The sequence below is a fragment of the Clostridia bacterium genome (assembly GCA_017405765.1).
In the GTDB taxonomy this organism is placed as follows: domain Bacteria; phylum Bacillota; class Clostridia; order Oscillospirales; family RGIG577; genus RGIG577.
On sequence record JAFQZS010000003.1, the window covers coordinates 57,672 to 115,342 of the forward strand.

55 protein-coding genes and 2 tRNA genes (2 of these 57 cut by a window edge) are annotated in these 57,671 nt (G+C 50.2%); 37 read left to right on the plus strand and 20 right to left on the minus strand.

Features of this window, described 5'->3' with window-relative positions; genetic code table 11:
- A protein-coding gene (locus IJG50_00705) for an ADP-ribosylglycohydrolase family protein (GenBank protein ID MBQ3378367.1) crosses the window boundary here: on the minus strand, nt 1–538 show its beginning. It extends 1,220 nt beyond the left edge of the window; the window shows 538 of its 1,758 coding nt (coding positions 1–538); the start codon lies at nt 536–538; the stop codon falls past the left edge of the window.
- 121 nt (nt 539–659) lie between these two features.
- Nucleotides 660–1,154: a DNA-deoxyinosine glycosylase gene (locus IJG50_00710; protein ID MBQ3378368.1), complete on the minus strand. Its 495-nt coding sequence runs from the start codon at nt 1,152–1,154 to the stop codon at nt 660–662.
- A gap of 110 nt (nt 1,155–1,264) precedes the next feature.
- On the opposite strand from IJG50_00710, the gene IJG50_00715 reads away from it, so the two are divergent.
- The gene (locus IJG50_00715; GenBank protein ID MBQ3378369.1) at nt 1,265–1,642 is read left to right on the plus strand and encodes a GntR family transcriptional regulator; all 378 of its coding nucleotides are present in this window, start codon (nt 1,265–1,267) and stop codon (nt 1,640–1,642) included.
- 104 nt (nt 1,643–1,746) lie between these two features.
- A complete protein-coding gene (locus tag IJG50_00720; protein MBQ3378370.1) occupies nt 1,747–2,505 on the plus strand; it encodes an MBL fold metallo-hydrolase in 759 nt (252 codons plus the stop codon).
- 514 nt (nt 2,506–3,019) lie between these two features.
- Here IJG50_00720 and IJG50_00725 read toward each other — a convergent pair.
- The 4 genes from IJG50_00725 to spoIIID all read right to left on the minus strand — a co-directional run bounded on the left by IJG50_00725 (nt 3,020) and on the right by spoIIID (nt 6,800).
- A complete protein-coding gene (locus IJG50_00725; protein ID MBQ3378371.1) occupies nt 3,020–4,162 on the minus strand; it encodes an acyl-CoA dehydrogenase in 1,143 nt (380 codons plus the stop codon).
- Nucleotides 4,163–4,235: 73 nt separating this feature from the next.
- Entirely contained in the window at nt 4,236–5,018 is a 783-nt protein-coding gene (locus IJG50_00730) for a glucose 1-dehydrogenase (GenBank protein ID MBQ3378372.1), read from the minus strand.
- Nucleotides 5,019–5,194: 176 nt separating this feature from the next.
- Entirely contained in the window at nt 5,195–6,481 is a 1,287-nt protein-coding gene (locus IJG50_00735; protein ID MBQ3378373.1) for an amidohydrolase, read from the minus strand.
- Between the two features lie 67 nt (nt 6,482–6,548).
- Nucleotides 6,549–6,800, minus strand: coding sequence for a sporulation transcriptional regulator SpoIIID (gene spoIIID, locus IJG50_00740; protein ID MBQ3378374.1), 252 nt, complete (start codon nt 6,798–6,800; stop codon nt 6,549–6,551).
- A gap of 141 nt (nt 6,801–6,941) precedes the next feature.
- Between spoIIID and rmuC the strand changes: the two genes are divergently transcribed.
- From rmuC to IJG50_00755, 3 genes are all read left to right on the plus strand, one after another.
- Nucleotides 6,942–8,246, plus strand: a complete 1,305-nt coding sequence (rmuC, locus tag IJG50_00745; GenBank protein MBQ3378375.1) for a DNA recombination protein RmuC — start codon at nt 6,942–6,944, stop codon at nt 8,244–8,246.
- Nucleotides 8,247–8,268: 22 nt separating this feature from the next.
- Nucleotides 8,269–9,135, plus strand: a complete 867-nt coding sequence (locus IJG50_00750) for an amidohydrolase family protein (GenBank protein ID MBQ3378376.1) — start codon at nt 8,269–8,271, stop codon at nt 9,133–9,135.
- A gap of 176 nt (nt 9,136–9,311) precedes the next feature.
- A complete protein-coding gene (locus tag IJG50_00755) occupies nt 9,312–10,445 on the plus strand; it encodes a response regulator transcription factor (GenBank protein MBQ3378377.1) in 1,134 nt (377 codons plus the stop codon).
- Between the two features lie 202 nt (nt 10,446–10,647).
- Here the strand turns inward: IJG50_00755 and IJG50_00760 are convergent, their stop codons facing one another.
- From IJG50_00760 to IJG50_00780, 5 genes are all read right to left on the minus strand, one after another.
- The gene (locus tag IJG50_00760) at nt 10,648–11,637 is read right to left on the minus strand and encodes a hypothetical protein (GenBank protein MBQ3378378.1); all 990 of its coding nucleotides are present in this window, start codon (nt 11,635–11,637) and stop codon (nt 10,648–10,650) included.
- The gene (locus tag IJG50_00765) at nt 11,597–12,451 is read right to left on the minus strand and encodes a protein-ADP-ribose hydrolase (GenBank protein MBQ3378379.1); all 855 of its coding nucleotides are present in this window, start codon (nt 12,449–12,451) and stop codon (nt 11,597–11,599) included. Before IJG50_00765 ends, IJG50_00760 begins: the two co-directional genes overlap by 41 nt.
- A 162-nt stretch (nt 12,452–12,613) precedes the next feature.
- On the minus strand, nt 12,614–13,054 hold the full coding sequence (locus tag IJG50_00770) for an Rrf2 family transcriptional regulator (protein MBQ3378380.1): 441 nt from the start codon (nt 13,052–13,054) through the stop codon (nt 12,614–12,616).
- 57 nt (nt 13,055–13,111) lie between these two features.
- Complete coding sequence (locus IJG50_00775) at nt 13,112–13,885, minus strand: nuclear transport factor 2 family protein (GenBank protein MBQ3378381.1); 774 nt, start codon at nt 13,883–13,885, stop codon at nt 13,112–13,114.
- Nucleotides 13,886–14,186: 301 nt separating this feature from the next.
- The gene (locus IJG50_00780; protein MBQ3378382.1) at nt 14,187–15,644 is read right to left on the minus strand and encodes a citrate/2-methylcitrate synthase; all 1,458 of its coding nucleotides are present in this window, start codon (nt 15,642–15,644) and stop codon (nt 14,187–14,189) included.
- A 132-nt stretch (nt 15,645–15,776) separates the two neighbouring features.
- Here IJG50_00780 and IJG50_00785 point away from each other — a divergent pair, with 132 nt between their 5' ends.
- The 6 genes from IJG50_00785 (at nt 15,777) to IJG50_00810 (ending at nt 20,433) form a co-directional block, all read left to right on the plus strand.
- Nucleotides 15,777–16,232, plus strand: coding sequence for a MarR family transcriptional regulator (locus IJG50_00785; GenBank protein MBQ3378383.1), 456 nt, complete (start codon nt 15,777–15,779; stop codon nt 16,230–16,232).
- 197 nt (nt 16,233–16,429) lie between these two features.
- Nucleotides 16,430–17,644 carry a hypothetical protein gene (locus IJG50_00790; protein MBQ3378384.1) on the plus strand — a complete coding sequence of 405 codons (1,215 nt, stop codon included), beginning with the start codon at nt 16,430–16,432 and terminating at the stop codon, nt 17,642–17,644.
- 21 nt (nt 17,645–17,665) lie between these two features.
- Nucleotides 17,666–19,042 carry an MBOAT family protein gene (locus IJG50_00795; GenBank protein MBQ3378385.1) on the plus strand — a complete coding sequence of 459 codons (1,377 nt, stop codon included), beginning with the start codon at nt 17,666–17,668 and terminating at the stop codon, nt 19,040–19,042.
- Nucleotides 19,043–19,053: 11 nt separating this feature from the next.
- The gene (locus tag IJG50_00800) at nt 19,054–20,169 is read left to right on the plus strand and encodes a hypothetical protein (GenBank protein ID MBQ3378386.1); all 1,116 of its coding nucleotides are present in this window, start codon (nt 19,054–19,056) and stop codon (nt 20,167–20,169) included.
- An 81-nt stretch (nt 20,170–20,250) separates the two neighbouring features.
- Nucleotides 20,251–20,327: transfer RNA gene (locus IJG50_00805), tRNA-Arg, on the plus strand.
- 19 nt (nt 20,328–20,346) lie between these two features.
- A tRNA-Leu gene (locus IJG50_00810) sits at nt 20,347–20,433 on the plus strand.
- A gap of 664 nt (nt 20,434–21,097) precedes the next feature.
- Here the strand turns inward: IJG50_00810 and IJG50_00815 are convergent.
- The 7 genes from IJG50_00815 to IJG50_00845 form a co-directional block, all read right to left on the minus strand.
- The gene (locus IJG50_00815; GenBank protein MBQ3378387.1) at nt 21,098–21,937 is read right to left on the minus strand and encodes a sigma-70 family RNA polymerase sigma factor; all 840 of its coding nucleotides are present in this window, start codon (nt 21,935–21,937) and stop codon (nt 21,098–21,100) included.
- Nucleotides 21,938–21,986: 49 nt separating this feature from the next.
- A complete protein-coding gene (locus IJG50_00820) occupies nt 21,987–22,163 on the minus strand; it encodes a hypothetical protein (GenBank protein MBQ3378388.1) in 177 nt (58 codons plus the stop codon).
- 19 nt (nt 22,164–22,182) lie between these two features.
- Nucleotides 22,183–23,448 carry an AAA family ATPase gene (locus IJG50_00825; protein MBQ3378389.1) on the minus strand — a complete coding sequence of 422 codons (1,266 nt, stop codon included), beginning with the start codon at nt 23,446–23,448 and terminating at the stop codon, nt 22,183–22,185.
- A 337-nt stretch (nt 23,449–23,785) separates the two neighbouring features.
- Nucleotides 23,786–24,073: a hypothetical protein gene (locus IJG50_00830; protein ID MBQ3378390.1), complete on the minus strand. Its 288-nt coding sequence runs from the start codon at nt 24,071–24,073 to the stop codon at nt 23,786–23,788.
- Nucleotides 24,074–24,265: 192 nt separating this feature from the next.
- Complete coding sequence (locus tag IJG50_00835; GenBank protein ID MBQ3378391.1) at nt 24,266–24,457, minus strand: helix-turn-helix domain-containing protein; 192 nt, start codon at nt 24,455–24,457, stop codon at nt 24,266–24,268.
- Between the two features lie 12 nt (nt 24,458–24,469).
- Nucleotides 24,470–24,766 (minus strand): hypothetical protein, encoded by a 297-nt coding sequence (locus IJG50_00840; GenBank protein MBQ3378392.1) that lies wholly within the window; start codon nt 24,764–24,766, stop codon nt 24,470–24,472.
- A 13-nt stretch (nt 24,767–24,779) separates the two neighbouring features.
- Complete coding sequence (locus IJG50_00845) at nt 24,780–24,935, minus strand: phosphatase (GenBank protein ID MBQ3378393.1); 156 nt, start codon at nt 24,933–24,935, stop codon at nt 24,780–24,782.
- A 200-nt stretch (nt 24,936–25,135) separates the two neighbouring features.
- Here IJG50_00845 and IJG50_00850 point away from each other — a divergent pair, with 200 nt between their 5' ends.
- The 3 genes from IJG50_00850 (at nt 25,136) to IJG50_00860 (ending at nt 32,346) form a co-directional block, all read left to right on the plus strand.
- Nucleotides 25,136–25,927, plus strand: coding sequence for a hypothetical protein (locus IJG50_00850; protein ID MBQ3378394.1), 792 nt, complete (start codon nt 25,136–25,138; stop codon nt 25,925–25,927).
- Complete coding sequence (locus IJG50_00855; protein MBQ3378395.1) at nt 25,908–27,083, plus strand: site-specific integrase; 1,176 nt, start codon at nt 25,908–25,910, stop codon at nt 27,081–27,083. Before IJG50_00850 ends, IJG50_00855 begins: the two co-directional genes overlap by 20 nt.
- 919 nt (nt 27,084–28,002) lie before the next feature.
- Nucleotides 28,003–32,346, plus strand: a complete 4,344-nt coding sequence (locus tag IJG50_00860) for a Cna B-type domain-containing protein (protein ID MBQ3378396.1) — start codon at nt 28,003–28,005, stop codon at nt 32,344–32,346.
- Between the two features lie 95 nt (nt 32,347–32,441).
- Here IJG50_00860 and IJG50_00865 read toward each other — a convergent pair whose 3' ends face one another.
- A complete protein-coding gene (locus IJG50_00865) occupies nt 32,442–32,798 on the minus strand; it encodes a DUF4186 domain-containing protein (GenBank protein ID MBQ3378397.1) in 357 nt (118 codons plus the stop codon).
- 214 nt (nt 32,799–33,012) lie between these two features.
- Between IJG50_00865 and IJG50_00870 the strand changes: the two genes are divergently transcribed.
- From IJG50_00870 to IJG50_00890, 5 genes are all read left to right on the plus strand, one after another.
- Nucleotides 33,013–34,692: a hypothetical protein gene (locus tag IJG50_00870; GenBank protein MBQ3378398.1), complete on the plus strand. Its 1,680-nt coding sequence runs from the start codon at nt 33,013–33,015 to the stop codon at nt 34,690–34,692.
- Between the two features lie 31 nt (nt 34,693–34,723).
- Nucleotides 34,724–35,422, plus strand: coding sequence for a hypothetical protein (locus IJG50_00875; protein ID MBQ3378399.1), 699 nt, complete (start codon nt 34,724–34,726; stop codon nt 35,420–35,422).
- Nucleotides 35,422–36,069: a hypothetical protein gene (locus tag IJG50_00880; protein ID MBQ3378400.1), complete on the plus strand. Its 648-nt coding sequence runs from the start codon at nt 35,422–35,424 to the stop codon at nt 36,067–36,069. The genes IJG50_00875 and IJG50_00880 overlap by 1 nt, the downstream gene beginning before the upstream one ends.
- A gap of 460 nt (nt 36,070–36,529) precedes the next feature.
- Nucleotides 36,530–36,847: a hypothetical protein gene (locus IJG50_00885; GenBank protein ID MBQ3378401.1), complete on the plus strand. Its 318-nt coding sequence runs from the start codon at nt 36,530–36,532 to the stop codon at nt 36,845–36,847.
- Between the two features lie 270 nt (nt 36,848–37,117).
- Complete coding sequence (locus tag IJG50_00890; GenBank protein MBQ3378402.1) at nt 37,118–37,270, plus strand: hypothetical protein; 153 nt, start codon at nt 37,118–37,120, stop codon at nt 37,268–37,270.
- A 146-nt stretch (nt 37,271–37,416) separates the two neighbouring features.
- Here the strand turns inward: IJG50_00890 and IJG50_00895 are convergent, their stop codons facing one another.
- On the minus strand, nt 37,417–38,601 hold the full coding sequence (locus IJG50_00895; GenBank protein MBQ3378403.1) for an iron-containing alcohol dehydrogenase: 1,185 nt from the start codon (nt 38,599–38,601) through the stop codon (nt 37,417–37,419).
- Between the two features lie 378 nt (nt 38,602–38,979).
- Here IJG50_00895 and IJG50_00900 point away from each other — a divergent pair, with 378 nt between their 5' ends.
- The 18 genes from IJG50_00900 to IJG50_00985 form a co-directional block, all read left to right on the plus strand.
- Complete coding sequence (locus IJG50_00900) at nt 38,980–40,050, plus strand: alcohol dehydrogenase catalytic domain-containing protein (GenBank protein MBQ3378404.1); 1,071 nt, start codon at nt 38,980–38,982, stop codon at nt 40,048–40,050.
- Nucleotides 40,051–40,177: 127 nt separating this feature from the next.
- The gene (locus tag IJG50_00905; GenBank protein MBQ3378405.1) at nt 40,178–41,239 is read left to right on the plus strand and encodes an alcohol dehydrogenase catalytic domain-containing protein; all 1,062 of its coding nucleotides are present in this window, start codon (nt 40,178–40,180) and stop codon (nt 41,237–41,239) included.
- Nucleotides 41,240–41,302: 63 nt separating this feature from the next.
- Nucleotides 41,303–42,373: an alcohol dehydrogenase catalytic domain-containing protein gene (locus IJG50_00910; protein MBQ3378406.1), complete on the plus strand. Its 1,071-nt coding sequence runs from the start codon at nt 41,303–41,305 to the stop codon at nt 42,371–42,373.
- A gap of 70 nt (nt 42,374–42,443) precedes the next feature.
- Nucleotides 42,444–43,256 carry an SDR family oxidoreductase gene (locus IJG50_00915; GenBank protein MBQ3378407.1) on the plus strand — a complete coding sequence of 271 codons (813 nt, stop codon included), beginning with the start codon at nt 42,444–42,446 and terminating at the stop codon, nt 43,254–43,256.
- 29 nt (nt 43,257–43,285) lie between these two features.
- Nucleotides 43,286–43,654 carry a cupin domain-containing protein gene (locus tag IJG50_00920; protein ID MBQ3378408.1) on the plus strand — a complete coding sequence of 123 codons (369 nt, stop codon included), beginning with the start codon at nt 43,286–43,288 and terminating at the stop codon, nt 43,652–43,654.
- A 212-nt stretch (nt 43,655–43,866) separates the two neighbouring features.
- Nucleotides 43,867–44,667, plus strand: a complete 801-nt coding sequence (locus tag IJG50_00925; GenBank protein MBQ3378409.1) for an esterase family protein — start codon at nt 43,867–43,869, stop codon at nt 44,665–44,667.
- A 14-nt stretch (nt 44,668–44,681) separates the two neighbouring features.
- Nucleotides 44,682–45,470 (plus strand): prolyl oligopeptidase family serine peptidase, encoded by a 789-nt coding sequence (locus tag IJG50_00930; protein MBQ3378410.1) that lies wholly within the window; start codon nt 44,682–44,684, stop codon nt 45,468–45,470.
- Nucleotides 45,471–45,488: 18 nt separating this feature from the next.
- Nucleotides 45,489–46,304 carry a purine-nucleoside phosphorylase gene (locus IJG50_00935; GenBank protein MBQ3378411.1) on the plus strand — a complete coding sequence of 272 codons (816 nt, stop codon included), beginning with the start codon at nt 45,489–45,491 and terminating at the stop codon, nt 46,302–46,304.
- Entirely contained in the window at nt 46,305–47,540 is a 1,236-nt protein-coding gene (locus IJG50_00940) for an adenosylhomocysteinase (protein ID MBQ3378412.1), read from the plus strand.
- Between the two features lie 159 nt (nt 47,541–47,699).
- Nucleotides 47,700–48,491, plus strand: coding sequence for an enoyl-CoA hydratase/isomerase family protein (locus IJG50_00945; protein MBQ3378413.1), 792 nt, complete (start codon nt 47,700–47,702; stop codon nt 48,489–48,491).
- Between the two features lie 15 nt (nt 48,492–48,506).
- Nucleotides 48,507–49,118, plus strand: a complete 612-nt coding sequence (locus IJG50_00950) for a hypothetical protein (protein MBQ3378414.1) — start codon at nt 48,507–48,509, stop codon at nt 49,116–49,118.
- Between the two features lie 30 nt (nt 49,119–49,148).
- The gene (locus IJG50_00955) at nt 49,149–49,934 is read left to right on the plus strand and encodes an enoyl-CoA hydratase/isomerase family protein (GenBank protein ID MBQ3378415.1); all 786 of its coding nucleotides are present in this window, start codon (nt 49,149–49,151) and stop codon (nt 49,932–49,934) included.
- 181 nt (nt 49,935–50,115) lie between these two features.
- Nucleotides 50,116–51,576, plus strand: a complete 1,461-nt coding sequence (gene guaB, locus IJG50_00960) for an IMP dehydrogenase (protein ID MBQ3378416.1) — start codon at nt 50,116–50,118, stop codon at nt 51,574–51,576.
- Between the two features lie 125 nt (nt 51,577–51,701).
- Nucleotides 51,702–52,739, plus strand: coding sequence for an N-acetylmuramoyl-L-alanine amidase (locus IJG50_00965; protein MBQ3378417.1), 1,038 nt, complete (start codon nt 51,702–51,704; stop codon nt 52,737–52,739).
- 375 nt (nt 52,740–53,114) lie between these two features.
- Nucleotides 53,115–53,834, plus strand: coding sequence for a hypothetical protein (locus IJG50_00970; GenBank protein ID MBQ3378418.1), 720 nt, complete (start codon nt 53,115–53,117; stop codon nt 53,832–53,834).
- Between the two features lie 175 nt (nt 53,835–54,009).
- On the plus strand, nt 54,010–56,133 hold the full coding sequence (locus tag IJG50_00975) for a Clostripain family protein (protein ID MBQ3378419.1): 2,124 nt from the start codon (nt 54,010–54,012) through the stop codon (nt 56,131–56,133).
- Between the two features lie 36 nt (nt 56,134–56,169).
- On the plus strand, nt 56,170–56,541 hold the full coding sequence (locus IJG50_00980; protein MBQ3378420.1) for a hypothetical protein: 372 nt from the start codon (nt 56,170–56,172) through the stop codon (nt 56,539–56,541).
- Between the two features lie 218 nt (nt 56,542–56,759).
- Nucleotides 56,760–57,671: the 5' portion of an S-layer homology domain-containing protein gene (locus IJG50_00985; protein ID MBQ3378421.1), read on the plus strand. Its footprint extends 306 nt past the window's final position; 912 of the gene's 1,218 nt are visible here — the first part of the coding sequence; its start codon is at nt 56,760–56,762; its stop codon lies off the right edge, out of view.

A 57,671-nucleotide genomic window follows, 5' to 3' on the forward strand; every position in this document is an offset into this window, starting at 1 on the left:
GGATCTCATCGCAGGTAAGGGAAAGGTCGTAGCCGAATTCCCGTATTATGTGGTTTTTGATCTCTTCCTTGCTCATGCCGTTTCGCGCAAGGAAGATCGCGGCTGCCGTGGCCTGGGCGCCCTTTATGCCCTCCGGGTGATCGTGTGTGACGGCGGCGGTAAGGCGTGCGGCTTTCAGCGTTTCTTCAATGGTATCATACAGCCATCCTACAGAGGCCACTCTCATTGCAGCGCCGTTTCCGTAGCTGTTATAGGGCTTGCGGCTCTTTGTTTTAAGCCAGGTATTGAAGCGGCCGCCGTATCCGGCGTGGGGATATTTTTGCCCCCAACGGTGCATTGAATCGATGATCTCATCGCAGATCGTCTCATCCGGCGCATCGTGCGGCACTTTCATCAGCGCATCGGCTACGGCTATCGTCATGACCGTATCGTCCGTAAAATGACTGTTATCGGAAAACAGTGGGAAGACCTTTGTCTTTTTGCTCCTGTCGAACTCAAAGGGAGCGCCTATTATATCTCCAAGAATAGCTCCGTACATATATTCATTACCTCCTCGGTCATCTTGATGATATAAGTATAGTCGGATCAAATACGAAAGAGGTCGTTTGCCGGGCGACAAATGACAGCTTTCGCTCTGAATGCCGAAAAGCATTCGTTTTTCACAGATCTTCGCAGATGACATGCCATTCTCTAAAAAGCCTTTCCAAAGAGTACGCCGCGTTTGCGGGACTTGTTGAGGGCAGGCGTGTGCAGGGGATCTTTATGTCTTTATTGAACCTTTCAAACATGCGGAAAGCCTCGCCGCCGTTAAGATAAATATGGCGTATATCGGCGGCGCGCGTTATGCGCGATATATCGTTCGGGACTGCGTTTCTTATCCGCGAGTCGGCAGATCCCGCTATATCGCAGCTTTCTATGACGTCCCACAGCGCGATATGACGCCTTATAAGCATATCTCGCTTTTCTTCGATCGTCTGCGGCGTGCCCTCATCCAATACGGACGAGACTACACGCCAGAAGCGGTTCTGCTTATGTCCGTAGAAAAAGCCCTCCTCGCGCGACTTTACGGACGGGAATGAACCCAAAATAAGTATGCGGCTTTGCGCGTCATATACGGGCGGTATGTTGTGGACCTCGTGCGACTCGTGCTTCATATGCGCGCCTCCTCTCTTTTTTTAAGTATATCATAAAAATAAAAATGCGTATTGACAAAAACACATAAACTGTATATATTGTATATATACGGACTGTACGGGGTGATAACGTGAACATCTTTATTGACAACAAAAGCGCGCTTCCGATATACGATCAGATATATTCGCAGATAAAGGCGGCCATAATAAACGGAAGTCTTAAAGAGGACGAGGCGCTTCCCTCGATACGAAATCTTGCAAAGGATCTGCGCATCAGCGTTATTACGACGAAGCGCGCTTACGACGAGCTGGAAAAAGAGGGCTTTATTTATGCCGTGGCTGCAAAGGGCTTCTTTGTTGCTCCGAAAAACGTGGAGCTTTTGAGAGAGGAAAACCTTAAAACGATAGAAGGCTATATTGAAAAGATAGCGCGTCTTGCGCCGTCGTGCGGACTTGGCGCGGACGATGTTGCAAAAATGGTAAAGCTTATCATGGAGGATCTGAAATGAACGCGGTGGAAAACAAAACAAAAATAAAGGGATCATGAAAGCCGTGCGGCAGTTTACAGGACACGCGATTTTAATATAAAAACTGATTTTCGGGAGGAAAACTTATGGAGCTTATATGGCACGGTACTGCATCGGTGGAAATAAGGAACGCATCGGGACACATGCTTTTCGATCCGTTCGTGCCGCTTGAGGGCAGCGAAACGAAAACCGGTATAGAGGACTTTGACGGATGCACGGACATATTCGTAACGCACGGTCACTTCGACCACATAGTAAGCATTCCAGAAGTGTGCGAAAGAAATCCCGACGCGCTTGTATACTGCACGAAAACGCCGCATGAAACGCTTAGGAAGAAAGGCGTGCCGGAGGCGAGACTGAGACTTTTATCATACGGCGACACGATAGAGACAAAAGGCTTTACTGTGCGCGCATTTCACGGGCGTCATGCACAGCTTGCGAAGGGTGCGTTCGACAGACTGTTATATATAAAGAATTCGCCGTACAAGAAAAATATACCGTATATTTTGAAAGAGAACAGTCTTTGTCCCGAAAACGACGAGACGGTGTTTTACCTTGTTGAATGCGGCGGCAAAACTGTATCTCTGATGGGCAGCTTAAATATGCGGGAGGACGAAACTTATCCGACGGACTGCGACATTTTGGTGCTCCCGTATAACGGATGGAGAGACAATCTTACGCCGGCTGTGAAAACGGTGGAGCGGCTAAGGCCGAAAAGGATACTTCTCGATCATTATGACAATACGTTCCCTCCGCTCACGATGCCCATTGATCTTTCTCCGATACTTGAAAAGTACGCGGGACGCGCAGAGGCGCTTCGCGCGGGCGAAGCGGTGCGGCTGTGAGATGAGGCGCCTTGGCCGCGAGGCGCGGCGTGGGTATTTTGAACCAAGGTTCAAAGGCTCCTTTTTAAGTTTTCTTTGTCTTGCTTGAAAAGCAAGACAATTTTTTAAAACTCCGTTCTAAAGACTTTATTGGCCTGCGCGGCGGGCGTGCGACACCCAAAGCCTTCCCCCCTTGGGCCCCCAAAAAAAATGAGGTTATTTTTTGGGGGACCCGAATGGAAGGTGTCTGCGAAGCAGACGGATGAGGGGTATGCGCATACGCATCCCACGAGGCGCGGCGCTTCTTTAGAACTGTGTTCTACAACTTCCTTTTCAAGTTATCTTCTCTTGCTTCTAAGCAAGAGAAATGTTTCAAAAGCAGCGCTTTTGTGAAAAGTACGCATCCCCGGCAGGGGTATGAATTTCTTAAAACGGAGTTTTAAGGTTTTCCCTTGCTTTTAAGCAAGAAAAAATCCTTATATCCGCATACAAAAAAGGAGCGGAAAACCGCTCCTTTTATATTTTTGTTCTTTGCTTATTTTACGCCCATCCACGAGGAGATGACCATCATCTGAACTTCGCTCGTGCCTTCGTAGATCTCCGTGATCTTCGCGTCGCGCATCATGCGCTCGATGGGATACTCTCTCGTATAGCCGTAGCCGCCGAAAAGCTGCAGGCAGCGTCTTGTTACGTCGGATGCGTTTCTTGCGGCAACAAGCTTTGCCATAGCGGAATACTGCGAATAGGGCTCGCCGTTGTCCTTTGCGTTAGCCGCACGGTAAACGAGCAGTCTTGCCGCTTCGGTGTTTGCCTTCATCTGAGCAAGCTCGAACTGCGTGTTCTGGAACTGGCTTATGCGCTTGCCGAACTGAACTCTTTCGGTAACGTACTTAACGGTCTCGTCTATAGCGCCCTCTGCGATGCCGAGCGCCTGAGCGGCGATACCTATGCGGCCGCCGTCGAGCGTAGCCATTGCTACCTTAAAGCCCTTGCCAAGCTCGCCGAGCAGGTTTTCCTTCGGAAGCTTAACGTCTTCAAAAATAAGCTCGCAGGTAGCCGAGCCGCGGATACCCATCTTTTCCTCATGCTTGCCAATGGAGAATCCGGGAGTGTCCTTTTCAAGGATAAACGCGCTTATGCCTTTATTGCCCTTAGATTTATCGGTCATGGCGAATATAACGTAAACGTCTGCCTCGCCTGCATTCGTGATGAATATCTTGGAGCCGTTTACGAGCCAATGGTCGCCGCAGTCAACGGCAGTAGTGAGCTGGCCTGCCGCGTCGGTGCCTGCTCCGGGCTCGGTAAGACCGAATGCGCCGAGAAGCTTGCCCGAGCACAGACCGGGAAGATATTTTTTCTTCTGCTCTTCGGTGCCGAAGTTGTATATCGGCCAAACGCAAAGAGAAGTATGACCCGAAATGATAACCGCCGTTGTAGCGCATACCTTTGCTATCTCCTCGATGCACTGAGCATATGAGAGGTTGTCCATTCCTGCGCCGCCCCACTCTTCGGGGAAGGGGATACCGAGCATGCCCATTTCGGCCATCTTTTCAACGGTCTCTCTGGGGAAACGCTCCGTTCTGTCGATCTCTGCCGCAAGCGGCTTTACTTCCTGTTCGGCAAACTGACGGTATAATTCAACAAGTTCTTCGTGCTCGCTGTCAAGTCTGAAATCCATATAGACATCTCCTTTTAAAGTGTATATTTTTCAAAAACGGGCGAAAGATCCGTTTTTAAATAGCGATTCGGGCTCAGCCCGCAGTAGATCCGCCGTCTATAACGAAGTTCGAGCCGGTCATATAGCCCGACATGTCGGATGCAAGATATACTGCTGCCGCGCCGATCTCCTCAAGTTTTGCAAAACGCTTCAAAGCCGTGCGGCTGAGTAACGCGTCGCGTACCTTCGGATTGTCAAGCTGATCTGCGTTTATCTCGGTGCGAACGTATCCGGGGCAGATGCAGTTTACGGTAATATCATATTTGCCCCACTCAAGCGCAAGCGACTTCGATACGTTTACAACGCCTGCCTTTGCGGCGCTGTAAGGAGTTATGCGCTTCGTGCCCTTTAAGCCTGCTGCGGAAGCCACGTTTATGATGCGGCCGCCGGTGCCCTGCTTTATCATCTGCCTTGCGGCTGCGGTATCGCAGAAGAAAACGGCCTTAAGGTCGAGGTTCAATACCTTGTCCCACTGCTCGGGCGTGATATTAACGGCCTTCTCGGTAACGGCACTGCCTGCGTTTGCTACCATGATATCGAGCTTGCCCATTATCTCAACTGTCTTGTCGATAAGATTCTGAAGTCTTGCCATATCGGTAACGTCGGTGGGAATGCCCTCCGAGCGAACGCCGAGAGTCCTTATCTCTTCGCTTACGCGCTTGCAGTCGTCTGCGTTTCTTGCGGCAACTACTACATCAGCGCCGAATTTTGCCAAAGATACGGCGATCTGATATCCTATGCCCTTCGTGCCGCCCGTTACGATGGCTACCTTGCCCTTTAAGTCAAAGCTCGGAAAAGTTACTTCATTGATAGTCATTACTTTTACCCCCCAATAAATAATAAAAATATAGTGTTGTTTTAAAAATCCCTTGAATACCACATAAAATACAATTATATGATAACATTTAATACAAATGTTTTCAAGTATAAATACACCAAAAAACAGATAAACATGTCATGTTTTTTTAGGAAACAGCCACAAATAAGCTGCGCTTACAGCTCGGAAAGAATGCGTTTCTTGGAGCTTTCGACCTCAAAATATACTTTTTCTGTATCTATAGTCTTATACTCGCCGTCTTTATATACTGCCTGTCCGTCTATCATCGTCATGATTATTGATGACGCGTCGAGCGAATATATAATATTGGAAAGAAGATCGTGCTCGGGCTGCATGGACGGCGTGTCCAGATCTATAACGACGAGATCTGCGCGCGCGCCTTCCTTTAATACGCCGCAGTCTGCGCGCCCCTGAGCGCGCGCCCCAACTTCGGTCACGCTCTTTAAGGCTTCCTTTACGCCTATAAGCTTGGGGTCGCCCGAAACTCCCTTGTGAAGCAGAGAAAAAATCTTCAGATCGGCAAAGAGATCAAGCGCATTATTGCTTGAGGGGCCGTCGGTGCCCAGCCCTACGCTTATGCCCGTCTTGAGCGCGCGCGGTATGTCTGCAATGCCGCTTGCAAGCTTTAAGTTGCTTACGGGGCAGTGAGCTATCGTAACGCCGCAGCGCGACAGTATCTCAAAGTCGCCGTCCTCAAGAACGACGCAGTGCGCCGCCGTAACAGGCATTTTGAAAAGCCCCAGCTTTTCAAAATAGGCGGGAGGCGTAAGGCCGTGACGCGCCTTACACTCCTCGACTTCCTTTTTTGTCTCGGAAAGGTGGATGTGAACGCGCGCGTCCTTTCCCTTTAAATATGCGGCCAGATCGCCGACTATGCCGGGGTTTGAGGTGTATTCGCCGTGGATCGAGAAATCGGCTAAAATACGGCCGCCGCACGATTTGTGGATCGTTTCAAAATTGCGCTTTTCGCATAAAAAGTTAGCGTTTTCAAAAAGAGGCTTTCCGTCGAAGCTAGTTATGCCCGACGATATGTTTATCTTAAAGCCGCTTTCCTGTGCGGCGCGCACTATCGCATCGGTGTGAAAATACATCTCCGTTGAAGCGGCAGTACCGTATTTCATCATTTCGGCTATGCCGAGGAGCATTGAATGATATACGTCGTCCGGCGTCATCTTGGCCTCAAAGGGGAATATTTTAGTAAAAAGCCAGTCGGAAAGCGCCATGCCTTCGCCGTATCCGCGAAGCAGCGTCATCGGCGAGTGGGCGTGTATGTTAAAAAGTGCGCTCATAAGGAGCTTTCTTTCGCCGTCGTATGTGTCGCCCTCATAATCAAGCGGAGCCGTGCTTCCGATGTAGGCAATGCGTCCGTCCTTAATAAGAACGAACATGTTTTTTCTTACGTCAAGGTTTTCGTCTATTATCGTTATATTTTTAAAGAGCATAATGTCCTCCCGTGTGCTTTATTCTATATAATAATATAACACACATCGGTGAAAAAAGATATACCCTCTATTTTGACGCGCGGTATTTTGCCCGCGTGGCTTCTCCGCCGCGTATGTGACGCTCCAACTTGTTCTTTTCAAGCACCGCCTTTACTTCGCCGTAAAGCGTGCGGTTTATAATAAAAAGCCTTTCCGTTATATCCTTATGAACTGTCGATTTTGATACGCAAAACGCGCGGGCGGCGGCGCGCACCGTACAATCTGTCTCCGTAATATAGCGCGCAAGCTCGAGCACGCGCTCCTCTATGTAATCTTTCATAAGCCTGCCCCCTTTTATACTTATGTAATGTATATGTTTTTTTGACAGCTTATATGAAAGGGATTTCTTTGTTTTGGGGTGTAAATTGGATGTATATCTGCTATAATCAGATAAAAAGGGGAGGGATATTCTTTGACTGATATGCTTATTATCATAGCGCTTGCGCTTTTAGTCATACTTGTTGTTATGCTTATCTATATGCTGATGGGACAGAAGCGAAAGAACGACGAGCTTTCGGCGGAGCTTAAACGACTGATGGCGGACGAGCTTCGCGCGGGAAGGCTTGAAAGCGCAGAAACACAGTCGAAAATGATGCAGTCGTTCGGTTCGGCAATAACGGACGTGCAGTCGCGCACATCCGAGGTGCAGGACAAGCGCCTTATGGAGCTTTCGGACAATCTGCGCGAGGGACAGAATGCGCTTTTGAGGAATGTTTCGGCTTCGCTTTTGCAGATGGAGGAGCGCTTAAACGGCTTTGCGGCGCAAAACGAGCAGCAGCTGCAGGGAATACGCGCCTCGGTGGAGACAAGGCTTAACGCCATGCAGGAAGACAACAACAAAAAGCTCGACGCAATGCGCGAGGTGGTCGACGAAAAGCTTCAAAAAACATTGAACGAACGCTTAAATCAATCGTTCGGGCTTGTCAGCGCGCGGCTTGAAGAGGTATACAAGGGGCTCGGGGAGATGCAGACTCTCGCATCGGGCGTGGGGGACCTTAAAAAGGTGCTTTCCAATGTGAAAACACGCGGCATATTGGGAGAGCTGCAGCTTGGAGCAATACTTGAGCAGATACTTTCGCCTTCACAGTATGTAAGCAACGTAGTGACGAAAAAGGGCACCCAGAATTTTGTCGAATATGCAATAGTGCTGCCGGGCGACGGAGACGAGCCCGTATACCTGCCGATAGACGCAAAATTTCCCGCCGACCTTTATTCGCGCCTCGTTGACGCTTACGATGCGGGCGACCAGGCGGCCGTAACGGAAGCGGCGCGCGCCCTTGAGCTGCGAATAAAACAGTGCGCGAAGGATATACGCGACAAATACATAGACCCGCCGAACACGACGGATTTCGGTATACTTTTTCTGCCGTTCGAGGGGCTTTACGCCGAGGCTGTGCGCCGCGATATGGTGGAGAAGCTTTCGCGCGATTATAAGATAACCATTGCCGGCCCCACAACTATGGCGGCGCTTCTAAACAGCCTTCAGATGGGCTTTCGCACGCTTGCCATACAGAAGCATTCAAGCGAGGTGTGGGCTGTTTTGGGCGGCGTAAAGACAGAGTTTGAAAAATTCGGAGAAGCGCTTTCTGCGGCCCAGAAGAAGATATTGGCGGCAAACGATGAGATAGATAAGCTCGTGGGAGTGCGCACTCGCGCCATACAGCGCAAATTAAAGGGCGTGACGTCGCTTCCCGAAGGGGAGAGCGGCTCTTTGTTTGACGAATAAAAAAACACTACGGGAGACGCATATGAGAATAATAGACGCGCACATCCATTACACCCAAAACGAATACTTTGAAGCCATAGCAAAGGCGGCCGGAGGAGAGAACAGCTTTTCATATTTGGAACGCGAGTTCAAAAGGCTGGGCATAATCATGGGGATAGGTATGGGAAACGTTCCGGTTTCGGACGAGCCCGCCGCTCCCACTCTTTTTAATCTCGATAAGAATATGGAGCCGGAGCCTTACAATTATCCAGAATTCACATGCTTCTGCGTAGGCATAAATCCGCGCGGACTTACCAAAGAAAACGCGCATACGGTGCTTGATGAGTACGAGAAGATACTTAAAACGCCGCGCTGCGTAGGCCTCAAGGCATATGTGGGCTATCATCAGGCTTATATATACGATGATATGTACAAGCCGTTTTTTGAGCTTGCGGCTGCGTACAAAGTGCCGGTAGTCGTGCATACGGGAGATACGGCCATGCCGGGAGGGAAGATAAAATATGCGCACCCGCTTACAGTGGACGACGCGGCGGCCGAGTTTCCGGACACGACGTTCGTTATAGCGCATTATGGGAACCCATGGATAATCGACGCCACGCAGGCGGCGCGAAAGGAGAATGTATTCATAGATCTTTCGGGCATGCTTGCGGGCAATATAAACGCAAAGAGCTTTTTTGAAGAATACGGCGGTTACGCCGACCATGTGCGCACATGGATGCGCTACTTAGGCAATTTTGAAAAGTTCATGTACGGCACCGACTGGCCGTTAGTAAATATGGAAGGTTATATAGAGATAATGTCCGAGATCGTTCCTTTCGAGCATCACGAGAAGTTCTTTTATAAAAATGCCCTTAATGTTTTCGGAAAAATGAAGCAATTCGTTAAATGATCCATGCAAAAAAGCATTGCGTTTCGGCGCGGTGCTTTTTTAATGCTTTTGTTGAAAAAAATGGCGGCATTACATAAAAATATGATTGAAATGATATAAACAGAGTGATATCATAATAGATAGTATTATGATCATACATGGTATATTAGATGCAAAAAAGGGGAGGAGTAATACCATTGTCGCTTCTTACTGCCGATGACGTTATGAAAGTCAATCGCTTTTACAGATATATAAACCAGCATTACGAGGCGTTCATACGCAACGCCCTGGGCGCGCTCAATACGATTTTCGGCTATCGCCGCACTACTTACGTCGTATTTGCGCAAAAAAACGACCGCTCGCGGTACGTGCAGGAGATAGACAGCGATTCGATAAGTCCCGATCTGCTTTCGCTCTACAAGGAGGAGTTTTATAAGCAGGACGCGATCCTTTGGGAGTTCAGCAAAAAGGCGCATTCCGCAAAGAGCAACAGTCTTTTTAAGCTGACCGACTTCATGAGCCTTGAAGAGTATCAAAAGACGTCTTACGGGCAGCTTATGGCAAGCTATAATCTGGGCTACTTCGCAAGCATTACTACTGCCGTAGTATCGGAGTTCCCCGTGTATGCTATGAATATTTTCAAGACGCTGGACGAGCCTGATTTTACCCCAAAGGAGATAGAGCTTTTGGAGCTTACGGCAAGAGCGTTCACCGACAGCTTCATGCTTTATAAGAAGCATGTTGAGCTTCAGACCACGGTCGATATGATAAAAAGATATACGGATACGTTAAACTGCGGCTTCGCCATTGCCGACGATTCGTGCGATATCGTTTTCAGCAGCTCCGCATATATGTTCTGCGCCTCGCGCATAACAAACAAAAAAGACATATATTTTATAAACCGCGATATGCTGAATATAATAGAAGAAAAAATAGGAATGCCGATAAACGAGTTTACCGACAGCGCCTTAATAGATCTTGAGGATTATATTATCAATCTTTCGGCGGATACCGCCATATATGAGAAGAACGTTAAAAAGAGTATCTATATAAATATTTTGGACAAAAAGAAGCTGCCGCCGGATCATAGTATGCTCCACGGGCAGAGGCGGACGGCGGACGAATCGATCGACAACAGCCGCTTTACGAGCCGCGAAAAAGAGGTAATAGGGCTTATGCTCGAGGGTCTTAACAATCAGCAGATAGCGAACAGGCTCTATATAAGTATTTTTACGGTTAAGACGCATATAAAAAATATATTCAACAAGCTGGATGTTTCAACGCGCGTTGATGCGATCTCAAGGCTTAAAACCATGAAATGGGGATTGTAAAGATAAAAAAGCACGCAGAAGCGTGCTTTTTTTGACACGTCAAAGACTTTCAAAAAAGAGGTCCTAATACTTAAAAGACGGCGCGTCGGCGTATTTTTATACGGCAGAGGCGTTTTTTAGGCATAGATGAAAACCCGCCGAAAACGTAAATTTTTCGGCGGGCAAAACACTTAAATCGACTTTCGACGTTTTCTCAATTAACTTACATAAGCTGTCGGATCACATTTCCACTGTCTCCATCGATCACGATCGATCGTTTTTCTATCTGCTTCGGGCAGCAGGCTTCATTATAATTCAGGCATGCGTAGACTGCGTTCTCGTTGTCATTTGTCATCTGCCAAAATGGATATTTCACGATGACAGGGGTGTTGGCTCCGATCCCGATCTCAAGAAACAGCACATGCAGACCTTCATGCCTTTTCAGGAAATCAGAATATGCCGCAGAAGCTTTATGCCATCCTTCGTCCTCTACGAAAGAGTCGTCCGACCGAAGATTCATGGTCATGTCACTTCCGTCATCAGGGCATTTCGGGATCAGCTCTGTCGGGATCCGCATGGAGATATTTCTGTCAGCCGGAACGTCAAAGACGCCGTCTTTATTCCTAATAAACCCCTGCGCTTCCATCGCCCGCATGATCCAATCTTCATTATCGTAGGTTTTCCGGATCCGGGGATTAACGCTCTGGAACAAACCGTAATCGCCCTGGGTATAGAAGAGCCGCTTTTTATCAAAACCGGCTGTCTGGAACTGATGGTCCACGTTTGTTGTGACGACAAAGTAATCCTTGTCTTTTATAAGCTCGTACAGATCCCGATACACAGATTTTGGAGCTTCCCTGTAACGATTGAAATAAATATGCCTTGCCCACCAGGCCCATCGGGTCTCGTTATCGGGGAAGGGATAGAACCCGCCGGAGTACATATCCCGGATACCAAAGGTTACAGCAAAGTCGAAGAAATACTTTTCAAACCGTTCCCCGCTGTAGGTAAATCCCGCAGCAGTAGAGAGGCCGGCTCCCGCGCCGATCACGATGGCGTTGGCAGTATCGATTTCTTTTTTCAGTCGACCCAGGTTCTCCTGGCGTGTTCCGATCCCGCGTGAGACGCCGGAGCTGAAACGTCGAACGCCGGCGATCCCTTTCTGTATGGTCTCAAGATAGCCGTTTGGCATTTCGGAATAATTCTGTTTCATAGTATTGCTTGTCCTCATCCTTGAAAACATTGAAGATCACCCTTTCCATAGTCTCCGGGTGTGTGCTAAGCCAATCGGTCACAGTCTTCACAGCGATCTCTGCAGCACTCTTGTTCGGGAAGTGAAAAACACCGGTTGAGATGCAGCAGAAGGCCACGCTTTTTGGCCCGTTTTCCAGGCACATATCAAGCGTATTTCGGTAACAGTCCGCAAGGTCTTTCTCCAGATTTGGAGTAAGCTGATACTGAACGATCGGGCCGACGATATGGATCACTTTCTTTGCCGGAAGATTATAGCCGTCCGTCAGCATCGGAACGGCTGTCGGCTGCTCATAATCTTTGCCGTAACGGATCCTCAGCTGATTCATCTGACGATAGCACTCAGCCCTAAGCTGAATGCCTGCAAAGGTATGGATGCAGTTATCGATACAGGTATGCATCGGGACGAAACATCCAAGCATCTGCGAATTGGCCGCATTCACGATCGCATCGACCTCCAGCCTTGTGATATCGCCCTGCCAGACGGAGATACGATCCGCGAACGGATGAGTACTGCCCCTATCCGCGATCGTGGGGATCTCTGAAAGAGTTACGATACCGTTTTCCCTGATCCGGTCCTGCAGATATTCATCCTGGACCTCAAGAACGGCCGGAGCCATCTTTCGCGGCATACGAATGTTCATCAGAGACCGAAGGATACGGCGCTTGCCGTTCGTATCTGCCGGCGTCTGGAGATCTTTATATTCGCCGGAATCTTCCTTGAATGCCTCTACGAGGTAATCAAGACGTTCTGCTTGTGTTCTTTCTTCACTCATGGTTTACCTCTTTTCTGCCGCGCCGACCGGGCATGACGTCATGCGGTTTCCGCAGTGCAGGCAGTTCTTTTGTCGGATCACATGTGTGATCCCGTCGTCATTTTTTTGTACCTTTCCTTAAAAAGGCCCCCAAAAAAGGACTGTTGCGGAGCCCCATATACGTCAGGCTTCTTCTTTCAGGATGCACTGCATCCCTGAACGCAGATCCTCGATCGTATACTTCTTCATTTCTTCTTCCATCGCATTCTGGATGGCTTTCAGCTTTTCATCAAGAAGCATGTGAATGTTCCTGCCTACGGGACACTCAGGGCTCGGATGCTCGTGAAAACGGAAGAGGTCTCCGTTCTCCACGGCTTCGATCGCCTGGTATACGTCATAAAAGGATATCTCCGACAAAGCCCTTGTGGGTTCTATTCCTCCGGTGCCTCTGGCGACCGTGATCAGTCCCGCGTTCTGCAGCTGTGTAAGGATCTTTCGAATGATGACCGGATTGGTCCCTATGCTTCCCGCAAGGAAATCGCTCGTGACCTTGTATTCATTCTTAAAAGTTTCCACACAGGTGAAGATATGCAGGGCGACTGTAAATCTGCTTGATATCTGCATATAAAACACCTCCGGCTGCCATTTTACTACGTTTCTTATGTAATTTCAATGGTTACATTAGAACTTGCCGTTCTGATTCTGCCATGTATCCTTCGCAGCGATGGTCTCCATCACGTCCCAGTGCTCGGCGATCTTGCCGTTCTCCACTCTCCAAAGATCATAGTAGGAGGTGGGAGCGCCGCCTAAAGTGCCCTCGGAAACTGCGAGAACGTAATCGCCCTGCGCCAGCACCTGATGTACAGTAGTATAGATCATCTGGATACCTGCTTCGGCAAGAGCTGCGAGAGCAGTGCCAAGTCCGGACAGGCCGTCTGCGATGCCGGTGTTGTGCTGGATGTAGGTATCACCATCAAAGTAGTCAGGTGTTTTCTGTGGGTCGTTGCCCTGCATTACGTCATACAGGAAGTTCTTGACCAGCTCACGGTTCGCTTCAGTTTTTTCGACATCCTTGACAGGAGCGACGTTGTCGATCTGGGTGCGGCCTGAAGGATTCGGATCAGCCTTGGAAGTCAGGTTGTCCCAGTGCTCTGCGATCTTACCGTCAGCGTCAAAACGGAAGATGTCGAATGCGACTTGCTCGCCCATACCCGCGAAATTGTATACGGTATGTAAGAACACCTTGTCGCCGTCCTCAAAAGCACGGATATTGTTGACAGTGGTCTTTACGGAAGCGGAGCCAAGGTAGGCAACGCTGCCGACGAAGGCGTCGGCGCCGGTGCCGTAGGCGAGGTTGTGCTGGATGTAACCGGGAGCCAAAAGTCCCTTAGCAGTCTCGGTATCGCCGGTAGCAAAGCAGTTGATAAGGGCCAGAGCTTTTTCGATATTAGTCATTGTAGTTTCCTCCTGAACTTGTTTTTGATTTCTTGATGTAACCGCTGTAGTTTCATCTGACGATGTTAATATAACACGCCATTGTTGTAATGTCAATAGTTACATCAAAGCTTTTTTAAAAGTTTTTTTGCCCTGATTTTGGGGGAGAAAGCGATAAAAAAGAGACGCCGGCCATCGGAGATGATCCGACGACCGGCGTATACTGTTTTGCCAACATATTCAGACGGCGCCTCTTTTCGGTTTTTCGTTTGATACTTTCTTATGAGTGCCCGCCTAAGAGGGCGCCTTTTTTATATGCATATCAGCGATCTTTATTTAAGACGACGCCGTGAGCGGCGCGGGCGCCTCTTTTGTTAATAGGCGTATACTCGCGGTCATCGGTCACGCTCATGTAGTTGGGACGTATTATTTTCCCCGCGTTTATTATTTCCTCAAGCCTGTGCGCGCTCCAGCCGACTATGCGCGCCATGGCGAATATAGGCGTATAAAGCTCCAACGGTATGCCCATCATGTTATAGACAAATCCGCTGTAAAAGTCTACATTGGGGCTTACGCCTTTATATATCTTTCGCTCCTCGGCTATTATTTTGGGCGCAAGGCGTTCCACTGAGCTGTAAAGCGCAAAATCATCCGAAAGGCCCTTTTCCTCGGCCAAAAGCTCTACAAAGCGCTTAAACACCTTGGCGCGCGGGTCGGAAAGCGAATATACGGCGTGTCCCATACCGTATATGAGCCCCTTTTTGTCGAAAGCCTCGCCTCTGAGGAGCCTGAGAAGATAACGTGAAAGCTTTTCCTCATCGGAGACGTCGCGCACGTGACGCTTTATGTCGTCCATCATCTGGACTACCTTAATATTCGCTCCGCCGTGCCTGGGACCTTTTAATGAGGACAGCGCCGCAGCCATAACGGAATATGTGTCGGAGCCCGCCGAGCTTACGATGTGCGTTGTGAAGGTGGAATTGTTGCCGCCGCCGTGCTCCATATGGAGTATGAGCGAAAGATCGAGCACGTGAGCCTCAAGGTCAGAAAAGCGCATATCGGGACGAAGCATGCGAAGGATGTTCTGGGCGGCCGAAAGATTGCGCTGCGGGTTATGTATATACAGGCTTTCGCCGCGTTCGTAATGGTTGTAGGCGTGATATCCGTAAACTGCGAGGCGCGGCAGTACGCTTATAAGAAAGAGACATTGCCGCAGTACGTTTTCAATGGACGGGTCGGTAAGATCCTTGTCGTATGAGGCAAGCGTAAGCACGCTGCGCGCAAGCGAGTTCATCATATCGTAGCTCGGCGCCTTCATGATAACGTCCCTGGTGAAATTTTTGGGTAGCGAGCTGCTTACGGCAAGTATATTTTTAAAATTGGAAAGCTCGCGTGAAGACGGAAGGGAACCGAAAAGCAGGAGATACGCCGTTTCCTCAAATCCGAAGCGCCTTTCGGACGCCGCGCCTTCAACAAGCTTGATTATATCGTAGCCTCTGTAACGAAGCTCCCCTTCACAGGGAACTCTTTCGCCGTCCTTTTGGTCGAACGCCTTTATAGACGATATCGTCGTAAGTCCGGCAAGCACTCCCTGTCCGTCAAGGTCCCTCAGTCCCCGTTTTACGCCGTATTTATTATAAAGCTCCGTGTCTATTGACGAGGCGTCGAGACAATATTTTGCATGATCATTTGCATAGTCGATAAGCTTTTTATTGTAGGGAGAGGCTTCTCTTAAAGAGGGCAGCCCGTCCTTTCTTTTGTGATGAACGTAGTGATTCATGGGAGACTCCTTTCGTAATATATTAAAACAAGCATAACACAATAATTGATAAAAGTCAATAATTATATAATATCAAATATATACCTTGACTTTAACGGCGCTTGGTTTTATCATATGAATGGGGTGAAAAATATGTATGACGATGAAAGCAGAGAAGCAATATCGGTAGTGTTTGAGCTGTTTCCCGTATTCCGGCGCATTTTTTTTGACGCTCTGTATGAAAATACGGACGAACGTGTGCGCCATATAACGAAAGTACAATTCCTTCTTTTGACTGCGCTGATCTCTTACGGACAAATGAATATGTCGCAGACCGCGCTTTGCATATCTTCGTCGAAAGAGCAGGCGACGCGGATAGTCGCGCCGCTGGTCGACGCGGGATTATTGGAACGGTTTTATGATAAGACGAACAGGCGCGCCGTCTATATACGGCTGTCTGAAAAAGGAATGTCGTTTATGCGCGGGATACGCACGGACATGTGTAAGCATGTGCTTAAGAAGCTTTCTCTGCTTTCGCAGGACGATATAAAGACGCTTGAAGAGTCCGCTTTAAACGTTGCACATATACTGAGAAAAATTGAAAAATAAATTCGGTGCGCGCATTTTTTTGCCGCGTGTTTCCGACGTTGTATAAATAGAATAAAAGCCCTCGAAAAACACGCTCAGATTTTGTCAACTTGAGATTACATAAATTTTTTATTTTTTTCGACACATTTTCATTTGTTTATGCTATACTTTATCTGTCCCTATTAAACACAATATTTTTCAAGAGGCGGGCGTGGAAATTGAAGGCAAAAAATATCCTCACTATAATTCTCATTATTTCGTTATTCTCATCGATTTTTCTTGTCAGCGGCTGCAGCTGGATCTTTGCCGAATCAGAAGAGCCGGCCGAAGAGACTTACGCTGATATAATAGGAAAAATAAATTCTACGACCAAAAAAGTAACGCTTGTTTTTTGCGCGGCAAAAAAGAATGCGGATAAACAGGAAACTGAAAAATTCCTTTCGGAGAAGGATGTTTCTTTTTCATATCTTTCGGGCGCCGAAGACAGACTTATATTAAAGCATGACAACGTAAATTATCTTGTCGAGCCGACCTTATGGTTTACGGGAGAGCAAACAGATAAGTATACTTTTGTTGATAATACGCGCTGGGGAAGCGTAGTATGCGTTGATATGGCCTCGTTTTCAAGCTTCGAACAGTTTGAAAGCGCCGTAGAGGAGCTTATCTACGTTTATCGCTACGCGGGATATGAGATAGTGCCGCCGTATGAGCTTTATATATCAAATGAGAGCCTCGGATTTGAAGACGACGCCGACCCCGCAAATTATCCGTCGCTTACGACGTCGATCCCGCTCGGTATCGAGGAATCAAATCCCGTAAATGACGCGTATTTTAACGATGCGGTATTTATAGGAGACTCCATAACACAGAAGCTTCAGATGTATGTTACGCAGATGCGCCGTGAGGAGTCCGGCTTTATGGGAGAGGCGAAATTTCTCTGCTCAACGAGCCTCGGCGCTTCGAACGCACTTTCGGAGGTGACTACCGAATCCCTTCATCCGTCCTACAACGGAGTAAAACGTACGATTTGGGAGAACGTTGCGCAGACAGGAGCGAAAAAGGTTTACATAATGCTGGGAGTCAATGACCTTACATGGGCGTCGATAACGCTTACGGTATCTAATCTTCGCACGCTTATCGATGAAATAAAGGCGGCTTCGCCCGATGTACAGATATATATCCAGTCCGTAACGCCGAGAATAGCCGGTTTCGTGGGCGAGCCGGACAATAAAAAGATATTTGAATATAATCTTGAGCTTTATAAAATGTGCCGCGAGGAGGGCTATTATTTTGTAGACGTTGCGTATGCTCTGCGAGATGAAAACGGATGCCTGCCCGATGAGCTTTGCAGCGACCTTAATTCTCTCGGGATCCACTTTACAAATGAAGCCTGCAGAATATGGGTCAAATATCTTAGGACGCATACGCCGTAAGCCGCTTATGGGAGTACAATAATGGTATTTAGTACGACGCTGTTTTTATTTATATATCTTCCCGTGACGCTGCTTGTTTATTACATTACTCCTTTAAAGTGGCGAAATGTTGTGCTGCTTATTGCGAACCTTGTTTTTTACGGCTGGGGAGAACCTGTTTACATAGCGGTGATGGCCGCATCCGTGCTGTTTGACTATATATTCGGCATACTCATTGAAAAAAACCGTGAAAACAAAAAAGCGGCAAAAGCGTTTGTTGCCATGTCGGTAGTTTTGAATCTGGGACTGCTTGTGTTTTTTAAATATACCGACTTTATCTTTACCAATATAGGTATGAGAGCGCCGGGCATAGCTTTGCCGGTCGGCATATCGTTTTATACGTTTCAGAAGATGTCTTATATAATTGACGTTTACAGGGCGGACGCAAAGGCTCAGAAGAATATTGTAAGCTTCGCCACGTTCGTTACGCTCTTTCCTCAGCTCATAGCCGGCCCGATAATAAAATACCGCGACGTCGCCTCGCAGATAGAGAGCCGCTCTCATACGGCCGACCGCTTTTCGGCCGGAATATGCACGTTTATGGTCGGTCTTGCCAAAAAGGTGCTATTGGCCAACAATATAGGCATGTTGTGGGATATATATAAGGCGTGCGATCCTGCGTCCGTAAGCGCGCTGGGCGCATGGCTGGGCGCGCTTGCCTTCACATTTCAGATATACTTCGACTTTTCGGGATATTCCGATATGGCAATAGGACTCGGCAGGATGTTCGGCTTTGAGTTTAAGATAAATTTTGATTATCCCTACATATCAAAAAGCATAACGGAGTTTTGGCGCAGATGGCATATTTCGCTTGGAAGCTGGTTTCGGGAGTATATGTATATCCCGCTCGGCGGCAACCGTGTGAGCGTGCCGAGACATATGCTCAATCTGCTCATAGTATGGGCGGCTACGGGAATATGGCACGGAGCTGCGTGGAATTTCCTTATATGGGGTCTTTATTACGGCGCTGTTCTCGTTATTGAAAAGCTGTTCCTTTTAAAGCTTATCGAGAGGCTGCCCGCAGGCATAAGAGTCGCTTATTCTATGTTCGTGGTGATAATAGGCTGGGTGATCTTTGCGGTGGAAGACGCATCTTCGTTCGTCTCATATATAGGTGCGATGTTCGGCGCTACGGGAGTGGGCGCTAAGCCTGCAGATCTGTATTATCTTATCTCGTATTTGCCACTGATGATCATAATGGCAGCCGCATCGACTCCGCTCGCAAAGACGATGTACGCGAGGCTCAAAAAAAAGGCGCAATATGCCTTTTGCCTTGTTGCCGTGATACTTGGACTTGTTGTCTGCACGGCGTATCTCGTAGATGCAACGTATAATCCGTTCCTTTATTTCAGATTTTAGAAGGAGGGCATATGGACGGCTCTCGCATATTTAAATATATTTTATGCGCCGTATTCCTTGCGGCGATATTCGGGGCTTTTTTAATTAACATCCTGCTGCCTGATAAGGATTTTCTGGAGCAGGAGAACCGAATGGCGCAGACGCTTCCCAAATTCTCTGCGGATGCGCTTATGTCGGGGAAATTCACCTCGGATTTCGAACAGTATGAAAACGACCAGTTCGTTTTTCGAGATGGCTTCATATCGCTTAAAAGCATATCCGAGCGCGCCTTGGGAAAGCGCGAGAACGGCGGCGTTTTCTTTGCAAATGACAGACTCATCGAAGCGTTTCCTTCGGTAGATGAGAGCCTTTTTTCAGACAATGTAAATGCCGTAAACAAGTTTAAGGAAAGCGTAAAAACACCCGTGTATTTTGCTCTTATACCGACTGCGGCGTATATATACCGGGATGAGCTGCCTTCGGGCGCGCCTCTTTCGGATGAAGAAAAGCTTATATCGGAGGCGTATGATGCTCTCGGCGGCGCGGACATCAAGAGCGCGCTGTCAGAGTATGATGACGAATATATATTTTATCGCACAGACCATCACTGGACGTCGCTGGGCGCATATTACGGATATTCGGCATTGTGCGATGAAATGGGTATAAAATGTATAAGGCTTTGCGATCTTGAAAAAAGCGTGCTCACTGAGGATTTCAACGGTACGCTGTATTCGCTTTCGGGCGCGCGATGGGTGACTCCGGACGAAATAGACGCATATGTGCCCTCGGAGCAGATAACGGTTCTTCGCTATGATGCGCCCGAGCCTGAAAAGGGCGGGCTTTATTATTATGAGAACCTGACGGTCAAGGATAAATATAAGGTGTTCTTGGGCGGCAACTCTCCGCGCGTAGTCATAAAGACGAAAAACAAGACTGCGCCGAAGCTGCTTATCATACGAGATTCTTACTGCGACAGCCTTGCGCCGTTCTTAACGCCGCATTTTAGCGAGATACACCTTCTGGATCTGAGATATTATAAAAGCGGCGTAACGAAATATATAGACGAGAACGATATAGATGAGGTCTTGGTGATATACGGCCTTAAAAAATTCAGCGAAGATACTAATATAAGGGCTTTTTTAAAGTAGCCTGAAAAGCATTTAAAATAAAAATAAAAAAAACCTTGCTTTTTTAGAAAGTGTGTGATATTATATTTAGGCGTTAAAAATGTGCCTGTAGCTCAGCTGGATAGAGTGACTGGCTACGAACCAGTAGGTCGGGGGTTCGAGTCCCTCCAGGCACGCCAATAACGTCTCCTTATATATGCGGATATGGCGGAATTGGCAGACGCGCATGGTTCAGGTCCATGTGAATGCAAGTTCATGCAGGTTCAAGTCCTGTTATCCGCACCAAAAACGGCAGTTTTTTAACTGCCGTTTCTTTTTCTCAAAGTGCCCGAAATCCAGTGTTTATGCGGGTTTTTGGCGTCTTCGGCAGAATGTTAAATCTTGTTAAATCAAGCTGAAATATCGTTCGGTAGCACACGGTAGCACACTAAAAAACAGCCCCAAAACCGAGGCAGCAAGCGGGTTTCTCGGGCATAAAAAATCGGCGGTAGCACACTTTTAAACGGCACACGTATTTTTACACGAAAAAAGGCGTATTTCATGCATAAAACAAACGGCGGCAGACCTTTAAAATCTGCCGCCTTTGTTCGTTCCTGTCCTGAATTTGCCCTGTTCTCAGGACAAAAACGCCGCCTCATATTCTCTTTCGTATCCTGTTTCGCACCTGTTAGCAGGTGGATATAACGTGCCTTCGTTCATGCTTGCGCCCTGTTTTGAGCCTGTTAGCAGGGAACGCGCCGCCCGTCGCATACGGCCTTCGCCCACTGTTACGCTCACTGTTAGCAGTCAGGCGAACCGCCCGTCCGACGCCGTTTATATGGTCGTGTATGCTGTTACGACGCTGTTACCAACGTGACGCGCCGCCCGTGGAAGCGCGCTTCTCGCCGTTTTCTGCCCGTTTGATCGGTGGGCATATTATATGCCGCCTTCGGTAAACGCCTATCTCACGTCATTGTGCGCCCTCTCGCGCATATCGGACTTCCGTCACGCCCATGCCCTCACGCTTTGCGATGCGGTCATACGCCGCCTTGAGCATAGCTTGCCGCTTCCCGTATGACAGATATCGTATCTGCGCTTCCCGTGCGATCTTGCGGCGTACCGCAGCCGCTTCGGCCGAAAGACCGAACATATACATCGACTGCCACAGCGCGCTGTCGTGATAATGTCTGCCGTAATCCTCATACAGTCTCCGAAGCTCCGGCGCGCTCCGCAGCCTTCGCAAGGCCGCATTGTACTGCGCCGCGATATTGGAACGCTCAACGTCCCATGCCGCCGCGATCTCACCAAGCGATACGCCGTGCCAGAAGCGAAGCTTTATTATATGCCTCTGCGTTTCGGTAAGCCGAAGCATTGACGCGAATATCCTTTCCTGTACGTCCGAAAGCTCCGCCGCCTCGTCTGCGGCTGAAGCGCTCTCATCGGCTATCGTATCAAAAAGCGTTATGCTCTCGTCTTCGTCTACGTATGCATCGCCGCTCACTTCACTGTACACTCCCTTGCGAAGCGACAGTCCCGACTCTCTTGCGGCAGCATTGCGAAGGTGAAAGCCAAGATACGTAGTGAATGCAAATCCCTTATTGGGATCATACGCCTTCACCGCATCGAGAAAACCGAAATACGCGCACTGCGTTATATCCTCGGCATCAATCCAGATAGGCAGGGCAAGCCGCTTCGCATATCCGCGCATGAGCTTCATGCAAAGCCGCTCCACCGCTTCCCACAGCGGCGTTAAATACTCCATATGCCCCGCCTGTACCATCAGTGCCATATATTCCTTGTTCTTTTCCAAAATCCGCGCCCCCCGTGATATAATATTGTCGGGGCGCGCGGCATGATTGTTATCGGGCTTTCATGTGTGCATGAAGAGAACGCTTCTGCAAGGCGCGCACACGCAGTTCTTCGGCTAAGAGCATACCGAAGTATTTGAAGTCAACATAGCCCTCGCCGTAACAGCGTTCAATCTGTGCGGCTTTTCTTTCCGCAGCCAGCAATGCATTTAAAAATTGTCCGTCCATGTTTTTCTCCTTTCGCCGATTATTCGATTATGCCCGTGGCGGGGAACATCTTCATGCGGATTTCCCCGCATTTGCCGTGCCTGTTCTTAGCCACTTTAAAGAGCAGGCCTTTATAGTCGCCCAGTTTGCCGCCCGTGCCCTCTGTTTCCGTGTTCGAAAGCAATATAACGCCGTCGGCATCCTGCTCCATTGCGCCGCTGTCCCGAAGATGAAATGCTTCAGGCGCACCCTTTGCCGCTTCGCGGTTAAGCTGAGCAAGGCATATAATCGGAATGTTAAACTTTACGGCAATCTGTTTAAGCTCCGCCGAAAAGTCGCTCATAACGTCGTACCGTGAGCGCGTATCTCCCGTCTGACGCGATAAAAGCCCGATATAATCAATTACTACAAGCTCAGGCTTGTCCTTCATACGGCGTATCTGTGCGCTTATCTGCGCCGTCGTAGGCCTTCCCGTTATGAGCTTGAAGCGGCTTTTATTAAGCCTCGTTATTGCATCCACAACGCGGGCGCGTTCCTCTTTGTCCATATCTCCGTTTAAAATCTTAAAATACCGCACAGCAGCGTCACGCGATACGCGGCGCGCCGCTATTTGGTCTGCGCCCATCTCCATATTGAAGTACAGCACGGGAACGCCGCGCGCCGCCGCGTTCTGCGCTATTGCCAGCGCGACCGTCGTTTTTCCAACGGCCGGACGCGCCGCCAATATGTATAGGCCACCTTTTACAAGACCGCCGCCCAAAGCTTTATCAAGCATCTTAAAGCCCGTTGCGACGATCACCTTTTCGTTGCTCGAAAGCCTTTTCGTCAGCGCGATAAGGTCGGAATTATAAGCCGCTTCCCTCGCATCTGTGTCCTTTCCCTTTGCCGCTTCAAGCTCGGACAATACAGCGTCGGTCACCTCGCCGCTGTCCTTGCCGGTCATGAGATCTTCGTTTATCTGTAAGCTCAACTCATACAGCCGTCTTTGCGCGTTCTTCTCTTTCAGCATGAGGCAGTAATCATAAAGCCCCGCCGTCGTCGGTACGGCTTCCATGGCGGCCATACATATCTTTTTATCAATCGGCTTGCCCTTCTTCTCAAGCAAGGCCATTACCGTAAGATGATCAATATTTGCCCCCTCGTCGGACAGCGCATACGCGGCCTCGAACATGTCCCTGTATTCGGGAGTCATGAAGTCCTCGGCGCAAATCGTCTCCGACGCTTTTATCAAGGCACCCTCTCCGTCGAGAAGGATTGCTCCGATGATAGCTTGCTCAATATCTTGAGCATCAAAATTATTTATCATGCTCTAAGTCCTTTCTTAAGTTTTTTTCCGCTTTAATTTCGGCAATTGCTTTTTTGGCAATCTCATGACAAGACTTTCTCTTCACTATGCCGTCACCAATCTGATTAGCGATATCCCGTAGCCAATAATCTGAGATGTTCTCTTTAAACAAAGTTAAAATCCTTTCTTGATAAGCGGGGAGCGCGCTTTTGCGGCGCGCCCCCGCCGTCTTATGTATTATGTCTTATGTATTTACTGTATGTAATCCGACCATAGGTACCTGTGTAATCCGACCATAGGTACCTGTGTAATCCGACCATAGGCAGCTATGCCTCTTTTGCATCGGCAAAAATTATAATTACTTCAAAAGCTTAAACTGTGTCGTCATTCCGCTTTTGGATTTATATGCTATAATGCCATGCCGACAAAGCTCATCACGTGCTGAGAATAGCGTCTTATTGCCTGTGGCAGTATAATCTTCCAAGAGAGACGTTGACGCATAAAACCATTCGCTCCAATAAGTTGCATTGTTTAAATGGACAAGCGTTTGCCACAACATGCGCGCTGATTTGCTCAACTTTAATTTGCGTCCAGCTTCTATACAGTTTTTCATCTCATCCATGTAATTTTTATTACTTTTGCTCATTTTGGCACTTCCCTCTTGTCAAGGCCGTGCCTTGAGTGATAAAGTATAAATATAGGATTACCCGTTTCGGCGGGACTTGCATACTTCTATTCCGGCGCACCGCCAAGTGACAAGTCGGAATAGAAGTATTTTTTTGCCCCGACGCCGCGTTCTGAAAAGGCGGCTCTCTTGCTGCCACGATCACGCCCCCTCTCATACGCGCCTCTCGCGGCACCAATTCTCAAATGCGGTCTTTTCGACCTTGAAGTTCTTACCGATCTTCAGCGCGGGGAAGTCGTGTCTGTAGAATAACTGCCTTGCAGTCGGTATCGAGCAGCCCAAGCACTGCGCCACTTGCTTCGTGGTATAGAATACCGTCGTAAGCTTTACTTCGTTTTCGTTCATACAATGCTCCTTTTAAATATTATCTTCGCGTCCGTGCGCTGCGGCGAAATTGACCTTCGCCCGCGCGCTTAATTTACGCTTCGTTTCCTCGCTTATTTCACGGGGCTTTTTAACCCCTATAAGCTTTTTGGGGAAAGTATACGTCCTTGTGTGTTCGTCCTCGGAAATCAGGGTAACTGTCGAGGATTTTGCCCTCATTTCATCGAGTCTGCGCATGAGCCTTTTGTCACACGTATAACATACGGCGTTTTCCTCGCCGTCGTTATACGTAATCACGGTCTCACGCTCATATTTTGATAAATTTGCCATATATCCGCCTTTCTTATGATTTGCCTTCGGTCTGCAGCTTCTTTTCCGCCTTTCGCTCCCAATAACGCTTGTTATTTTCGGCGATGCGCGCCTTGTTTTTCCGACGGTATTCTCGGTAATACTCTCTTTGCACTTCCTTGACCGTCTGCTCCAACTTGGAATTATTCATGTGATACATCTGATACATCCTTTCGTAATTATTTTTTGTTTTGTCTTGACTTAGCTTGGTCACAATGCTATTATAATTGTGAACAAAATAAAAATCAAGCGAAAGGTCACTCTTAAGATAATATTGTGACCAAATCGAAATATTGGGTCATATTTCAGATGAATTCGTGACCAAAAAGATTGGGCAAGGAGGATGCGCGTATGAAAGACCAAAAAAAAGCAGTAGAAAACATTGTTGATTTACAAAGGTTAAAAGATTTAATTGACAAGAAAAAATCGCGGCAAGCTATAGCCGACAAGATCGGTTGTGATGTATCGCTGATAACGCGCCATTATAACGCACAGAAGGCGGTGCCGATAACCTTTTTGAAAAAGTATGCTGAATACTTCAATGTATCTGCCGATTATTTATTAGGCTTGACCGACGCACCGACGAACGACAAAGATTTACGTTTCGTATGTGACTATACGGGATTGAGCGAAGAAGCGGTAGAGAGTATCAAATATGCCGAGAAAAATACGCTGCTTTCCGCAGAATCAAATTATCTCGACATAAAAAAAGTGGATGAGTTCATAAGAAGTGCAAAGCCGATCATATCTCAAATACTCAAAAGTGAGCAGTTTTACGGTTTAATAGCAAAGCAACTGATTATTAGAGCGGACAAAGTGCGGCAGTTTGAAATACTGGAGAAGGTTGATAAGCTTTCTGAGACTGTTTTCTCAAAAGAGGGCAAAACACCTACGGATAAGGATTGGGAAGATGCGCTGAAAGCATACATCGAGGTTTTACAATTAAATTATGAGACGAAAGCGTATGCCTATGATATGCAGGAAGATTTAAAAAAAATATTTCCGCACTTTAGCGATATGCCAAGCAAGGATAAGATAGACAAGCTACAAAGATTTATCCACAAGAGTACTTACTTAAGAGAATTGGAAAAAGCAACAAAGAATAACACGGGAGGTGCGGACAATGGCAAAGAAGAACGCTAACGGCGACGGCGGCATATTTTATAGCAAGTCCCAAAAGTTGTGGCGCGGTCAGATAACCATAGGCTACGACGAGAACGGCAATCAGAGACGCAAGAGCGTTTCGGGCAAGAACCCGCAGGAAGTGAAACAGAAACTGAAACAAATCGAATACGGCATCTTCTCCGGCGAATTCGTCGATAAGAGCAATATAACGATATACCACCTTGCAAAACAGATGATCGTTGACAAATTCAATCTGAATGAGATAAAAGAAAACACCTACCTTACGCATTTGTCCACGCTGAAGCGGCTGCAGCCCATATACAATACGCCGCTTCAGAAGGCTAACGAAACGCAGATAAGAGCATATCTGCAAGGTCAGATAGGCAAATCAAATTCCATACTGCAGAAGGACTTCCAGCTTCTTAATGCCACTTTCAAAGAGGCGGTAAGGCGCGATATAATCACAAAGAACCCCATGGATCATATAAAGCAGCCGAAATCGAAGCAGAAGCGCGAAGCGGTCAGAGCTTTCACGCTGGAAGAGCAGAACAAGCTCCTTTACGTCCTTCAGACCGAAGATATAAAGTACAGCCAACAGATGCTTTTATCTATGTTCACGGGAATGCGTATGGGCGAAGTGAATGCCCTGACGAAGCGGGACGTAAATCTTATATTCAACAGCGTGTCCATAAACAAAACGATATCACGCGGCGAAAAGGGTAAGGCCGTTTTGGGCGATACGGCAAAGACTTACGCCGGAAACAGAACGATATTTATCACCGAGGACGTACAGACGATACTTGCGGAGTGCATAGAGTGCGCCGAGGGAGATATGCTCTTTACCACCGAGCGCGGCGGCCTAGTTACGAGCAATCAGGTCAATATGGAACTTGCGCGCGTCCTGAAAAAATATAAGATAGTCGATGAGACGGTACGCGGTAAAGTGTCGTGTCACTCTCTGAGACACACATACGCAACGCGCATGATAGAAGGCGGTATGCAGCCGAAGGTATTGCAGAAGCTATTAGGGCATACGGATATCAAGATAACCATGAACACATACTGCGATGCTTTCGATAAATTTCAGAACGACAATATCAATATCGCAAACGAATATTTGAAGCAAAACGGCCTCACACTGACCCGAAAGAAAAGCATTCCCGAAGCCATATAGGGCGGCATTATGGGGATGTTAAATCTTGTTAAATCAAATCAAAATATCGTTGCGTAGCACACGGTAGCACACTAAATTTTAAAAAATCCAGTGTTTATGCGGGTTTATCGCGGGTATTGTTTTGTTATCCGCACCAAAGATACCGAGCCGGTAATCGGCTCGGTATCTTTGGTTTAAGGCGGGCAACAGGACTTGAAGCTTAAGAAGGCGGCCGACGAAAAGAAAACAGTCCGGTGGACTGTTTTCAGGAGGCCGGAGCGCAGTCGGCTGAGCCGCCAAGCCGGAAGATAAAAAGCTCACGCGGTCCTGTCGCCCGCACCATATAAGGACGCCAGCCCGAAGAACAGGCCGGCGTCCATTCTATATGAGAGTATCCCCGTTAATGCGGTATTGGACAGAGGGCTGTTGCCGCGGGTCTTCCGGCGGTACGAAGCATGTATCAGTTCAGAACAACTTGAATACTATGATTTCTATAAACGTTTATGTTATATCATTTTATATCCCAAAAGCGAAACGGCGTTCCGTTTGAACGCGTTGACTATTCGCCCGCGAAATGTTAAAATTATTTAATCAAACATCATGAATTACTGCACATATAAACTTGAACATAGGGTGCTGTTGAAGAAAACCATATGGCGATGGAAGAAGCTGCCGAGAAAGGGAGAGGCGGCAAATGATCGTCAAAAAGGAGTTCGGCGTCCGCCCCGCATTGCCTGATTGCCAAAAGTGCATGGAAGGTTCCATGGGACGGTGTATCAGGCAAAGGAACACGGCTCCTTTTTTTGCGGAGACATCTGCAGGGAAAACACATGCTTCCCCAAGACTTTGAACGCGTAAGCTTTCAAAGCATTGGGAGTGGGTGATGATCCACTCCCCCGGCAGCCGATCGGAAGAATAAGACAAAGGAGGAACAAGACAGATGAGACGGAAAGCAAAACAGTTGATGGGCATACTGCTTTGCCTTGCGATGGTGCTTAGCTTGACGCCGGGGATGAGCCTGACGGCGTATGCGGACGACACGGATGAGACCGAAAAAACGCAGGTAAGCGTCCGGAAGGTCTGGGAGGACAACAACGACAAGGCGCAGATGCGGCCACAGAGCTTAGAGGTGCAGCTGTACGCGGACGGCGAGGCACTGGGAAGCCCTGTGACACTAAACGAGGAAAACGGCTGGAGCTACAGCTGGAGCGATCTTTCGAAGTACGTCAATGAAGACGAACAGACCGGCGTTCAGCGGGCGATTGTCTACACGGTGGCTGAGACCGAGATTCCGGAAGGCTATGTCGGCGAGGTTTCGGGCAGTGCCGAAGAAGGCTTCGTGATTACAAACGTCTTTGTGATTGAAAAGACGCAGGTAAGCGTCCGGACGGACTGGGAAGACAACAACGACAAGGCGCAGATACGGCCGCAGAGCATAGAGGTGCAGCTGTACGCGGACGGCGAGGCAATGGGAAGCCCTGTGACACTGAACGAGGAAAACGGCTGGAGCTACAGCTGGAGCGATCTTTCGAAGTACGTCAATGAAGACGAACAGACCGGCGTTCAGCGTGCGATTGTCTACACGGTGGATGAGACCGAGATTCCGGAAGGCTATGCCGCCGAGGTTTCGGGCAGTGCCGAAGAAGGCTTCGTGATTACAAACATCTTTGTGATTGAAAAAACGCAGGTAAGCGTCCGGACGGACTGGGAAGACAACAACGACAAGGCGCAGATGCGGCCGCAGAGCATCCGGGTGCAGCTGTACGCGGACGGCCGGGCATTGGGAAGCCCGGTGACACTGGATGAGGAAAACGGCTGGAGCTATAGCTGGAGCGATCTTACGAAGTACGTCTATGAAGGCGGCCTGAGGGCGATTGAATACACGGTGGATGAGACCGAGATTCCGGAAGGCTATGTCGGCGAGGTTTCGGGCAGCGTCGAAGCGGGCTTCGTGATTACAAACACCTATGAGACCGGCACGCTTATCATCGAGAAGGAATTCGATATCGCGCCCTGGGAGCCTTTCGTCCCGGACGATTCGTATGTGGACGTCCCGGTCGTCATTACATGGAACGACAACAACAACGCGGACGGCAACCGTCCCAAGAACGCAACCGTGAGACTGCTGGCGAACGGCACGGAGGTTGCCAACGCCGAACTCAATTCGGGCAACGGCTGGAGATATACCTTCACCGGTATGCCGAGGCTCGACGAGAACAGGGAAAAGATCGAATATACGATCACCGAGGATCCGATCGATTGGTACAAAGACCAGATAAGCGGATTCAACATCCGTAACAACTATGAGCCCGAGCTGACCGAAGCTGCCGTCAAAATGATCTGGGACGACGCCGACAACGAGACGGGGACGAGACCGAAAAGCATTGCGATGACGCTGAGCAACGGCATTACCGTACTGCTGAGCGATAATAACGGCTGGACCGCCACCGTCAAAAATCTCCCCACGAGGCTGAATGGAGAACCTGCCAATTATACCTGGACCGAGCAGAAGGTGGCGGGTTACGACAAGATTTCCGAGGTGACCGAGGGTACCTTAACCACCTTCGTGAACAAAAGACGGGTACAGTCGGCGTCACCGACCGTGGACCGTATCGAGTATGAGTTTGGTGAGTATGAGATCCCGCTGAGAGCCAGGGTCTGCGAATCGGCCGCTCCGACGATCTCAATTACCGCCGGAGTGGAATGGGACGGCGATGATGATTATTATCAATTGCTCAGGCCGGAGTCCGTGCAGTTGATCCTGATGGGGGACGGCGAACCGGTCGGTGAACTGAAAACGGTGGAAGCCTCCTCCTGGGAAGCAACGTGGTACGATCTGCCGGCTCAAAACAGCGACGGTAATCCGATCGAGTACACCGTAAAGCAGATGGAACCGATCTCCGCTTATACGACGACATGCGACGGCCTGACGGTGACAAATACCCTGAAGACGGGCAGCCTCAGCGTGAAGATTTCCCTCTCGGGCGTTCCGGAAGAGGCAGACCTGAGCAAGCTTCGGCTTGCCATTGACGGTCCGGATCCGCGGCTGGAGAAGACGCTGACCTACGAGGATGTAATGAACGGAACCGTAGACCTGGGCAGGGTGCTCGAGGGCGCTTACATGATCCGCGATACAAATGCGGACACGCTTATCGAAGGCTATGTGATGGACGCCGAGAACAGCAAAGTGGCCGACGCCATTTACGTCTCGGGCGGTGAAGACTCTGAGCTGGAGTTCAAATACACATGGAAACTTCCGGAGCCTCTGGATGCGGAAGCGGATGAAGACTACGATCCCTTTGCCAATATCGGCGATCTGTCCTTTGAGATCCTCGGACCCGACGCTCTGATGCCGCTGACGATCCGTTACTCCGATTTCACGAACGGCAAGTATGAGATTCCGGATCTGGCGCCCGGCGTTTACACCGTGGTCGAGCGCAATGCGGAAAAGCTGGTGAAGTATTACACGCTGACGAGCAACAGCATGACGGGCATGGCTGTTGAAGTGAAGGCGGGCGGGACGGCCACCGCGAAACTGTTCAACCAATACGTGCCCCTGCCGACGCCTGAACCCGACGCCGAGTTCGTCGACATCCCGGTGACCGTGACCTGGAACGACAACAACAACGCGGACGGCAACCGGCCCGAATCCGTCACGGCCCGCCTGTATGCCGACGGCGTGGAAGTGGACAGCCATGTGCTGACGGCCGCCGAAAACTGGCAGTTCACCTTTATCGAGAAGCCGCGCCATCAGGAGGACAACAAGACTGAGATCGTCTACACGGTCAATGAAGATGCGGTTCCGATGTACAGAGCAGTTGTCAAAAGCTACAGCATCGTGAACGAATATGAGCCCGAATTAATAAGCGCTTCTGTTTCTAAAAGATGGAATGATAACAACAACCAGCAGAATCTCCGGCCTGATTCCATTGCGATGAGCCTGTTAGACGGACAGAAGGTCGCCAAAGTGGTCGTGCTTAGCGAAGCCAACGGCTGGACCGCCGTCGTCAACGATCTCCCCACCGTGGTGAACGGACAGGAAGCACAGTATGAATGGAAAGAACAGCAGGTCAACGGCTACACGCTCGAAAACGTGGAGCAACGGGGGAACCACATGACTTTCACCAACGCGGTCTGGGAGCGTCCTGAGAACAACCCTACAATTACTCCCAACAATCGAACTTATGATGATACTGAGAAGCCGCTTGTTACTGTTTCCGGCGAACTGACCGGCAGTACAACAAAGTACGCTCTTGGCTCAGATGCGGCCACTGCCCCTGAAGCATCTGCATATACCACAGCCATCCCTACAGCCACCAGCGCCGGAACCTACTATGTATGGTACAAGACCGAGGGCGACGAAAGCCAAAACGACAGCAGTGCGGTTTGTGTGATCGTCACCATCAGCGCAAAGTTCTCCGGCGGAGGAGGCGGCGGAGGCGGTGGCGGCGGCTCATCCTCCGTCAATAACCCCGTCGGCACCGGTACCTTCGAGGGCGGCTCCGTGAAGCTTAGCACCGAGGGCGCCAGGGCGGGCAGCACCGTGACCATAACCGTCACCCCCGAAGAGGGCTATCGGGCGGATAAGGTCACCGTCACCGACAAGAACGGCAGCGTCATCCCCGTGGCACAAAACGCCGACGGCACCTACCGCTTCACGATGCCAAACTCCCCCGTTACCGTTACACCCGCCTTTGAGAAGATCGCGGACCGGACCGACACCGACGTCTGTGACAAATTCCGCGATGTCTCCGAGGACGCATGGTATCACGACGCGGTCCGCTGGGCCGTGGACAACGGTATCATGAACGGCGTGGCTTCGGACCTCTTCGATCCGGACGGCGCCGCCACGCGGGCCATGGTAGTCACCATGCTCTGGCGGCTTGAAGGCGAGCCTGCGGGCGCGGGCATTTCATTTGACGACGTGCCTGACGGCGCGTGGTACGCGCCCGCTGTAAGCTGGGCGGCACAGAATGAGATCATAAGAGGGCTGTCGGACGAAAGCTTCGACCCCGATGCGCCCGTCACCCGGGAGCAGCTTGCGGCGATCCTGTATCGGTACGCGCAGAGCAAGGGAAAAGGGTTCACCGGCGCATGGGCCTTCCCGCTCGATTACAGCGACGCGGCGGACGTGTCCGAGTACGCATATGAGGCCATGTGCTTTATGACCATGAACGGTGTCATCACCGGCATGGACGACGGAACGCTGGCTCCGAAGGACAACGCCACCCGCGCGCAGATAGCCGCGATATTCATGCGCTTCTGCGAGGAGACGGCAGGATAACAAATTATAAAAAGCATATACAGCGCAATATGGCGCGGGCAGCATCAACGTCTGTCCGCGCCATATTTGATTCATATATTCCGCCCGGATTTTGTCTAACCGCGCGCATATTCCCGTTCTATCCATTTCATCAAGAGGTTCACGATGCGTTCCTGTTCGTTCTCTGTAAGCGCCCGATCTTTGGGGACGCGGTACCATTTGTAAAGGCAGCTCCTGCAGCAGCACGCACATGCGTGCTGAGCGGCGAATACGGGATGCCCGCGCATCGGCGTTTGCCTCCCGTCGTTCGGGATATGGGCCAAAGCAAGCCGCTTCCTTATAAAATCGGCGGCGTGTGAGCGGATCGTGTCCATACCTTTTTCCGATATATACAGCCTGTCCTTTTCGCTCAGATGAAATTTTGAGCGAAAAGCGGATCGCTGCAGTCTGTTAAGCGCTTCGTCAATAGTCATGATCTTCTGTTTTCACCTACAAATAACGATTTCATCGGCTCCCACGGCCGTCCTGCAATAATAATATATCACAAAACGCCGACGAGCGGGACGACTTTATGACGCATATTTGTGAGCGCGTTCGTTTTCGGCGCGTGCGCTTATTGCTTTATGCGACAGAAAATGATACGATATAAAATAAAGAGACCGGATCAAAGTGAGGAGGTGCCGATATATGGCGAATGAAAACAAAAGCCCGCTTCGTATTTACTGCAATACCTGCGGCGCTCCCGTGGGATTCGATATAATAAATCAGACATACCGCTGTGCCCATTGCGGCGAGATCGGCGTCCCCGCCGACAAAAAGAATGCGTTCGAATTTAAAAGACAGATCCGCAGGGATGACGAGACAGTAAGCGGGGACGGCGGAGAGGCCGAGACGTTCTTTTGCCCGTCGTGCGGTGCAAAGCTCGTATTTGCCGCCGGTGACGCCTCCACGACGTGCGATTTCTGCGGCAGCAGGCTCGTGCGCCAAGAGCTTTCGTCCGACGCGGGGACGCCGGACCTTATAATACCGTTTTTCATAACTCTGGATGAAGCGCGGGAGCGTATGCTTTCGTGGGGACGGACACATGAGAAAACGCCGGAGGGCAAAAGCGTAATTTCAAATATAGACGGCTTATGCGGATATTATCTTCCTTACAGGATCGTTCGCGGCCCTGTACAGGCCGAAGTTTACCGCCATGGCACAGAGCGCAAGTTTAACTGCCGCGGATTTATCGAGGGAACGGCCGTAAACGCTTCAAAACAGCTCGACAACCGCGTATTGAATGATATGGAGCCGTTCGACTGGACGGCGGCAAGACCTTTTGAATACGGCTATATCGCGGGAAGCGGCGTAAAGCTTGCGGACATTTCCGACGCCGAGACGGACAGGCGCGTGCGCGAGGAGGTCGCACAGGACTTCCTTTTGGATGTGGAAAAGCTCATGCAGACCACCGGCGTAACGCTTAAAGTCGAAACGGGAGAGCTTGCGTCGCTTACAGTGCTTTTGCCCGTGTATTTTATACGCGGGGGAAAGCTAACGGCCGCTATGAACGGACAGACGGGCCGTATCGCAGTCAGCACTCAGCGCGAGAAAAAAACTTTCCCGTGGGTCATCGAACCTATAATATATACTGTGATCCTTACATTACTTTTGGGCATATGGAGCGATTTTATGCCCGATCTGATGTTATACTGCGGCTCTTGTCTCGCGATCGTCATCTTCATGACGATGGGAGAAGGAAGAACCTCGCTGATACGCCGGATAACGCTTCAAACGAGGGCGGGACGCGCAAAACGCGAGGACGGAGAGCTTAAAATAGACGACGAACGCGATATACTTAAAAATCCGTTCGACAATACTCCGGTATTTTTCGAGCCGAACGAAAGGGGACGCTCTGTACCCGTAAAGCTGCGCTTTTACACTGTGGGACGGTGGTTTACTATCTTTATTAACGCCCTTGTTACCTTATTTCTGCCCGTGATCATCGCGGCGGTCCTTCGCCTTTTAACGATGGGCGAGGGAGAGCGCTTTTTGGACTCGTTCACTCCGAGATACGGCGCGGCGTGGTACGTGATAGCGGCGGTCGTTGTTTTAATGTATCTCATAAAGGGCGTAAGAAGGGACGTTTACGACCACCCGTATATTTACGAACTCATGCCGGACGGCAATAAAAGACTCATGGGCAGCCGCATAGACAGGAGCGTTTCGGTGCTTTCGATATTCGGCTTAGGCAAGAAGACAAGCGACGGAAAACGCGTGACGCTTTTGTGGATACTTAAGTCGCTCAAAATACGCGCGGTCGGGATATTTTTGCTTCTTCTCGCTTTGCTTATGGGAAGCGCAGCGTCGATAGTATTCTTATCATAATAGTAATTTAGTATATAAGGGAGGAGAGAACATGGAGAAAACTCAGGGAAACAAGGTGTGCGTAGTTTGCGGCAGAGCGATAGATGAAAGCGGCATGTACAGCGGCCCAATGGAAATATTTAACGGCCCTAAGGATGTTCCGCTCAAGGACGGCGGCGCGGTATGCCGCGAATGCGCCGAAAAAGTGAGGATAGTATGTCCGCTTAAAAATTCAAGGATGTTTCTAGAAAGCGCCGCGCATTTCGGTATTTTTGAAAGCAAAACGGGATCCGGCCACGACAACCGCGGCTGGATAAACGTGCTCATCGACCCGATCGCCGAGCTTGACACGGAGAGCTTTCGCAGGGTACAGCTCAAGGCCGAAAGCGCCGTATCAGCGCTTTCACAGCGGTTTGCGGGAGCGCGCGGCGCCGCGGAGGCGGATTTTACATATCGCCGCTATACAAAGGACCGCTCAAAGGATACGCCTCTCGGCGCGAATGAAAAGCGCTTCGTTACATGCGTAAAGGTGCTTTTCGGTGCGATACGTCCCGGCGACATGGTGACGGTCGCTCATAAAGACCGCGAGTACACGGCGAAGGTGGAAGATGTGTGGTACTGGAATTATCTTGACATACCCGTAAGACCGATAGAAAAGGCGTCGGCAGGTATGACGGCGGCGCTGTGGTTTTATAATGACGTGCCGTTTATTTATCCGGGCGATACTCTTATGGTAAAGGAGGGTCAGTGATGGCTGGTTATAAGATAGGCGACACGAGAGATCTGGGATACTGCGCGGCATGCGGCAACGTTATCACTATTGAGGCGACCGACGGGATATTTCGCACCCAGCGCTGCGGAAATCCGGTCAAGCTTAAGGACGGGGAGTGGCTCTGCGGCTCATGCCTTAGAAAGCTTCGCGTAAAGTATCCGCAGGAGTATAAGCTCGATCCCGTGCGTAAGGCGATCGTGCCGTTCGAGTCGGCGGCAGGACTTGACGCGGCGGAGGCGCGCCGCGAGCTTTCGGCTGCACACGACCATCTTGAGAGCCTGAGAGAAAAGTACGGCTTTCATCAGGCTGTCTTTTTTGTTGAAGACGTAAAAAAAGAAAAGGGCGGTTTTTTAAAGGCCCCGTTCATCACCGTTACGGGTCATGTGATTTACGGAACGTTCTATCCGTATGACGAGGTGGCGTGCGGAAAAGCGGGCTATAAGGCGCAGATAATTGCGTTCGCAACGCCGCATCTCGCTCTTCCCGTAAACGAGCAGACGTTGCGCCTCTGGAAGCCAAGCGACGTCATAAGCTACGCATGGGCCGACGGCGGCGAGGAGGCCGCATTCGTGTTCCGCGATAAAAGCCTTGACCTGAAACCGGGAGATGTTCTTATAAAAGATTGACCGTCTCTAAAGGGACGGATCGAAAAAATATACCCCCGCCGCAAACGCGGCGGGCTAATAAGGAAGTATTTTCAGATGCATGGAATGGTGTAGTCTTTCGTAACTGCACCATTCCTGTTTTTATGCCGTGATGCGATGCTGCCGGGGATTCTGTCGGATATCGGCCATCAGTTTTTCCGGTTCCTTTAATTCACAAATTAATGGGGGTTCGTGGCGCAGAACGCAAAAAGAGCGCCTGCCTCTTTTTGGAAGCAGACGATCTTTTGGTATTATTTAGTTTCACTTCATCAGCCGGATCAACAGCTTGCCCAAGTCCTTCGTGGGCTTTCCGCCGGCCAGCAGCTTGTTCCGAAAGGGCGGCATCGCGCCGGTCAGCAGCCGGCGCTCGCCGGCGCAGAGCAACAAGATCCGGTCTCTCTTAATTACATTGCAACTTATTTTGTCTGTGTTGTTCACAGCGATGGTGCGGTATGCCGTCAAAGGCGGAGCCGTAGACGGATTGTATTTTTATCCCAAACCGGTGCAGGAAAGGGCTATCGATATCGGATTGATCGACCGGGAAACGATACAGCACAAACGGAAAGTCTTCATGACAGAATACTTTATCGTCATCGATAAAGTATGGGTAGGGACGAACAGGTTCTGGATCCTCCCCGGCTGCGAGGATATCCCTTATGTGCAGACATGGCCGCAGATACTGAAGAAGCGCGGTATTATGACGCTGATATGGATCGCCGGCGCGGCGATCGTGGCAGGAATCGTTATTCTGATATTTTGACGATGGAGGAAGATGATGGCGAATCATATGACGATCCATCAGCTTCCCTACGGGAAACCGGTACGTACATGGCTGAAAGAACGAACGGAGAGCAGCAGGCGGCGTCCATTTGGAGGCAGACGGAAGAAAACTAAGCGGCGTATCTGAAGGATCTTCCCGACTACGGAGGAAAGAAAAACGGCCACGCGAGAGCGATCTACGGCGGACTTCTGGTGTTTGCATTATATACGGCCCTGCTCGATCAGCCGCCCATTGGTCATTGCCCACCGTATGCGGACTATTGAGGCAGCGGACAGGATCGTCGTGCTTGCAGACGGCAAGGTCGTGGAAAACGGGAGCCCTGCTGAACTCCTCGCAAAAGAAGACGGCATGTTCAGCCGTATGACCCGTCTCCAGGCGGCAAGCGCCGACTGGAGAATATGAGGATATAATAATACAACGGTTCCAAAAAGCACGTGTGCCTTTTGGAACCGTTATATTTTGCCTTTGCAACATCCATTAATCCTTATTTCAGATTACTTTCGTATCGGGCAGTAGCAAACGCGGCGGGGGTAGTCTTATCTTTTCGCTTACTTCTTCTTTGCAAGGTAATCGCAGACTATCTTGTCGCCGACCTTCATGCATCTGTAAAGGTCGTCGGCCTGTAGAAGCGAATCGGATATGGCGTAGGTGACTGAGTTTACGGCGATCTGGGCGGGTTCCTTGAATTCCTCGGCCGTGACGTTTTCAAGTCCCATCTCCTCCAAAGTTACGGGCAGGCCGATGCTCTTTGCAAAATCGACGTACTTATATATCTCCTCGAGAGAAGCGTCCATATAAACGAGCAGCGGAACGCAGGCGTATCCGATGACGTAGCCGTGCATGAGCTTTCTTACGGACGGGAAGCACAAAAGAGCGTTGTCAAGGATGTGCGCGAAGTCGGTGTTCTGTATGCCCCACTGAGGGCCGTTTATGTGAACTATCTGAGCTATGACCGACTCAAATGAGAAGTTGAGTTCGTGCGCCTCGGCGGCCTTAACGGCAGCGTAGCCGTGCTCGTAGAATATCTGCTTCGTTATCTCGTTCGACCAGTAGGACACGTCGAGCACCTTATGTCTGCGCGCGTGCTCCATCGTTGCCACGTCGGTCTCGAGCGCGCTGCCGATGCAGTCGCCTATGCCCGCAACGAGCATATGAGGCGGAGCCTGTATAAGAAGCGATGTGTCGGCTAAAAGCAGGTTGGGGTGATAATCCATTATGCCGGCCTCGACTATCTGGGAGCCTTCGTCGTTGTAAACGACGTTCAGCGTGGTAGCCGCCGCATTCGACGCCGCCACGGTGGGACAGAGCGCCACCTTGCTGCCGGTGATATGATGCGCGCCGCGCGCAAGGTCAAGCGCCTTGCCGCCGCCTATGCCGATTATTACTTCGGCCTTCATTTCTTTTGCGCGTTCGGCGACCTTGGCTATGTTGGCGCGCGTTACCTGCCAGCCCTCGCAGTCGATGAACTCGTAATACGGCTTTTTGCCCTGAGCGTCGTACTTCTGCGCCTGTGCCAAAGCGCGCTTGTACTTCATGTTCGCCTTTTGACAGTTGTCCGCCATCGGATTGTCGAAGCTCTGCTTCACCATCGAAACGGCCTGCTCTGTTATAGGGCCGCAAGCCGTAACGACTAAGAAGCGCTCGCCCAGATGATGCGTGAGCCTGCGTATCTCATAAAGCGCGCCGGGCCCCAGTACGAACATAGGATTAGTTTTAAATTCCGTAAAAACCATTTTTCTGCCTCCCTTTTATATTAAAAATTATATTGCGCTTAAATTATTTACATTATTTATTTAATTCTATCATATGTATGCAGAAAAACAACGAAAAATGCCGATAAAAAAGGAGCGCAGGCAAAAGAACGGTAGGAAAAAACCGTGACAAATACACCTTAAATCATTAAAATTGTTTAAGAATTATAAAAAATGAACAAAAAAACGTTTTATATTAGGCTTTATAACTAAAAAAATAATATAAAAGTACTACTTACTTTAATTCTTTAAGCTGATTGGATTTTAAATGAAGGTATGAGATACTTATTTTAGTAAAATGAAACGGCTACGCGCTCGTTTTTTTAACTATAAAATAATTTTTTTGGGAGGAATATAATAATGAAAGCAATTTATCAGGCAGAGACTTGTAAGCTCGGTATGAACGAGAATTTCCCGGATCCCGTAAAGGACGGAAAGAGACCGATAATGAAGGTAGAATACTGCGGCATCTGCGGCTCCGACGTACACAGCTGGGAGAAAGAGGGCGACCAGCTCATCAAGGGCCTCGTGCTCGGTCACGAGTTTGCGGGCAAGATAGTAGACCCCGGTGACAGAGCAGACCTTAAGGTAGGCGACAGAGTTACCTGCGTTCCGATCACTCCGTGCGGCGAATGCGAATGGTGCAAGTCCGGCAGAACGTTCATGTGCGGCCACAATCTGTATTCTCCCGGCATATTCTTCCCGGATAAGCCCGGCGCGCTTGCTGAATACTTCCAGCCGTTAAAGAGCGAATACATAAAGAAGGTTCCCGACAACGTACCGCTCGACGTAGCAGCTATGGTAGAGCCGGCCGGCATAGGACTCAGAGGCTGCCAGGCTATCGACGTAGGCCCCGGCGACAAGGTGCTCGTAGCCGGCGGCGGCATCATCGGCTCGATGTGCGCAAACTGGGCAAAGGCCCTCGGCGCAGACTACGTAGCAATGACCGAGCTCAACCCCGCACGCGCAAAGATGGCGCTTGAGATGGGGGTTGTTGACGACGTTTTCGATCCCACCGAGGAAGGCGTTGAGGAGAAGATAAATCCGAAGATAGACGGCGGATACAGAGCAGGCGGCGGCTTTACGAAGTTCATCGACTGCACCGGCGTTGCCGCTGCAATAAACTTCGGCATGAACTTAACGAAGAAGGCCGGCAAGGTGTCGCTCGTAGGCGTAAACTGGAAGCCCGTTCCGCTCATGACGATAGTTGCGCTTCTGCATCAGCTCACGCTCGTAGGCATCATGTCCTCTCCGACAGACAACTTCGACATAATCTTAAAGGCCGTATCCGAGGGCAAGTTCAATCTGGCTCAGTACAAGACGAAGGAGATAAACTTCGATCTGGGCGAGATACAGGCCGCTTACGAGGAGCTCCACGATCCGAAGAACGAGCAGCTCAAGATCATGGTAAAAGTAGGCGAAGGCGAATAATATACGCGGATCATGCGAATAAACGCGCCGAGATCATAGGTTACGATAAGACAAAGAGCGGCGCAAGGCCGCTCTTTGCTTTATTTTAAAATTCAAAACATTTAATCATAGATAAGGAGGAATGTTTATGAAAGCGATTTTTCAGGCGGATAAATACAAGCTCGGTATGAACGAGAATTTCCCGGATCCCGTAAAGGACGGAAAGAGACCGATAATGAAGGTTGAATACTGCGGCATCTGCGGCTCGGACATCCACAGCTGGGAAAAGTGCGACCCCGTAGGCCTCGTTTTGGGCCATGAGTTCTCCGGCAAAATAGTTGACCCCGGCGACAGAGCGGACCTTAAGGTGGGCGACAAAGTTACCTGTGTTCCGATAACTCCGTGCGGCGAGTGCGAATGGTGCAAATCGGGCAGATCGTTCATGTGCGGCCACAACCTATACGCTCCGGGCACGTTTTTCGTTGACAAGCCCGGCGCAATGGCGGAGTATTTCCAGCCGTTAAAGAGCGAATACATAAAGAAGGTACCCGACAACGTACCGCTTTACGTTGCGGCTATGGTAGAGCCGTCCGGCATAGGACTGAGAGCCTGCCAGGCAATAGACGTGGGAAAAGGCGACAAGGTGCTCGTTGCTGGCGGCGGCATCATCGGCTCGATGGCCGCGAACTGGGCGAAGACTCTCGGCGCGGATTACGTTGCAATGACCGAGCTAAACCCCGCGCGCGCGAAGAAAGCTCTTGAGATGGGCGTGGTAGACGACGTTTTCGATCCCACCGAGGAAGGCGTTGAGGAGAAGATAAATCCGAAGATAGACGGTGGATACAGAGCGGGCGGCGGCTTTACTAAGTTCATCGACTGCACCGGCGCGGCTGCCGCTATAAACTTCGGCATGAACCTTACGAAGAAGGCCGGCAAGGTATCGCTCGTAGGCGTAAACTGGAAGCCCGTTCCGCTCATGACGATAGTTGCGCTTCTTCATCAGCTCACTTTGGTAGGCATTATGGGCTCTCCGACCGATAACTTCGACTACATCTTAAAGGCCGTATCCGAGGGCAGGTTTGACCTTGCGCGCTACAGAACGAAGCAGATAAACTTCGACTTAGGAGAGATACAGGCGGCTTACGAGGAGCTCCATGACCCGAAGAACGATCAGTTAAAGATAATGGTCAAAGTAGGCGACGGCGAATAATACAAAGATCCGTAAGGCGTATGAACAAAAAGAAAAACGAACGTTTAAGAGAGGAGAAACGACGTGAAAGCGATAGTTCAGGAAGGTAATTTAAAGCTTTATGAGGATAAAATCTTCCCTGATCCCGTAAAGGATGGAAAGAGACCGATAGTAAAAGTTGAATACTGCGGCATCTGCGGCTCCGATGTTCACAGCTGGGAGATAGCTGACAGAACGAAGGGCCTCGTTATGGGCCACGAGTATTCCGGCATCGTGGTAGATCCCGGCGACAGCACGACGCTCAAAGTCGGCGACAGAGTCACCTGCTCGCCCATAACGCCCTGCGGCGAATGCGAATGGTGCAAAATGGGACGCGACGACCTTTGCCCGCAGGATTACTATTCGCCCGGCACGTTCTTTAAAGAGGTGCCCGGCGCTATGGCCGATTATATGCAGCTCGGCAAGTCGGCGTATGTAAAGAAGCTGCCCGACAATATGACGCTTAGGGCTGCGGCTTTGATCGAACCCGCAAATATCGGCTTAAGAGCGTGCCAGTCCGTAAACGTTGAAAAAGGCGACAAGGTTTTGATTGCCGGCGGCGGTATAATAGGCGTTATGTCGGCTCAGTTTGCGAAGTACTTCGGCGCTTCCTACGTTGCCATGACCGAAGTTAATCACGCGCGCGCCAAAAGAGCGCTCGATCTGGGCGTCGTAGACGACGTTTTCGATCCCACCGAGGAAGGCGTTGCAGACAAGATAAACGAGAAAATAGACGGCGGCTACACAAAGGGCGGCGGATTTACGAAGTTCCTTGAGTGCTCCGGTTCTGCCGCGGCGCTGAATTTCGGAATCAGTCTCATGAAGAAGGGCAGCAAGATATCGCTTGTCGGCGTTAACTGGAATCCCGTTCCGATCATGACTGTAGTCGTGCTTTTGCGCCAGATCACGATGGTCGGCATTATGTCGGCTCCGTTTAACGGATTTGACACCGTTATGAAGGCGGCTTCCGAGGGCAAGATCAAGCTTGAGGAGCTTATTACTAAGGAGATCCCCTTTGAGGTCGACGCTGTTCAGGCGGCGTTTGAGGAGCTTCACGATCCTACGAACGAACAGCTTAAGATAATGATCCGCATAGGCGACGGTAAGACGAAATAAATGACAGTAATAAAAGGCCGCCTTTTTAAGAAGGCCTTTGAAACTTAAACAAACAAGGGAGGCAATTAAAATGGGAAAATATGCAAGCTTAAAAGATAAAGTAGTATTCGTAACGGGCGGCGCAGGCGGCCTTGGCAGCGAGATATGCAAGGCGTTCGGCGAGAACGGCGCCAAGGTTGCCGTTGCAAGCCAGAACGAAGAGCGCGGCGCAAAGTCGGTCGAGGCCGTTAAGGCTGCGGGCGGCGATGCATTCTTCGTAAAGGTAGACGTAACGAATGCGGAGTCTGTAAACGCGGCTGTAGCTGCGACCGTTGAAAAGTGGGGCACCATCGACGTGCTCGTAAACAATGCGGGCGGCGGCGGCGGTCTCGCATACCCCAACTTCCACGCCGTAACGGAAGCGGCTTTCGACGCAACGTATCAGCTCAATACGAAGAGCACGTTCCTCTGCATCAAAGCCGTTCACGACATAATGATAAACAAGGGCTACGGCCGCATAGTAAACATTTCGTCCATGGCCGGCCGCACGCCTCAGCCCGAGCTTCCGGCATACTCTGCACAGAAGGCGGCAGTTATCAGCCTTACCAAGACTTACGCGATAGATTTCGCGCCCCACGGCGTGACCGTAAACGCAGTTTGCCCCGGTATCGTTTACACGGTAATGTGGAAGACGCTCGTAAACGTATTCAGAAAGCTGTTCCCCGATATCTACGGAGACAAGACCGACGATGAGATATTCGATGCGGAGATAAAGAAGCGCATTCCGATGCAGCGTCCGCAGACCGAGCGCGACATTGCGAACGCCGTTATATTCCTTGCATCTGACGACGCGCAGAACATAACAGCTCAGACGCTCTCCGTTGACGGCGGCGCAAGCATGTAACGCGGCGTACGGGAAAGGGGATATAAAATATGATAAGGCGGTATAAGGACAGTCCTTTCGGGATGAATATTTATCCATATCCGTCTGAGGACAAGGCGGGAATACAGCACGTATTGGCCACTGCGGCCGACACGGGCGGCGCGGTAAGACAGTTTGCGCGCACTGTGCTCCTTCCCGGATTTGATATCCCGCTCCATCTCCATGAGATCGATATGGAAATAGCGGTGCTTTTGTCCGGATACATTATATATAACGACAATGGCGAGGAATCGCTCGTCGGCCCGGGCGACGTTATGATAGTGCGTGCCGGAGAAAGACACGCCATGAGAAATCCGTTCAAAGAGCCGGCGGTATCCCTGGATATAAATCTTGCCGATCCGCCGAAGGAAATAAAATAACGACTATGAAGCCGAGGCAGCTGCCTCGGCTTCGTTCTGCATGGCGCGAAAGCGTCAGCGGCGCACAAAAAGAGCGGCAGATGAGGTGATCCCCAAAAAGTCAGACTTTTTTAAGCGTAGCGGTATAATAGCTGTTGCGCTGTTTTTTTATATTGCCCCGGCGCGGCGAAATGTGGTATACTCTATATAAATACAAAAAGGTCGGTGAGTATATGGCAGTATTGGAAGTATCGTATTTTTCAAAAACGCTCGATATGCAGTCGTCGATGGGCGTCATATTGCCGCAGAGAGACAACGATTACGGAGTGCCTGTAAAGAAGGGCGTTAAAGCGCCGTATCCCGTCTTATATTTTCTTCACGGGCGCGGCGGCGACCACAGCGTTATGCGCCGCTTTCAGAAGCTTGAGCTTTACGCCCAAACGTACGGCGTAGTGATAGTAATGCCCGACGCGCATCAGAGCTTTTATGCCGATCAGCTCCACGGTTCGCCGTATATCACGTTCCTTTCACAGGAGCTGCCGGGGATAGTGTCGGAGTTTTTCCACGTATCTACGGCGCGAGAGGACACTTACGCGGCCGGTATCTCGATGGGCGGCTACGGCGCGCTCAAGCTCGCCCTTACTTATCCCGAAAAATACGCCGCGTGCGTCAATATGTCGGGTTCGCCAGATATATCGTATTCGATGACGAAGAATCCCTTTTCGCGCGAATCGACGGCGCGGATTTTGGACGCCTCGTTCGGAGGGGCAGAAAACCTCATGGGCTCAAAGGACGATATATACGAGCTTTCACGCCGCCTCGTCGGATCGGGGAAGAGAGCGCCGCGCATTTTTATCACGGTAGGGCGCGACGACGGCTTTGCCGCCATAAACCGCCGGTATTATGAAACTTACGGAAAGGCGCTCGGTATCGAGTACAGCGAACGCGACGGCGGCCATACGTGGGGCTTTTGGCAAAGCAATATAGCGGACGTGTTCAAATGGCTCGATATAAACGGCGATAAAAACAAATAGGGGGTAAAGCATATATGGCACTTGCAGAGGTAAGCTTTTTTTCTGAATTTTTGCGTCAGCAGTATTATATGAACGTAATACTGCCCGAGCAGATAAACGGCTACAGCGCGCTGCCGCCGAAGAAATACGAGCCGCCGTATCCGGTGTTGTATCTTCTTCACGGCACGTCGCAGAATCATACCGACTGGACGAGGTTCTGCGCGCTCGAACGATACGCGCAGCGCACGGGACTCGTTATCGTGATGCCTGCGACGCAGCGCGGCTGGTACACAAATCAAAAGATAGGCTATCCGTTCTACGACTTCTTCACGAAGGAGCTGCCCGTAACGGTGAAGCGCTTTTTCAATATATCCGACAAGCGCGAGGACACGTTCGTCGCGGGCGTGTCTATGGGCGGCTACGGCGCGATAAAGCTGGCGGCAAACTTCCCCGAACGATTCGCGGCGGCGGCAAGCCTTTCCGGCTCGGTCGATATGATATACGTAATAGAGCACTCAAAGCTTCAGACAGAGAAGGCGAAAATGCACAGAAATCTCACGTTCGGAACGCTTGAGGAGATGCGCGAAAGCGATATGGACAACGTATATATGCTGGAAAAACGCCTGAAAGAAGGGACTAAGCTTCCTAAATTCTACGTCTGCTGCGGCGAACAGGATTATCTTCTGCCCGTGAACCGGCACTTCCGCGATATATTCGAGGGCAGGCTCGACATGATATACGTCGAGGGCGAGGGCGCGCACAAGTGGGAATATTGGGACGAGCATATACAGAAGATATTAAAGTGGCTGCCCATACAGAGATGACGAAAAAGGGGAGAAGATATGTTTACGTTTGAGGATTATAAAAAGAGCGCGGACTGCATAAGAAGCATAACGGGCGATATAGATATTGCGCTGGTGCTAGGCTCGGGACTGGGGAAAATAGCCGAAATGCTTGAAGATCCCGTAAAGATACGATTTGAAGACGTGCCTAATCTGCCGCGTTCCACCGTTATGGGCCACGCGGGCGAATTCGTATGCGGAACGCTTCATAAAAAGCGTGTGCTCATTCAGAGCGGACGCTTCCACTATTACGAGGGCAACAGCTTTGAGCAGTCGGCCTACGCCGTGCGGCTCTTTAAGCTTCTCGGCGCGCGCGCGCTGATACTTACCAACGCCGCCGGTGGAATAAACCGCGCGTTTAAGGCCGGCACGATAATGATGATAACAGACCACATAAAATTCTTCGACGAAAGCCCCTTAAGAGGTCCGAACATCGGAGAGTTCGGGCCGAGATTCAACGATATGTCATATGTTTATTCAAAACATTTAAGGTGGCTTGCCAAGGGTACGGCGGCGCGTCTCGGCATAGACTTAAAAGAGGGCGTGTACGCCTTTATGCCGGGGCCGAGCTTTGAAACGCCGGCCGAGATACGCGCGCTCGGGATCTTGGGCGCGGACGCGGTTGGCATGTCTACCGTTGCGGAGGCCATAACGGCGGCGCACTGCTCGCTCGAGCTTCTGGCGTTTTCGTGCATATCAAACCTGGCTGCGGGGCTTTTAGATCAGCCGCTTTCTCATGCGGAGGTCATGGAGGCCGCAAAGCTTGTGGAAAAAGATCTGACCGCGCTTTTGGGCGAGGTAATAAAGGAGATATAAATGAGTATTATTAAAGATATCGGCCTTGCGCCGTCGGGACACGTAAAAATAGACTGGGCAAAGCGCCATATGCCCGTTTTAAATGAGATAGAGCGCGAATTTTTGAGAACTAAGCCGTTTGCGGGCAAAAATGTGCTCGTTTCGGTACACGTTGAGGCAAAGACTGCGTATCTTGCGCTTGTGTTAAAAAGCGGCGGCGCAAATGTGGCCGTGGCGGCCTGCAATCCGCTTTCAACGCAGGACGACGTTGCGGCCGCTCTCGCTGAGAGCGGCGTCGAGACGTTCGCCGTTTACGGCGCTGACGACGAGCTTTATTATAAGTGCCTCGAGGAGGGCTTAAAGACGCGCCCCAATCTTTTCATCGACGACGGCGGCGACCTTGTGCATATGCTCCATACAAAGCGCCGGGATCTTATGGACGGGATCTTGGGCGGTTCGGAGGAGACGACTACGGGCGTTGCGCGCCTTATCGCGCGCTCGAAGCGCGGCGAGCTTGAAATACCGATGATGCTTGCGAACGACGCAATGATGAAGCATCTTTTCGACAACCGCTACGGCACGGGACAGTCCGTTTTCGACGGCATAAACCGCACGACTAATCTTATAGTCGCCGGGAAATGCGTAGTTATCGCGGGATACGGATGGTGCGGCAGAGGCGCGGCTATGCGCGCTAAGGGTATGGGAGCGCGCGTAGTCATAACGGAGATAGACCCGATAAAGGCCATAGAGGCCGTTATGGACGGCTTTGAGGTAATGACGATGGACGATGCGGCGAAAAAGGGAGATCTGTTCATAACGCTTACAGGATGCTGCGATGTTATAACAGAAAAGCATTTCGATACTATGAAGGACGGCGCGGTAATGTGCAATGCCGGACACTTTGATGTGGAGATCGACGTTAAAGCTTTAAAAGAGACGAGCGTATCCTCTTACGAGGCGCGCCGCAATATCGAGGGCTTTAAGCGCTCCGACGGGCGTACGCTCTATCTTCTGGCCGAAGGACGGCTAGTGAATCTGGCGGCGGGCGACGGCCATCCCGCCGAGATAATGGACATGAGCTTTTCGGTGCAGGCGATGACGCTTAAATATATTCTCGACAACGAAGAAAGCCTAAAGCCCGAGGTGTATAAGGTACCCGACGAGATCGACGAATACGTTGCGCGGGTGAAGCTTTCGTCGGGCGGCGTTTCGATAGACAGCCTCACGCCCGAGCAGGAAAGATATCTTTACGGATAATACGCGGCATATTGATTCAGAAGTTGAAAAAGAGAGCGCGGCTTTTCGGCATTTTTGTGGATTTGTCTTGAAAAGCACGCTCTTTTCATGTATAATTTAACCGCATGGATTTGAATTTTCAAAAACAGGGATTCATATACAAGAAAGGAGCAGACAAAAATGAGTTTGGTATTAAAAGAAGTAAAAGACGGCGTTGCTATAATAAGGATGAACAACCCGAAGACGATGAACGGTCTTGACCTTAATATGACGCAGGCCGTTTACGATGCGGTCACCGAAGCGGGAGCCGACGATAACGTAAAGGTAATAATCCTTGCGGGCGAGGGCAAGGGCTTCTGCGGAGGCGGCAACCTTGCCAATATGTATGAAAAGATAAAAAGCGGCGGCAAATTCGATCCTTCCGAGTCGAAGCCCAACATGAACCGCCTGGCAGAGCTTGCATGCTATATGAGAGAAGTGCCGAAGCCCGTTATCACTGTGGTACACGGCGCGGCTGCGGGCGCAGGCGCAAGCCTTGCGTTCGTTTCCGACTTTACTATTTCCACGCCCGAGGCAAAGTATATAATGGCGTTCATAAACGTTGGCCTCGTTCCCGATACGGGCGGCATGTTTTGGATGGTAAAGGCGCTGGGATACAAGCGCGCGACCGAGCTTGCTATGCTGGGCGCTCCGTTTACGGCTGAAGAAGCGCTGAAGATGGGCCTTATCAATAAGATAGTTCCTCAGGAGGAGCTTTGGGACGAGGCTATGAAGCTTGCGAAGAAGTTAAAGAACAAGCCTATCGACTCCGTAAGATTCATTAAGGAAATGGTAAACGAGATAATCATGAAGGACGTAAAGAGCGCCCTCGCTCTCGAAGAAAAGAATATGCTCGCATGCATCGAGACAGATAACTTCAAGGAAGGCGTTTCCGCTTTCATGGAGAAGAGAAAGCCCGAGTTCAACAAATAAGAGGCGCGGCTTAAAATGAAAAGAATATTTGCGTTTGTTTTGACTCTGGCGCTGTTGTTTGCTTTTTCGGCGTGCAGCTCGGATAAAAAAAGCGACGTGCAGGAAGGTAACGAAGCGGCGGCGCAGGAGACAAAGATCTCAGAAGACGTAAAAAAGTCCGTGTCCGGTACGGCCGAGCAGACGGCCAAGGTCCCCGAGCTTGCCGATTACGGATATGACGGCACGATTTTTACGTACGACGGCGTCGATTACGATATGAGCGAAATAGCGCCGCCCACAAATGCCGTAATGAAGGCAGTGCCTGCGGGCAAAAATATCGTTGTAGAGGGACATATAAATCCAAACATGAGCGCATACGCAGTATTTGACAGCGATACCCGCGAGTTTGGGGATATAATATACGGCACAAACTTTATATGGTATGACGACGATGTTTCGACAGGAGTTTATGCATCATGGAACGAGGTCTGCCTGTATGACGGCACTCTCATTGCTTCGCTTGAACTTGGCGAGGGAGAGGTGATCTATGATTTGGCATTCTCAGACGATCGCGCTTCTGTAAATATTACCATATTGAACGATACAAACGAGCGCACAGAGACGGTAGCGCTGGCTGCGGCACAGTAAAACGCATTAAAGAAAAAAGGAGATAACGAAATGAGCCTTGTAATAAAGGAATTACGCGACGGCATATGCATAATTAAAATGAACAGCCCTAAGAATATGAACGCACTTGACAGGGAATTGCGCGAAGAGCTTATATCAGTAATGAGCGAGGCAGCCAAGGACCCCGAGGTGAAGGCGGTAATACTTGCTGCCGAGGGCAAGGGCTTCTGCGCAGGCGGAGACCTGGGCGCAATGTACAAGGACATTAAGACGAAGGGCGGCTTCGACGCGACCGACGAGGATCTGGTAAACGTTGAGAAGCTTGCAGAATGCATGAGGACTATGGATAAGCCCGTTATAGCCGCCGTACACGGCGCGGCTGCGGGCGCCGGAGCAAGCCTTGCGTTCGCAGCGGACTTTACCGTAGCTTCACCCGAGTCGAAGTATATCATGGCTTTTGTAAACGTAGGACTTGTGCCCGACACGGGCGGTATGTTCTGGTTAGTCAGAGCGCTGGGCTATAAGCGCGCCACCGAGCTTGCTATGCTCGGAGAGCCGATAGACGCCGAGACTGCGCTTGAATACGGCCTTATAAACAAGATCGTGCCGCGCGAGGAGCTTCTTGATGAGGCTGTGAAGCTTGCAAAGAAGCTTAAGAATAAGCCCGTCGACTCCGTAAGGTTTATTAAGGAAATGGTCAACGAGATGACAATGAAGGACTTTTGGGAGTCCATGGCAGCGGAAAGAAAGGGCTTCCTTTACTGCATGGAGACAGACAACTTCAAGGAGGGCGTTTCCGCCTTCGTTGAAAAACGTAAGCCTGAATTCAATAAATGATGATCGCGGGCGGTTATGGGGTATCATAGCCGCCCGCAAATTATGTAAAACATACTGTTTTTGCGGCGCATAGCCGCGTTTTTTCTATCTTTTTTCAGACTTTTAATATTGAAAGAAGCGGCATGTTCGTGTATACTAAAACTTAATATACTTAAATAAAAACAAGGAAGGAGCGGTCGTTATGAATTCCGACAGATTTCAAAAGGTGGGACTTACGTTTGACGATGTGCTGCTCGTGCCGGGCGCATCTGACGTTACTCCCGATAAGGTGGACGTATCCACAAAGCTTACAAAGAATATAAAGCTCAATATTCCTCTTATGAGCGCGGCCATGGATACCGTAACGGAGTCAAAAATGGCGATAGCCATTGCGAGAGAAGGCGGTATCGGCGTCATTCATAAGAACATGAGCATAGAGGAGCAGGCTGTCGAGATAGATAAAGTAAAACGAAGCGAAAACGGCGTTATCACAAATCCGTTCTTCCTTTCGCCCAATCATACGATACAGGACGCGGACGAGCTAATGGGAAAATATAAGATATCGGGCGTGCCGATATGCGAGGGCGGAAAGCTCGTAGGTATCATAACGAACCGCGATTTAAGATTTGAGTCTGATTTTTCAAAGAAAATATCGGAATCCATGACGAAGGACAATCTCGTCACGGGCAAGGTCGGCACGACTTTAGAACAGGCGCAGGAAATACTGAGACAATACAAGATAGAAAAGCTGCCTATAGTTGACGACGAGGGATATTTAAAGGGACTTATCACGATAAAAGATATTGAAAAGGCCATAAGATACCCCAATTCCGCGCGCGACTCGAAGAGCAGACTGCTCGTCGGCGCGGCGATAGGCGTGACTGACGACGTGCTTGAGCGCGCCGGGGCGCTCGTGGGCGCAAACGTAGACGTGCTCGTTTTGGACTCCGCTCACGGACATTCGAGCAATATCATGGCGACTCTCAGAAAGGTCAAGGAGACGTTCCCCAATACGCCCGTTATCGCGGGCAACATAGCAACGGCTGCTGCGGCACAGGCGCTTATCGAATCGGGAGCCGACGCGGTAAAGGTCGGCATAGGCCCCGGCTCCATCTGCACGACGCGCGTCGTATCGGGCATAGGCGTACCGCAGATAACGGCGATAGCCGACGTTTGGGAGGTCGCTGCTAAGTACGGCGTTCCCGTTATAGCGGACGGCGGCATAAAGTATTCGGGCGACATCGTCAAGGGCATCGCGGCGGGCGCGAACGTCGTTATGATAGGATCGCTGCTCGCAGGCTGCGAGGAGAGCCCCGGCGAGGAAGAAATATATCAGGGACGCCGCTTCAAGGTTTACCGCGGTATGGGCTCGCTTGCCGCTATGGCGAAGGGCTCGAAGGACCGCTATTTCCAGACAGGCTCGAAAAAGCTCGTGCCCGAGGGCGTAGAAGGCCGTGTGCCGTATAAGGGCAGCGTGTCTGATTCGATATATCAGCTCATCGGCGGACTTCGCTCCGGTATGGGCTATTGCGGCGCGCCGAATCTTGATTATCTGCAGAACAACGCGCAGTTCATACGCATAACGAACGCAGGCCTCAAGGAGAGCCATCCGCACGACATATATATCACGAAGGAAGCGCCGAACTATTCCGTACAGCTTTAAAAACGCACGGTAGACGCACAGGTATTTTTTGCCTGTGCGTTTTTTGTAAATTTTTGTGGACTGATCTCATATAACGTGGTATTATGTAAATTGAATATCCGTACCGCAAAAAAGGGGGGCGATATATGAGACGCAGATCACGAAGGATCATTGCCGCGCTTGTGATCGCGGTCTTGATACTTGCCGGCGTTACTGCGGCGGCGGAGGACGAGCTTATAGTCACGCCGTCGAAGCATAACGTGGAGGTCATGGGAAAGAAGGCCGATCTTCAGGCTTATAACATAAACGGATACAATTACTTCAAGCTTCGCGACATAGTCGAGGCTCTGGGCTTTTACATAGCATGGGACGAGGCGCTTCAGAAGGTGACGGTATCGGACAAGCCCATAAACTCCGGTTCGATATTCATAATGATAGATCCCGGCCACGGGGGAAACGATCCCGGCGCGATGAACAAAAGCGCCGGTTTATATGAGAAGGATATAAATCTAAGCGTGGCGACGAGGCTTGCACAGCTGCTTCGCGACGAGGGATTCATCGTAGGCATGACGCGCACGGACGATATGACTCTCTCGGTAACGGAAAGAATGGATATGATAATCACACGCCGCCCCGATCTTTACATAAGCGTACATCATAACGCCTCTGACGACGCTTCGCGCTCCGGCGCGTACGTGCTGTGCCAGATCGACGATAAGTATGGCGGACGCTCTACGAGGCTTGCGGGCTTTTTGAGAGAAGAATTTGAAAACATAGGTCAGACGTATCTCGGAAACATTTACAGAAGCGGTTCGCGAGGCGATTATTACGGCGTGCTCAGGGCGGCGGCAAGCGTTGGCATTCCCGCCGTCATCACGGAATTTGCCTTTATAGATAATCCGACAGACGTAAAGCTCGTGGACACTAAAGATAAGCGAAAGGCCGAGGCCTTAGCTATTTACAAGGCGGTAATGCGCTTTTTGGACAGGCCCGAAAGCGAGCATTCGAACAGTGAAGAAGAAATAGAGGAGACAAGCGGCGGGACCAACGAGGATGCCCCTTATGAGGACGCATCGGACGATGTTAAAAGCCCCGCCGAGATCCAGCCCTCCGATGTGGGCGGAGCCGATGAGGAAACGGGCGACGGCTATCCGCTCGCAGGAGAAAGCGAGACGGCGGAATAAAAGATGAGCTTTTTACGCTTATCTTGAAAAAATAAAAATACAGCAGTATACTTTTTACGGGCATATATCGGATCACACAGAAAATGAAAAGGGGAAAAGAAATGAGTAAGAAAATGTTAAAAAGCATTTTCTTGCATAGCTATGGCTCTTACTTTAGTATGTGCTCTTGCAGCGTACGCCGGCAATTCCACAAAGGATGCACAAAAAGAAATTGACGCGGCAGTCGTTGCGGGCGACCTTCTCGAGCAGGGGGTTAAGATTTTTTGATAACGATGCGACCGACCGTAAAAAAAAGACGAACGACCGCCTTTTTGATCAAACGCGGCTTTAAAGATAAATTGGAATTATTAATTATGGAGAACGGAGGAATCAGTTATGGAGAACACGAACAACACACCTGTCTCTGCCCAAAAGAAGAGACGCATGACGGAAGAAAGACTTGAAATAGTCGTGGCCATTTTTCTGGGCGTTACGGCTCTGCTTATGGCGTGGTCAACGTGGATAGGGGGCCTTCACGGAGGCAATCAGGCGACCAATTATACGATGAGCAATAATCTTGCCGCTGAGGGCAACGCCGAATACAACGCGGCGAACCAGTCGCTCATTCAGGATATGATAACGTGGAACAGCATCATGGACTACGCGACCGAGCAGGAGATAGCCGAGCTTAACGGCAATGCGGCCGAGGCCGAGCTTATTGAAGCGAAAATGGAGAAGCTGATGAATGACAACTGCTCGTCTCAGATGCTCGACGCCATAATCTGGGCGTCGGATCAGGAGGAGGACGTTTCTCCGTTTGAAATGGAAGGATTTTTTGAAAGCTATTACGAGGACGCGAACGCCCTGCTGGCGGAGTCTCAGGCTCTGCTTGAGCAGGGGCAGAAAGACAATACGAACGGCGACAAGTTCGGACTTGTCAGCGTCATTTATTCTGTGGTGCTCTTCCTTTTGGGCATCGTCGGAGTATTCAAGCGCCTGCCGAACCGTGTTATCGTGTTCTGGATAGCGATAGTAATGCTTGTTATAGGCACGATATATATGCTTACGATACCTCTGCCTACGGGATTCAGTATAGGTTCGTACTTTCAAAAATAAGACAAAAAAATACCGCGCAGCCGCGCGGTATTTTTCGTTCAAACAATATTTTTCGACGAAAAGCGATAAATTGTTTTTTATTCTTTGAAAATGTTATATAATGTTTGAAGAAGAAAAGACGCACCGCGTAAAAAACAGGCTTTATCAGTCTGAGGAATAATAAAGAAGAAAGGTTGTGTTTGATTTGAAAATGAAAGCTTTGGCAAAAATACTGGCAATAATAATTGCCGCAGCCATGCTTTTCTGTCTTGCGGCATGCGGCTCCGATTCGGACAGCTCGGGCTCGCAGAGTTCGTCGTCGCTTACCGCAAAAGGACTCAATATGTCCGTGAACCGCTCGACCGGACGGCTCACGATGGACCGCCCCGAAGGCGCGTCCGGAGAAAGCATGGGAGAAGCGGGCACTTGGACGATATTCGTTTATCTGTGCGGCACCGATCTTGAATCAAAATACGGCATGGGAACGAACGACCTGCAGGAGATGATAAACGCCGACGGAAGCGACAGCGTACGTTTTGTAGTACAGACGGGCGGAGCGTCCAAATGGCAGAACGACGTAGTTGAAAACGGAAAGATACAGCGCTTCCTCGTACAGGACGGAGAGCTTTACGCGCTCGACGAAGGACCCGCGGCCGATATGGGCAGCGTCGATACGTTTTACGACTTTTTGAGCTGGGGCGTTGAAAATTACGCATCGGAGCATATGGGCGTAATATTCTGGAACCACGGCGGCGGCAGCATCACGGGAATCTGCTTCGACGAGCAGAACGAATTTGATTCGCTCTCGCTCAAAGACCTTGACCTGGCGTTTGCGGCCGTTTACGAGAACATGACGCAGAAGTTCGACTTCATCGGCTTCGACGCCTGCCTTATGGGTACGCTCGAGACGGCCAACATACTTGCTTCGTATGCCGATTATATGTACGGCTCGGAAGAGTCGGAGCCGGGATACGGCTGGGATTATACCGCCATAGGCTCCTACCTTGCGGCAAATCCCGATGCTGACGCAGCCTCGCTCGGAGAGGTGGTATGCGACAGCTTCTATAAGTCCTGCGCGGATATAGGCCAGGAGAGCGGCGCGACGCTTGCCGTTATAGACCTTTCGTATATGGACGAACTTGTTGCCGATTTCAACACCTTTGCGCAGAATATGTACGAGTCGGCAGAGGACCCCGACTCTCTTGTTTACATGGTGCGCGGCATAGAGGGCGCGGAAAACTTCGGCGGCAATAATAAGAGCGAGGGTTATACGAATATGGTAGACCTCGGTGCGCTCGTTTCGGCGTGCGCTCCCTACACGGAAGGTGCGGACGAGGTGCTTTCGTCGCTTGACAACGCCGTAGTTTACCGCATAGCGGGCGACACTCATAAGAATGCATCCGGACTTTCGCTTTATTATCCGTTAAGCGTACAGGGCTCCGAGGAGCTTACGATATTCGGCGGCGTGTGCGTGAGCCCCTATTATCTGTCGTTTATCGACAGGCAGAATTATGGCGGCGTAAATCAGGGCAGTACGCAGGGTTACAGCGACGAATACTGGTACGACGAGGACGGCAACTGGAACTGGGCTTCCGAGGGGAGCGGCGACCAGGAATACTGGGAGTATGTCGATTCCTATGAAGTTACCGGCGAAAGCTCGCTAATCACGTTTGAACAGGAGCCGATACTCGACGACGAAGGCGACTTCTGGTTCGTGCTCGACGATGACGGCTATTATTACGCGTCGAACGTTTACGGATACGTTTACGAGCTTTCCGAAGACGGCGAGGACTTGATAGAGCTTGGCGAAACGTATGATATAATAATCGACTGGGACAACGGATATTTCTGCGATGACTTTGACGGCTACTGGATGTCGCTTCCCGACGGACAGAATCTTGCTACATATATAGTTGAAGTGACTGACGACGCAATAATCTACACTTCGCCCATATTCTTAAACGACGAGCAGACTAATCTGCGACTGCGGCAGACGTTCGACGGCGATATTACGATAGAGGGCGCATGGGCCGGCATTGACGAGAACGGTATGGCAGCAAAAGACATAGTACAGCTTAAAGAGGGCGACAAGATAGTGCCTATCTATTATTCGTATGCTGTAAACAGCGATGATGAGTCCTACTATTACGGCGGAGAATACGTATTCGAAGGCGCGCCCGAGATATATTACGACATTATGGAGAGCGCCGATTATCTTTTCGCATTCTGCATAGACGATATTTACGGCGACTATTATCTCACTGAATACGTTATGTTCAACGTGGAGGAGAACGGCGACGTATATTACTACGAGTGGTAATGCATATATAATTATTTTAAGAAAGGAAGATGTAAAATGGCATTCGGAGTAAAGATGAAGACGATAAAGACGAGCAGGGATTATTCGATCGAGGAGCTTTTTGAGCTGATAAAGGACAAGGAGTTTGAGGCGGGAAAGCCCGAGTACGCAAAGCAGGGACTTTATTATCTCATAGCTTTCCCTGCGCTCGACAGCCAGAATCAGGTGCAGATAGTGCGCATGGGCAAGGCAAAGTTCATGGTACAGAAGGCGGAGCAGGCAGGCATAGGCAACATGGTAGCCAACGCCGCGCTCGATTCGGTGTCCGGCGGCCTTTTCGGCATGAAGAAGATAGTAGGAAACAACGCAAAACGCTGCGAGCAGCTCGTTGAGATAACGAAGAAGGAACTTGAGGCAATGAATCTGTAAACATTTACCCAAAAGGCCGTCGGATGCACGTCCGGCGGCCTTTTTGATGCTTTTTATAAAATTTGCCCCCGGGATTCGGCCGGCTTTTTTTGTCGGCACATCTTGTGCCTGAAAATAAAAATAAAAAAAATATAATTAAATTTATTTTTTTGATGTAAAAATTATTTATTTGTGATATGATATAATCGTTATAATAATAAAACACAGGAGTGATGCGGATGAAAAGGGTTCTCACATTGATTTTGTCTGCTGCCATTGTAATATGCTCGTTGGGCGTGGGCGTATTTGCAGCGGCAGGCACGGCTTTTTCGGTGAAAGCGCCCGACGTCATGCCCAAAAGCGGCGAGACGTTTACCGTAACGGTGGATATAAGCGGGAATACGGCTTTTTATGCGGCACAGTTCACACTTTCGTATAATACGGCCGAGCTTGTCTGCACCAACGCTGCAGAGGGCGCGCTTTTGGAGGATAAGCTTGCCGTATATAATCCCGACGGCGACGGCGGCGCGGTAGTAGCGGCAGCTTCGGAGCGCGGCGTGAAGGGCGACGGCACACTTGCTGTTTATACCTTTGAGGCGCTCAAAGACGTTACGGATTACGGACTGGCGATCACGGTAAACGAGCTTGCCGATGAAAACGGCAGCGCGATACCTTATACGGTCGAAGATTTTTCGCCTGCGTCACAACCTGATGACAACGGCAAGACCGACAACGGTAAGACCGACAATGGCGAAACCGACAACGGTAAGACCGACAACGGCAAGACCGACAACGGTAAAACCGACAATGGCGAAACCGACAACGGTAAGACCGACAACGGTAAGACCGATAACGGCGAAACCGACAACGGTAAGACCGACAACGGCAATAACGCGCCCGCGGTTGTAAGCTTCAGCGACACTAAGGGACACTGGGGTGAACAATACATAGAAAAAGCCGTACAGGCAGGACTTTTCAAAGGATATGAAGACGGCTCATTCGGGCCCGACATCCCCGTGACGCGCGCACAGTATGTTACGGTGCTTTGGCGCATGGCGGGAACTCCCGCACCGGCAGGGATGGCTCCGTTCGCCGATATTACGACTCAGAGCGAGGAATTCAAGTCGGCGATATCGTGGGCATATGAAAAG

Excerpts from the sequence above, each read along its gene's own strand:
- IJG50_00885 (MBQ3378401.1), top strand. The coding sequence starts at position 36,530 with ATGGTGCGGTATGCCGTCAAAGGCGGAGCCGTAGACGGATTGTATTTT.
- IJG50_00955 (MBQ3378415.1), top strand. The coding sequence starts at position 49,149 with ATGAGCCTTGTAATAAAGGAATTACGCGACGGCATATGCATAATTAAA.
- IJG50_00770 (MBQ3378380.1), bottom strand. The coding sequence starts at position 13,054 with ATGCAGATATCAAGCAGATTTACAGTCGCCCTGCATATCTTCACCTGT.
- IJG50_00855 (MBQ3378395.1), top strand. The coding sequence starts at position 25,908 with ATGGCAAAGAAGAACGCTAACGGCGACGGCGGCATATTTTATAGCAAG.
- rmuC (MBQ3378375.1), top strand. The coding sequence starts at position 6,942 with ATGCTTATTATCATAGCGCTTGCGCTTTTAGTCATACTTGTTGTTATG.
- IJG50_00775 (MBQ3378381.1), bottom strand. The coding sequence starts at position 13,885 with ATGACTAATATCGAAAAAGCTCTGGCCCTTATCAACTGCTTTGCTACC.
- IJG50_00785 (MBQ3378383.1), top strand. The coding sequence starts at position 15,777 with ATGTATGACGATGAAAGCAGAGAAGCAATATCGGTAGTGTTTGAGCTG.
- IJG50_00795 (MBQ3378385.1), top strand. The coding sequence starts at position 17,666 with ATGGTATTTAGTACGACGCTGTTTTTATTTATATATCTTCCCGTGACG.
- IJG50_00800 (MBQ3378386.1), top strand. The coding sequence starts at position 19,054 with ATGGACGGCTCTCGCATATTTAAATATATTTTATGCGCCGTATTCCTT.
- IJG50_00730 (MBQ3378372.1), bottom strand. The coding sequence starts at position 5,018 with ATGACTATCAATGAAGTAACTTTTCCGAGCTTTGACTTAAAGGGCAAG.
- IJG50_00825 (MBQ3378389.1), bottom strand. The coding sequence starts at position 23,448 with ATGATAAATAATTTTGATGCTCAAGATATTGAGCAAGCTATCATCGGA.
- IJG50_00965 (MBQ3378417.1), top strand. The coding sequence starts at position 51,702 with ATGAGACGCAGATCACGAAGGATCATTGCCGCGCTTGTGATCGCGGTC.
- IJG50_00710 (MBQ3378368.1), bottom strand. The coding sequence starts at position 1,154 with ATGAAGCACGAGTCGCACGAGGTCCACAACATACCGCCCGTATATGAC.
- IJG50_00735 (MBQ3378373.1), bottom strand. The coding sequence starts at position 6,481 with ATGCTCTTTAAAAATATAACGATAATAGACGAAAACCTTGACGTAAGA.
- IJG50_00925 (MBQ3378409.1), top strand. The coding sequence starts at position 43,867 with ATGGCAGTATTGGAAGTATCGTATTTTTCAAAAACGCTCGATATGCAG.
- spoIIID (MBQ3378374.1), bottom strand. The coding sequence starts at position 6,800 with ATGAAAGATTACATAGAGGAGCGCGTGCTCGAGCTTGCGCGCTATATT.
- IJG50_00875 (MBQ3378399.1), top strand. The coding sequence starts at position 34,724 with ATGGAGAAAACTCAGGGAAACAAGGTGTGCGTAGTTTGCGGCAGAGCG.
- IJG50_00940 (MBQ3378412.1), top strand. The coding sequence starts at position 46,305 with ATGAGTATTATTAAAGATATCGGCCTTGCGCCGTCGGGACACGTAAAA.
- IJG50_00750 (MBQ3378376.1), top strand. The coding sequence starts at position 8,269 with ATGAGAATAATAGACGCGCACATCCATTACACCCAAAACGAATACTTT.
- IJG50_00930 (MBQ3378410.1), top strand. The coding sequence starts at position 44,682 with ATGGCACTTGCAGAGGTAAGCTTTTTTTCTGAATTTTTGCGTCAGCAG.
- IJG50_00905 (MBQ3378405.1), top strand. The coding sequence starts at position 40,178 with ATGAAAGCGATTTTTCAGGCGGATAAATACAAGCTCGGTATGAACGAG.
- IJG50_00760 (MBQ3378378.1), bottom strand. The coding sequence starts at position 11,637 with ATGAAACAGAATTATTCCGAAATGCCAAACGGCTATCTTGAGACCATA.
- IJG50_00890 (MBQ3378402.1), top strand. The coding sequence starts at position 37,118 with ATGCGGACTATTGAGGCAGCGGACAGGATCGTCGTGCTTGCAGACGGC.
- guaB (MBQ3378416.1), top strand. The coding sequence starts at position 50,116 with ATGAATTCCGACAGATTTCAAAAGGTGGGACTTACGTTTGACGATGTG.
- IJG50_00880 (MBQ3378400.1), top strand. The coding sequence starts at position 35,422 with ATGGCTGGTTATAAGATAGGCGACACGAGAGATCTGGGATACTGCGCG.
- IJG50_00970 (MBQ3378418.1), top strand. The coding sequence starts at position 53,115 with ATGGAGAACACGAACAACACACCTGTCTCTGCCCAAAAGAAGAGACGC.
- IJG50_00950 (MBQ3378414.1), top strand. The coding sequence starts at position 48,507 with ATGAAAAGAATATTTGCGTTTGTTTTGACTCTGGCGCTGTTGTTTGCT.
- IJG50_00915 (MBQ3378407.1), top strand. The coding sequence starts at position 42,444 with ATGGGAAAATATGCAAGCTTAAAAGATAAAGTAGTATTCGTAACGGGC.
- IJG50_00830 (MBQ3378390.1), bottom strand. The coding sequence starts at position 24,073 with ATGAGCAAAAGTAATAAAAATTACATGGATGAGATGAAAAACTGTATA.
- IJG50_00820 (MBQ3378388.1), bottom strand. The coding sequence starts at position 22,163 with ATGGACGGACAATTTTTAAATGCATTGCTGGCTGCGGAAAGAAAAGCC.
- IJG50_00900 (MBQ3378404.1), top strand. The coding sequence starts at position 38,980 with ATGAAAGCAATTTATCAGGCAGAGACTTGTAAGCTCGGTATGAACGAG.
- IJG50_00835 (MBQ3378391.1), bottom strand. The coding sequence starts at position 24,457 with ATGAACGAAAACGAAGTAAAGCTTACGACGGTATTCTATACCACGAAG.
- IJG50_00780 (MBQ3378382.1), bottom strand. The coding sequence starts at position 15,644 with ATGAATCACTACGTTCATCACAAAAGAAAGGACGGGCTGCCCTCTTTA.
- IJG50_00860 (MBQ3378396.1), top strand. The coding sequence starts at position 28,003 with ATGAGACGGAAAGCAAAACAGTTGATGGGCATACTGCTTTGCCTTGCG.
- IJG50_00865 (MBQ3378397.1), bottom strand. The coding sequence starts at position 32,798 with ATGACTATTGACGAAGCGCTTAACAGACTGCAGCGATCCGCTTTTCGC.
- IJG50_00935 (MBQ3378411.1), top strand. The coding sequence starts at position 45,489 with ATGTTTACGTTTGAGGATTATAAAAAGAGCGCGGACTGCATAAGAAGC.
- IJG50_00850 (MBQ3378394.1), top strand. The coding sequence starts at position 25,136 with ATGAAAGACCAAAAAAAAGCAGTAGAAAACATTGTTGATTTACAAAGG.
- IJG50_00845 (MBQ3378393.1), bottom strand. The coding sequence starts at position 24,935 with ATGAATAATTCCAAGTTGGAGCAGACGGTCAAGGAAGTGCAAAGAGAG.
- IJG50_00870 (MBQ3378398.1), top strand. The coding sequence starts at position 33,013 with ATGGCGAATGAAAACAAAAGCCCGCTTCGTATTTACTGCAATACCTGC.
- IJG50_00765 (MBQ3378379.1), bottom strand. The coding sequence starts at position 12,451 with ATGAGTGAAGAAAGAACACAAGCAGAACGTCTTGATTACCTCGTAGAG.
- IJG50_00725 (MBQ3378371.1), bottom strand. The coding sequence starts at position 4,162 with ATGGATTTCAGACTTGACAGCGAGCACGAAGAACTTGTTGAATTATAC.
- IJG50_00720 (MBQ3378370.1), top strand. The coding sequence starts at position 1,747 with ATGGAGCTTATATGGCACGGTACTGCATCGGTGGAAATAAGGAACGCA.
- IJG50_00920 (MBQ3378408.1), top strand. The coding sequence starts at position 43,286 with ATGATAAGGCGGTATAAGGACAGTCCTTTCGGGATGAATATTTATCCA.
- IJG50_00895 (MBQ3378403.1), bottom strand. The coding sequence starts at position 38,601 with ATGGTTTTTACGGAATTTAAAACTAATCCTATGTTCGTACTGGGGCCC.
- IJG50_00945 (MBQ3378413.1), top strand. The coding sequence starts at position 47,700 with ATGAGTTTGGTATTAAAAGAAGTAAAAGACGGCGTTGCTATAATAAGG.
- IJG50_00840 (MBQ3378392.1), bottom strand. The coding sequence starts at position 24,766 with ATGGCAAATTTATCAAAATATGAGCGTGAGACCGTGATTACGTATAAC.
- IJG50_00980 (MBQ3378420.1), top strand. The coding sequence starts at position 56,170 with ATGGCATTCGGAGTAAAGATGAAGACGATAAAGACGAGCAGGGATTAT.